Origin of the sequence: Micromonospora sp. NPDC007208, assembly GCF_042869175.1 — a bacterium.
Classification (GTDB): Bacteria; Actinomycetota; Actinomycetes; order Mycobacteriales; family Micromonosporaceae; genus Micromonospora; species Micromonospora foliorum.
Genome location: NZ_JBIAFG010000002.1, coordinates 57,081 through 114,751, shown reverse-complemented (window position 1 = coordinate 114,751; position 57,671 = coordinate 57,081). Strand labels below are relative to the sequence as shown.

General features: G+C 72.5%; 48 protein-coding genes and 1 tRNA gene (2 of these 49 cut by a window edge). 22 read left to right on the top strand and 27 right to left on the bottom strand.

Features of this window, described 5'->3' with window-relative positions; all coding sequences use genetic code 11:
• On the bottom strand, positions 1 to 2,332 hold the 5' portion of the coding sequence (locus ACFYL6_RS03965) for a bifunctional FO biosynthesis protein CofGH (RefSeq protein WP_387167095.1). Its footprint begins 212 nt before the window's first position; only the first 2,332 of its 2,544 coding nucleotides appear in the window; it begins with the start codon at positions 2,330 to 2,332; its stop codon lies beyond the left edge, outside the window.
• 211 nt (positions 2,333 to 2,543) lie between these two features.
• On the bottom strand, positions 2,544 to 3,566 hold the full coding sequence (locus tag ACFYL6_RS03960) for a hypothetical protein (RefSeq protein ID WP_387167092.1): 1,023 nt from the start codon (positions 3,564 to 3,566) through the stop codon (positions 2,544 to 2,546).
• 98 nt (positions 3,567 to 3,664) lie between these two features.
• On the opposite strand from ACFYL6_RS03960, the gene cofD reads away from it, so the two are divergent.
• Together cofD and ACFYL6_RS03950 are read left to right on the top strand one after the other, a co-directional pair.
• Positions 3,665 to 4,612 carry a 2-phospho-L-lactate transferase gene (gene cofD, locus ACFYL6_RS03955; RefSeq protein ID WP_387167089.1) on the top strand — a complete coding sequence of 316 codons (948 nt, stop codon included), beginning with the start codon at positions 3,665 to 3,667 and terminating at the stop codon, positions 4,610 to 4,612.
• Positions 4,609 to 5,694 (top strand): coenzyme F420-0:L-glutamate ligase, encoded by a 1,086-nt coding sequence (locus tag ACFYL6_RS03950; protein WP_387167086.1) that lies wholly within the window; start codon positions 4,609 to 4,611, stop codon positions 5,692 to 5,694. The genes cofD and ACFYL6_RS03950 overlap by 4 nt, the downstream gene beginning before the upstream one ends.
• A 30-nt stretch (positions 5,695 to 5,724) precedes the next feature.
• On the opposite strand, the gene ACFYL6_RS03945 is transcribed toward ACFYL6_RS03950, so the two are convergent.
• Together ACFYL6_RS03945 and ACFYL6_RS03940 are read right to left on the bottom strand one after the other, a co-directional pair.
• Positions 5,725 to 6,723 carry an ArsR/SmtB family transcription factor gene (locus ACFYL6_RS03945; RefSeq protein ID WP_387167083.1) on the bottom strand — a complete coding sequence of 333 codons (999 nt, stop codon included), beginning with the start codon at positions 6,721 to 6,723 and terminating at the stop codon, positions 5,725 to 5,727.
• 272 nt (positions 6,724 to 6,995) lie between these two features.
• Complete coding sequence (locus ACFYL6_RS03940; RefSeq protein WP_387167081.1) at positions 6,996 to 8,042, bottom strand: hypothetical protein; 1,047 nt, start codon at positions 8,040 to 8,042, stop codon at positions 6,996 to 6,998.
• 39 nt (positions 8,043 to 8,081) lie between these two features.
• On the opposite strand from ACFYL6_RS03940, the gene ACFYL6_RS03935 reads away from it, so the two are divergent.
• On the top strand, positions 8,082 to 8,699 hold the full coding sequence (locus ACFYL6_RS03935; RefSeq protein WP_387167078.1) for an NUDIX hydrolase: 618 nt from the start codon (positions 8,082 to 8,084) through the stop codon (positions 8,697 to 8,699).
• Here the strand turns inward: ACFYL6_RS03935 and ACFYL6_RS03930 are convergent.
• Both ACFYL6_RS03930 and ACFYL6_RS03925 read right to left on the bottom strand, forming a co-directional pair.
• Complete coding sequence (locus ACFYL6_RS03930; RefSeq protein WP_387167075.1) at positions 8,668 to 9,759, bottom strand: mannose-1-phosphate guanylyltransferase; 1,092 nt, start codon at positions 9,757 to 9,759, stop codon at positions 8,668 to 8,670. The genes ACFYL6_RS03935 and ACFYL6_RS03930 overlap by 32 nt on opposite strands.
• Before the next feature lie 63 nt (positions 9,760 to 9,822).
• Positions 9,823 to 10,968 carry a glycosyltransferase family 1 protein gene (locus ACFYL6_RS03925; protein WP_238657286.1) on the bottom strand — a complete coding sequence of 382 codons (1,146 nt, stop codon included), beginning with the start codon at positions 10,966 to 10,968 and terminating at the stop codon, positions 9,823 to 9,825.
• A gap of 154 nt (positions 10,969 to 11,122) precedes the next feature.
• Here ACFYL6_RS03925 and ACFYL6_RS03920 point away from each other — a divergent pair, with 154 nt between their 5' ends.
• On the top strand, positions 11,123 to 11,812 hold the full coding sequence (locus ACFYL6_RS03920) for a TIGR03089 family protein (RefSeq protein ID WP_387167071.1): 690 nt from the start codon (positions 11,123 to 11,125) through the stop codon (positions 11,810 to 11,812).
• 110 nt (positions 11,813 to 11,922) lie between these two features.
• On the opposite strand, the gene ACFYL6_RS03915 is transcribed toward ACFYL6_RS03920, so the two are convergent.
• Together ACFYL6_RS03915 and ACFYL6_RS03910 are read right to left on the bottom strand one after the other, a co-directional pair.
• On the bottom strand, positions 11,923 to 13,905 hold the full coding sequence (locus tag ACFYL6_RS03915) for an acetoacetate--CoA ligase (protein ID WP_387167068.1): 1,983 nt from the start codon (positions 13,903 to 13,905) through the stop codon (positions 11,923 to 11,925).
• Positions 13,906 to 14,048: 143 nt separating this feature from the next.
• On the bottom strand, positions 14,049 to 14,567 hold the full coding sequence (locus ACFYL6_RS03910) for an acyl-CoA thioesterase (RefSeq protein ID WP_030337966.1): 519 nt from the start codon (positions 14,565 to 14,567) through the stop codon (positions 14,049 to 14,051).
• A gap of 23 nt (positions 14,568 to 14,590) precedes the next feature.
• On the opposite strand from ACFYL6_RS03910, the gene ACFYL6_RS03905 reads away from it, so the two are divergent.
• Positions 14,591 to 15,262: a hypothetical protein gene (locus ACFYL6_RS03905; RefSeq protein ID WP_387167065.1), complete on the top strand. Its 672-nt coding sequence runs from the start codon at positions 14,591 to 14,593 to the stop codon at positions 15,260 to 15,262.
• A gap of 49 nt (positions 15,263 to 15,311) precedes the next feature.
• Here the strand turns inward: ACFYL6_RS03905 and ACFYL6_RS03900 are convergent, their stop codons facing one another.
• Entirely contained in the window at positions 15,312 to 16,604 is a 1,293-nt protein-coding gene (locus tag ACFYL6_RS03900) for a multidrug effflux MFS transporter (RefSeq protein WP_387167062.1), read from the bottom strand.
• Between the two features lie 310 nt (positions 16,605 to 16,914).
• Here ACFYL6_RS03900 and ACFYL6_RS03895 point away from each other — a divergent pair, with 310 nt between their 5' ends.
• The 5 genes from ACFYL6_RS03895 to ACFYL6_RS03875 are packed head-to-tail and all read left to right on the top strand — an operon-like array spanning position 16,915 to position 21,097.
• Entirely contained in the window at positions 16,915 to 17,466 is a 552-nt protein-coding gene (locus ACFYL6_RS03895) for an RNA polymerase sigma factor (RefSeq protein WP_387167059.1), read from the top strand.
• On the top strand, positions 17,463 to 18,266 hold the full coding sequence (locus ACFYL6_RS03890) for a zf-HC2 domain-containing protein (RefSeq protein ID WP_387167057.1): 804 nt from the start codon (positions 17,463 to 17,465) through the stop codon (positions 18,264 to 18,266). Before ACFYL6_RS03895 ends, ACFYL6_RS03890 begins: the two co-directional genes overlap by 4 nt.
• 34 nt (positions 18,267 to 18,300) lie before the next feature.
• Positions 18,301 to 19,101, top strand: coding sequence for an ABC transporter ATP-binding protein (locus tag ACFYL6_RS03885; protein WP_387168230.1), 801 nt, complete (start codon positions 18,301 to 18,303; stop codon positions 19,099 to 19,101).
• A complete protein-coding gene (locus tag ACFYL6_RS03880) occupies positions 19,098 to 20,486 on the top strand; it encodes a hypothetical protein (protein ID WP_387167055.1) in 1,389 nt (462 codons plus the stop codon). Before ACFYL6_RS03885 ends, ACFYL6_RS03880 begins: the two co-directional genes overlap by 4 nt.
• Positions 20,483 to 21,097 (top strand): hypothetical protein, encoded by a 615-nt coding sequence (locus tag ACFYL6_RS03875; RefSeq protein ID WP_387167053.1) that lies wholly within the window; start codon positions 20,483 to 20,485, stop codon positions 21,095 to 21,097. Before ACFYL6_RS03880 ends, ACFYL6_RS03875 begins: the two co-directional genes overlap by 4 nt.
• 53 nt (positions 21,098 to 21,150) lie before the next feature.
• Here ACFYL6_RS03875 and ACFYL6_RS03870 read toward each other — a convergent pair whose 3' ends face one another.
• Both ACFYL6_RS03870 and ACFYL6_RS03865 read right to left on the bottom strand, forming a co-directional pair.
• A complete protein-coding gene (locus ACFYL6_RS03870; RefSeq protein WP_387167050.1) occupies positions 21,151 to 22,356 on the bottom strand; it encodes a DUF418 domain-containing protein in 1,206 nt (401 codons plus the stop codon).
• A gap of 149 nt (positions 22,357 to 22,505) precedes the next feature.
• The gene (locus ACFYL6_RS03865; protein ID WP_387167047.1) at positions 22,506 to 23,669 is read right to left on the bottom strand and encodes an acyl-CoA dehydrogenase family protein; all 1,164 of its coding nucleotides are present in this window, start codon (positions 23,667 to 23,669) and stop codon (positions 22,506 to 22,508) included.
• 251 nt (positions 23,670 to 23,920) lie between these two features.
• On the opposite strand from ACFYL6_RS03865, the gene ACFYL6_RS03860 reads away from it, so the two are divergent.
• A complete protein-coding gene (locus ACFYL6_RS03860; protein ID WP_387167044.1) occupies positions 23,921 to 25,348 on the top strand; it encodes a UDP-glucose dehydrogenase family protein in 1,428 nt (475 codons plus the stop codon).
• A 150-nt stretch (positions 25,349 to 25,498) separates the two neighbouring features.
• Complete coding sequence (locus ACFYL6_RS03855) at positions 25,499 to 30,394, top strand: SCO7613 C-terminal domain-containing membrane protein (RefSeq protein WP_387167041.1); 4,896 nt, start codon at positions 25,499 to 25,501, stop codon at positions 30,392 to 30,394.
• A 173-nt stretch (positions 30,395 to 30,567) separates the two neighbouring features.
• On the opposite strand, the gene purE is transcribed toward ACFYL6_RS03855, so the two are convergent.
• From purE to mca, 6 genes are all read right to left on the bottom strand, one after another.
• A complete protein-coding gene (gene purE / locus ACFYL6_RS03850; RefSeq protein WP_387167039.1) occupies positions 30,568 to 31,059 on the bottom strand; it encodes a 5-(carboxyamino)imidazole ribonucleotide mutase in 492 nt (163 codons plus the stop codon).
• 32 nt (positions 31,060 to 31,091) lie between these two features.
• Entirely contained in the window at positions 31,092 to 32,267 is a 1,176-nt protein-coding gene (locus tag ACFYL6_RS03845; RefSeq protein WP_091394173.1) for a 5-(carboxyamino)imidazole ribonucleotide synthase, read from the bottom strand.
• Between the two features lie 121 nt (positions 32,268 to 32,388).
• Entirely contained in the window at positions 32,389 to 34,425 is a 2,037-nt protein-coding gene (locus ACFYL6_RS03840; protein WP_387167036.1) for a thioredoxin domain-containing protein, read from the bottom strand.
• 52 nt (positions 34,426 to 34,477) lie between these two features.
• Entirely contained in the window at positions 34,478 to 37,009 is a 2,532-nt protein-coding gene (locus ACFYL6_RS03835) for a putative bifunctional diguanylate cyclase/phosphodiesterase (protein WP_387167033.1), read from the bottom strand.
• Positions 37,010 to 37,188: 179 nt separating this feature from the next.
• Positions 37,189 to 37,482 carry a hypothetical protein gene (locus ACFYL6_RS03830; RefSeq protein WP_112582453.1) on the bottom strand — a complete coding sequence of 98 codons (294 nt, stop codon included), beginning with the start codon at positions 37,480 to 37,482 and terminating at the stop codon, positions 37,189 to 37,191.
• A 48-nt stretch (positions 37,483 to 37,530) separates the two neighbouring features.
• A complete protein-coding gene (gene mca / locus ACFYL6_RS03825; RefSeq protein WP_387167030.1) occupies positions 37,531 to 38,412 on the bottom strand; it encodes a mycothiol conjugate amidase Mca in 882 nt (293 codons plus the stop codon).
• A 203-nt stretch (positions 38,413 to 38,615) separates the two neighbouring features.
• Here mca and ACFYL6_RS03820 point away from each other — a divergent pair, with 203 nt between their 5' ends.
• Entirely contained in the window at positions 38,616 to 39,056 is a 441-nt protein-coding gene (locus tag ACFYL6_RS03820) for a DUF4307 domain-containing protein (protein ID WP_387167027.1), read from the top strand.
• Between the two features lie 156 nt (positions 39,057 to 39,212).
• Positions 39,213 to 39,710, top strand: coding sequence for a transcription elongation factor GreA (greA, locus tag ACFYL6_RS03815; protein WP_238660037.1), 498 nt, complete (start codon positions 39,213 to 39,215; stop codon positions 39,708 to 39,710).
• Between the two features lie 97 nt (positions 39,711 to 39,807).
• On the opposite strand, the gene ilvA is transcribed toward greA, so the two are convergent.
• From ilvA to ACFYL6_RS03800, 3 genes are all read right to left on the bottom strand, one after another.
• A complete protein-coding gene (ilvA, locus tag ACFYL6_RS03810) occupies positions 39,808 to 41,028 on the bottom strand; it encodes a threonine ammonia-lyase (RefSeq protein ID WP_238660038.1) in 1,221 nt (406 codons plus the stop codon).
• Positions 41,029 to 41,105: 77 nt separating this feature from the next.
• Positions 41,106 to 42,515: an amidase gene (locus tag ACFYL6_RS03805; protein ID WP_387167023.1), complete on the bottom strand. Its 1,410-nt coding sequence runs from the start codon at positions 42,513 to 42,515 to the stop codon at positions 41,106 to 41,108.
• Positions 42,516 to 42,527: 12 nt separating this feature from the next.
• Positions 42,528 to 43,670, bottom strand: a complete 1,143-nt coding sequence (locus ACFYL6_RS03800; RefSeq protein ID WP_387167020.1) for a cystathionine gamma-synthase — start codon at positions 43,668 to 43,670, stop codon at positions 42,528 to 42,530.
• A 97-nt stretch (positions 43,671 to 43,767) separates the two neighbouring features.
• On the opposite strand from ACFYL6_RS03800, the gene ACFYL6_RS03795 reads away from it, so the two are divergent.
• From ACFYL6_RS03795 to ACFYL6_RS03780, 4 genes are all read left to right on the top strand, one after another.
• Positions 43,768 to 44,190: an HIT family protein gene (locus ACFYL6_RS03795; protein WP_387167017.1), complete on the top strand. Its 423-nt coding sequence runs from the start codon at positions 43,768 to 43,770 to the stop codon at positions 44,188 to 44,190.
• Between the two features lie 76 nt (positions 44,191 to 44,266).
• Positions 44,267 to 44,929: a peptide-methionine (S)-S-oxide reductase MsrA gene (msrA, locus tag ACFYL6_RS03790; protein ID WP_124854717.1), complete on the top strand. Its 663-nt coding sequence runs from the start codon at positions 44,267 to 44,269 to the stop codon at positions 44,927 to 44,929.
• Positions 44,930 to 45,299: 370 nt separating this feature from the next.
• Entirely contained in the window at positions 45,300 to 46,229 is a 930-nt protein-coding gene (locus ACFYL6_RS03785; RefSeq protein ID WP_387167014.1) for a ribonuclease Z, read from the top strand.
• Positions 46,226 to 46,735 (top strand): GNAT family N-acetyltransferase, encoded by a 510-nt coding sequence (locus ACFYL6_RS03780; protein ID WP_387167011.1) that lies wholly within the window; start codon positions 46,226 to 46,228, stop codon positions 46,733 to 46,735. The genes ACFYL6_RS03785 and ACFYL6_RS03780 overlap by 4 nt, the downstream gene beginning before the upstream one ends.
• Positions 46,736 to 46,856: 121 nt before the next feature.
• Here the strand turns inward: ACFYL6_RS03780 and ACFYL6_RS03775 are convergent, their stop codons facing one another.
• Entirely contained in the window at positions 46,857 to 48,227 is a 1,371-nt protein-coding gene (locus tag ACFYL6_RS03775; protein ID WP_387167008.1) for a cystathionine beta-synthase, read from the bottom strand.
• Between the two features lie 72 nt (positions 48,228 to 48,299).
• Positions 48,300 to 48,656, bottom strand: a complete 357-nt coding sequence (locus ACFYL6_RS03770) for a YkvA family protein (protein ID WP_030328742.1) — start codon at positions 48,654 to 48,656, stop codon at positions 48,300 to 48,302.
• Positions 48,657 to 48,810: 154 nt separating this feature from the next.
• Here ACFYL6_RS03770 and ACFYL6_RS03765 point away from each other — a divergent pair, with 154 nt between their 5' ends.
• From ACFYL6_RS03765 to ACFYL6_RS03755, 3 genes are all read left to right on the top strand, one after another.
• Complete coding sequence (locus tag ACFYL6_RS03765; protein ID WP_387167005.1) at positions 48,811 to 49,863, top strand: SGNH/GDSL hydrolase family protein; 1,053 nt, start codon at positions 48,811 to 48,813, stop codon at positions 49,861 to 49,863.
• Positions 49,860 to 50,672, top strand: a complete 813-nt coding sequence (locus tag ACFYL6_RS03760; protein ID WP_387167002.1) for an SGNH/GDSL hydrolase family protein — start codon at positions 49,860 to 49,862, stop codon at positions 50,670 to 50,672. The genes ACFYL6_RS03765 and ACFYL6_RS03760 overlap by 4 nt, the downstream gene beginning before the upstream one ends.
• A gap of 79 nt (positions 50,673 to 50,751) precedes the next feature.
• The gene (locus ACFYL6_RS03755; RefSeq protein ID WP_387166999.1) at positions 50,752 to 52,014 is read left to right on the top strand and encodes an acetyl-CoA C-acetyltransferase; all 1,263 of its coding nucleotides are present in this window, start codon (positions 50,752 to 50,754) and stop codon (positions 52,012 to 52,014) included.
• A gap of 12 nt (positions 52,015 to 52,026) precedes the next feature.
• Here ACFYL6_RS03755 and ACFYL6_RS03750 read toward each other — a convergent pair whose 3' ends face one another.
• From ACFYL6_RS03750 to ACFYL6_RS03735, 4 genes are all read right to left on the bottom strand, one after another.
• A complete protein-coding gene (locus ACFYL6_RS03750) occupies positions 52,027 to 52,347 on the bottom strand; it encodes a hypothetical protein (protein ID WP_387166996.1) in 321 nt (106 codons plus the stop codon).
• Between the two features lie 46 nt (positions 52,348 to 52,393).
• Positions 52,394 to 53,152 carry a Bax inhibitor-1/YccA family protein gene (locus ACFYL6_RS03745; protein ID WP_387166992.1) on the bottom strand — a complete coding sequence of 253 codons (759 nt, stop codon included), beginning with the start codon at positions 53,150 to 53,152 and terminating at the stop codon, positions 52,394 to 52,396.
• Positions 53,153 to 53,290: 138 nt separating this feature from the next.
• The gene (locus ACFYL6_RS03740) at positions 53,291 to 54,106 is read right to left on the bottom strand and encodes a Bax inhibitor-1/YccA family protein (RefSeq protein ID WP_357763033.1); all 816 of its coding nucleotides are present in this window, start codon (positions 54,104 to 54,106) and stop codon (positions 53,291 to 53,293) included.
• Positions 54,107 to 54,212: 106 nt separating this feature from the next.
• Positions 54,213 to 54,293, bottom strand: a tRNA-Leu gene (locus ACFYL6_RS03735).
• Positions 54,294 to 54,394: 101 nt separating this feature from the next.
• Between ACFYL6_RS03735 and ACFYL6_RS03730 the strand changes: the two genes are divergently transcribed.
• A complete protein-coding gene (locus tag ACFYL6_RS03730; protein ID WP_387166988.1) occupies positions 54,395 to 56,254 on the top strand; it encodes a hypothetical protein in 1,860 nt (619 codons plus the stop codon).
• 114 nt (positions 56,255 to 56,368) lie between these two features.
• Here ACFYL6_RS03730 and ACFYL6_RS03725 read toward each other — a convergent pair whose 3' ends face one another.
• Positions 56,369 to 57,671: the 3' portion of an NAD(P)/FAD-dependent oxidoreductase gene (locus ACFYL6_RS03725; RefSeq protein ID WP_387166985.1), read on the bottom strand. Its footprint extends 29 nt past the window's final position; 1,303 of the gene's 1,332 nt are visible here — the last part of the coding sequence; its start codon lies beyond the right edge, outside the window — the gene reads right to left on this strand; its stop codon occupies positions 56,369 to 56,371.

Genomic DNA, 57,671 nt, shown 5'->3' with positions numbered 1-57,671 from the left:
AGCACTGGATGTTGTCGATCCGGCCGTGCAGCAGCAACCGGGACATCGCGTGCACCACCCGGTTCTCCCGCCAGGTCGGCCCGGGTCGGGCGATACCCGCCAGATAGATCGGCGCATTGGTGTGCACGAACGGCAGTGCCACGAACTCGGTGAACCCGCCGGTGCGGTCCTGCACCCCGGCCAACACCCGGAAGTGCGCCAGCCACTGCCCGGGGTGGTCGACGTGGCCGTACATCATGGTGGAGCTGGACCGGATGCCCAGCTCGTGGGCGGTGCTGACCACCTCGACCCAGGCGGAGGCCGGCAGTTTGCCCTTGGTCAGCACCCAGCGCACGTCGTCGTCGAGGATCTCGGCGGCGGTGCCCGGGATGGTGTCCAGCCCGGCCTCGCGCAGTTGGAGCAGCCACTCACGGATCGGCACCCCGGCCTTCGCGGCGGCGGTGACGATCTCCATGGGCGAGAACGCGTGCACGTGCATCTCGGGCACCCGGGCCTTGATGGCGCGCACGATGTCGGCGTACCCGGTGACCGGCATCTTCGGGTCGATGCCGCCCTGGAGGCACACCTCGCTGGCACCGACCGCCCACGCCTGCTCGGCCCGGTCGGCGACCTGCTCGACCGAGAGCCGGTACGCGTCGGCGTCCCGCTCACGCTGGGCGAACGCGCAGAAACGGCAGCCCACGTAGCAGACATTACTGAAGTTGATGTTGCGATTGACCACGTAGGTGACGTCGTCGCCGACCGCCGCGCGGCGCACATCGTCGGCGAGCCGGCACAGCTCGTCGAGCGCCGGCCCGTCCGCGCCGAACAGCGCCAGCGCAGCATCGCTGTGCCGGGGGTCGAGCAGCGCCGCCGGGTCGTCGGCGGCGAGCCGCAACCCGGCCGCCAGGTCACGGTCCGCACCACTCCCGGCCGACACCGGGGGTACGCCCGCCCGGCGCGCGGTCGCCTCCGGGGTGACCTTGCCGGCAACCTCCGCCCAGTCGCCGTAGACGCTGTCGAAGTCGCCGCGCCGGTCGTCGGTGCGGCCGGTGGTGTCGATGGTGGCGTGCAGGTCGACCCGCCCGCCGAACACCTCCTCCGGCTCCTGCCAGGGCCGCCCCTGCGGCATCGCCGACTCGACCGCCATGCCCGTCGCCGGGTCGGCCAGGGCACCGACGTGCGGCAACAGCCGCGGGTCGAGCCACGGGTCGCCCGCGCGCACGTACTCCGGGTAGATCGTCAACCGCTCCCGCAGCGTGAACCCGGCCAGCTCGGTGTGCCGGGCCAACTCCTCGATCTGCGGCCAGGGACGCTCCGGGTTGACGTGGTCGGGGGTGAGCGGGGAGACGCCGCCCCAGTCGTCGATGCCGGCACGCAGCAGCAGGTCGTACTCGCCGGCGATGAGATTCGGCGGAGCCTGGATCCGGGCCTTCGGGCCGAGCAGCAGCCGGGCCACCGCCACCGTGGCGGCCAGGTCGTGCAACTCCGCGTCGGGCATGCCGCGCATCGCCGTGTCCGGCTTGGCGCGGAAGTTCTGCACGATCACCTCCTGGAGGTGGCCGTACTCCCGGTCGGCGCGGCGGATCGCGAACAGCGCGTCCACCCGCTCCGCCGGGGTCTCCCCGATGCCGATCAGGATGCCTGTGGTGAACGGCACCCCGACCCGGCCCGCGTCCTCCAGCACCCGCAACCGGACCGCCGGTTCCTTGTCCGGTGAGCCGAAGTGCGGGCCACCCGGCTCGGACCAGAGCCGGGTAGCGGTCGTCTCCAGCATCATGCCCATGCTCGGCGCGACCGGCTTGAGCCGTTGCAGCTCCGACCAGGACAGCACCCCGGGGTTGAGGTGCGGCAGCAGACCGGTCTCCTCCAGCACCGCAACCGCACAGGCACGCAGGTAGTCCAGAGTCGAGTCGTAACCGCGTTCGTCCAACCAGGTCCGGGCCGCTGGCCAGCGTTCCTCCGGCCGGTCGCCCAGGGTGAACAGCGCCTCCTTGCACCCCTGCGCGGCGCCGGCCCGGGCGATGGCCAGCACCTCGTCGCGGTCCAGGAACGGCGCCGGCAACCGGTGCGGCACGGTCGCGAAGGTGCAGTAGTGGCAGCGGTCCCGGCAGAGCCGGGTCAGCGGAATGAAGACCTTCTTGGAGTACGTGACCACACCCGGCCGCCCGGCGTCCCGCAACCCGGCGTCGCGGATCCCACCGGCCAGCCGGAGCAGCTCGTCGAGCGCGTCTCCCCGAGCGGACAGCAGCGCGGTCGCTTCGTCGACATCCAGCGCCCGCCCGTTCGCGGCCCGGCCCAGGGCCCGCCGGACGCTCGCATCGCTCGGGCCGGATTGGGTGCGATCAACCATCCACTCACCCTATGCGCAGTGCGACGCCACCCGACCAGTCCCAGCCCGCAGCGTGGGAAACGGCACCCCCTGGCCCCACCCCCACCCCTCCCGGCAGCGCCGCCCGGCCGCCCTCCCGGTTGATCATGAAGTTATTGCCGCGACACGTCGCGTGATCGAGCAATAACTTCATGATCGACGAGGGTCGGTGGGGGTTGCGGGGTTGGCGGACTCAGCGGGGCTGGTCCGGGTGGTCGTTGGGCTTGATGTGTTGGGTCCGGTCGGTGTCCGGGTCAGTCGGCTGGGAGATGACCTCGGTCGGGTCGGCGGACTGGCGCGGGATGGCCTGGGTGGGGTCGGCCGACGGCGGCTGCCCGAACGGGGGCGCGGCCGGGGACGGCGGCGCCGCCTGGGAGGCAGGGTTCGCCGGGGGCGCGGACTGCGGGAACGGCGGCGCGGACGGCGGTGCCTGGAACGGCGGCGCGGACTGCGGGTGCGGCGGCCCGGACTGCGGGTGCGGCGGGGCCGACTGCGGGGCCTGGAACGGCGGCGACGGCTGGCCGTACTGGCCGGCCTGCGGGTAGCCGCCCGGCTGACCGGCCTGCGGGTAACCACCGGGCTGACCCGCCTGCGGGTAGCCGCCCGGCTGACCAGGGGCGGGCCATCCGCCCTGCGGCTGACCGCCGGGCTGACCCGGAGCCGGCCAACCGCCCTGCTGCTGCGGCCAGCCCGCTTGCGGCTGGCCGTAGACACCGGGCTGGGGCTTGGGTCGCGGCACGTAGTAGTGGGCGCGCCAGATGGTGTAGACCACCCAGGCGGCGATGGCGAAGATCACCATCCAGGCGAACCGGGTGAGTACGCCGAGCAGCGCGTCGAGCACCTCGGCCTCGGCCAGCCGGCCCACCGTCCAGATCAGCATGGTCAGCGTGCCGAACACGGCGCTGACCGCGTACTCGATGAGCGCTGCCTGGGTGATCAGCTTCGCCTTCGCCACCACCGGTGAGATGTGCGTGGCCAGCAGCACCGCCAGCAGCGGGAGACCCACCGCCTCCACCCCGACGAACGCGTAGAAGGCGCTGCCCGCGCGGTCGGTGAAGGAGCTGTAGTCGTTCGGGACGATGAACCGGAGCAGGCCCACGAAGAGGAACACCGCGTTGGCACCGAGCAGCGCGAGCGCGGCGAGCTCCCGTAGTGGCTTGGTCAGCTGGCGGGCCTGCGTCGCGTCAGCGGACGCGGGCTCGGCGGGGCTGGTCACGAGTTCCCCCTCGGGGCATGAACGGACAGGGCGCACGTGAGCCTAGTCTCGCGGGCCACCCACGGATCGGAGGCGTCACGTGCGCGAGGATGGTCGACATGCGCATCGTGGTTCTGGCCGGCGGCATCGGCGGCGCCCGGTTCCTGCTCGGGGTCCGGGCGTACGCCCGTGACGTCGGCGCGGAGGTGACCGCCGTGGTCAACGTCGGCGACGACCTGTGGTTACACGGGTTGAAGATCTGCCCCGACCTGGACAGCGTCATGTACACCCTCGGTGGGGGCGCCGACCCGGAACGGGGCTGGGGTCGGGTCGGCGAGAGCTGGACGGTCAAGCAGGAGCTGGCCGCGTACGGGGCACAGCCGACCTGGTTCGGCCTCGGCGACAAGGACATCGCCACCCACCTGGTCCGCAGCACCATGCTCAACGGCGGTTACCCGTTGAGCGCGGTCACCGAGGCGCTGGCCAGCCGCTGGGAGCCGGGCGTACGCCTGTTGCCGGCGACGGACGACCGCCTGGAGACCCATGCCGTGGTGGAGGACGACCAGGGTCAGCGGGCGATCCACTTCCAGGAGTGGTGGGTGCGGTACCGGGCCGACATTCCCACGCACCGTTTCGTGTTCGTCGGCGCGGAGACGGCGAAGCCGGCACCCGGGGTGCTGGACGCGATCGCCTCGGCCGATCTGGTGCTTGTCGCGCCGAGCAACCCGGTGGTGAGCGTCGCGCCGGTGCTGGCCGTACCCGGGCTGCGTGCGGCCGTGGTGGACGGCCCGGCGCCGGTGGTGGGTGTCTCCCCGATCATCGGCGGCGCGCCGGTGCGGGGGATGGCCGACCGTTGTCTCGCCGTGCTCGGTGTGGAGTGCAGCGCGGCGGGGGTGGGTCGGCTCTACGGCGGCCGGGCGAGCGGTGGCCTGCTCGACGGTTGGTTGGTGGCCGAGGAGGACGCGGGCACGGTGGTGCCCGAGGTGACGGTCCGCGCGGTGCCGCTGCGGATGACCGACGAGGCGGCGACGGCGGCCATGGTCCGCGCCGCGGTGGAGTTGACGTGAGGCTGGAGATTCTGCCGGTGCTCGGCATCGGCCACGTGACCGAGGGCGACGACCTGGCCGCGGTGATCGCGACCGCCGCGCCGTGGCTGCGCAACGGTGACGTGCTGGTGGTGACCAGCAAGATCGTTTCCAAGGCGGAGGGGCGGCTGGTCGACGTGCCGGCGGACGGGCCGGAACGGCTGGCCGCACGGGACGAGGTCCTGGCCGGTGAGACCGCCCGGGTGGTCGCCAGCCGGGGGGCGACCCGGATCGTGCAGACCCACCACGGCTTCGTGATGGCCTCGGCGGGGATCGACGCGTCGAACGTGGACAAGACCCAACTGGTGCTGCTGCCGGTCGACCCGGACGCCTCGGCGCGGGCTCTACGGGACGCGCTGCGGGAGCGCTACGACCTGGACCTTGCCGTGATCATCAGCGACACGATGGGCCGGCCCTGGCGCAACGGGCTCACCGACGTGGCGCTCGGCGTGGCCGGGATGCCGGCCATCCGCGACCACCGGGGCGAGGTCGACCCGTACGGCAACGAGTTGCAGTTGACCCAGATGGCCGTGGTGGACGAGCTGGCGGGCGCCGGCGAGCTGATCAAGGGCAAGTGCGACCAGGTTCCCGTCGCGGTGGTGCGGGGCTACCTGCCCGCCACCGACTCGGACGATGTCGGTGGCGCTCGGGCGCTGATCCGCGACGCGGCACAGGACCTGTTCTCGCTGGGCACCGCCGAGGCCCGCGCCGCCGGGCTGTCCGAGGCCGCCACCCTGGCCGACGGTCCGGGCCCGACGCCGGCCGACGTGGCCGCGGTGCAGCGGGCGATCGACGCGGTCGCCGGGGTGGTCGCGCCCGGCACGGTCTTCACAGTGGTCGACGAGGCCGAGGTACGCGCCGGTCTGGTCGCCGAGATGCCCGGGTGGCCGGACGGCGCCACCCTGCTGCTCGGCTCGGCCCCGACGCCCGTCGAGCCGATCGGTCTGGTCCGCTTCGGCGCCGACCTGCACCGGTTGCGCGTCGCCCTGGCCGCCGAGGGCGTCGGGTCGACCCTGTTGCCGCCCCCGCCCGGCAGCCCGGCGAGCGCCGCGCTCGCCCTGTAGCGCCGCCCTCTGCCTGTGCGAACGGCCGGGTCACGCGTCCAGCATGGCCCGGCCCAGCGGGGTCAGCGTGTGCAGCACACTGTTGCGTTCGCGGTGGCTGACCAGCAGGCCAGCGTTGCGCAGCACGGTGGCGTGCTGGCTCGCCGCCGCCGGTGAGATGTTGAGCTGGCGGGCGACCTCGCCGGTGGTGCAGCCCTCGTCGCTGGCCTGCAACACCGCCGCCCTGGTGCGTCCCAGCAGCGCGGCGAGTGAGTCGCGGGCAGCACCGGACGCGGACGCACCGCCGGCGTCGGCCGCCACCAGCCCGCCCAGCCGGTCCACCGGGTAGACCAGCACCGGTGGCAGCGCCGGGTCGAGCAGTGCGACCGGGGTGGCCGCGCAGAAGAACGACGGCACGAGCAGCAGCCCACGGCCGTCCAGGTGCAGCTCCCGGCTGTGCGGGTAGCTGCGGACCTCCAGCACCCCGCTCTCCCAGCGCATCGCCGGCCGGAGGCTGGTGAGCAGGCCCTCGACACCGCCGTCGAGCAGGGCCCGCGCCCGCCGCGCGCGGTCCGCCGCCACCGCGGCCTGGATCCGGCTCCAGTACGGGCTGATGGCCAGCGACCGGTACTGCTCCATCGACTCGGCCAGGTGGTGCAGTGCCGACGTCTCGCCCCGGGCCAGCGCGGCGGCCGAGGAGGGCAGCTGAGTCTCGGCGGCCAGCACGCTCAGGTCGCGGTGCAGCAGCTCGGCGGGCGTGCGGCGGAGCGCGTCCAGCCCGGCCTCGAAGCCCTCGACGCTGGCGTACGGGGTGAGGAAGTCGGGAAAGTAACCACGCGGCGGGTTCAACGCGAAGAGCAGACGGAGCTGCTCGGAGGCGGCGTCCTGGCGCAGATCCCGGGCCACGCTGCGCCGCCAGTTGGCCGTCAGCGGATCGCGGGTGCGGCCGCGCAGCACGTGCAGGCTGAGGACCAGCTCCCAGACCGGGTCCGCCGCCGGCGCCACCCGGGTCCGGAGGATGTCCTCCCCAGAAAAGTGGATCTTCAGCATGGAGCGCTCCCGTGTCGCCGGCAGGGGGATGCCGGATGACCGTTCGACTCTACCTGGCCGGCAGTAATCTCCATCTTTAAGCCTGGACTGAAAAACCTCGACGCCTCCGGGGCCGGTTCGGCATGCTTCCAATGCCCGAACACGGCGCCGCGCGTCCTCGACGCCCGCGCTAACGGGGCACCGGGACCGGGGAGGCCCCGGTGATCGGACGGCACCACGAGGGTCTGCGGCCCTTGCTCCGCAGAGGTGCCGTCCGGTCATCCCGCCCCCGCTCAACCAACCCACAGCGCGACACGGTGGTCCTCGTCCGTGACGTAGAACGGTCGCCCGTCCAGCTCGGCCACCCCCTCGACGTGGTGAAACGGCGCCAGGTCCGCCACCTCCTCCCCGACGATCCGGCGCGAGTCGCCCGCCTCCGCACCGGGAAACCGGAAGCGGACGTGTCGGGAGGTGACCTCACCCCCACCCGGATGGTCGTCGAGCAGGACCGACCCCTTGCCCAGCGCGTCGATCGAGCCGACCACTGCCGCGTACCCGCCGTCCACCGTCGGGGTGATCGCGCGGAAGCCGGTCAGCTGCCCCGGCGGGGTCACCCCGGTCAACACGTACGCCCCCAACGCCCGCGGCCACGCCGGGTCGGCCGTGAACATGCCCGGCACACCTGCCACCTCGACCAGGATCGGCTCACCGGCGTCGGTGACCGGGAAACGCAGCCCGAGCAGCACCGTCCCGGCCGGGGTGAAGGCCGCCGCCTCTACGTTCAACGGCAGGTCGTCCGGGGCCAGCCGGCTCACCCAGCTCTTCTCCCGGACGGTCCCCCGCGCCAGCGTCTCCACGATGAACCGTTGCCGCACCCGCTCCCCCGCTGGCAGGAGGGTCAACGGCGACGCGGCGAGGGCGTCGTTCACCGCCCGGTGCAGCCGGAACGAGTTGCGCACCACGTGCACCGGCACCGGCCCGGCCGCCGCGTCGTCCTCGCGGAACCGGGCCACGAAGGCGCGCCGAGGCCGCAGCGGGCCAGCCTTCGAGCCGAAGTGGGAGCCGAAGACGTATACCCAGCCGTCGTGGTGGGCGAGCGCCTCACCATCCTCGGTCCGCCCGTTCTCCACACCGGCATCCGCCCGCACGTGCCGGGCCGTCCACTCGCCGTCCTCGCGCTCCAGCAGCAGCGCGAGGCAGCGCTCCACCGGCCCCTCGTCCAGCACCGTCCAGAAGCCCCGCCGGGCGCCGTACGCGCGCAGCAGCGCCGCCGACCGCACCGGCAACAGATCACTGGCCTCGTTACCGGCCACCACGAATTCGACGAGTCGCAGGGTCACCGCGCCAGCGTACGGAGCACACGCTCGTACAGTGGCGGGGTGCCCGACACCGTGATCACCGGCCCGACCGCCCCGCCCACCGACCCCGAGACGTACGCGGCGCTGCACGCCGACGCCACCGCGTTGCTGGAGGGCTGGCAGCCGACCAGCCCGGACGCGGCCAGCGCGCGGGACCGCACCCTGGCGCTGCTCGCCGCCGGCCCGGTCGCGATGAGCCGGCAGCACCGGCCCGGGCACGTCACCGCCAGCGCGCTGGTGCTGGACTCCACCGGCTCCCGGGTGCTGCTCTGCCTGCACGGCAAGTTCGGGCGTTGGGTGCAGCTCGGCGGGCACTGCGAGCCCAGCGACCAGACCCTGGTCGCCGCCGCGCTCCGCGAGGCCACCGAGGAGTCCGGGATCGCCGGCCTGCGCATCGACCCGGTGCCGATCGACGTGGACGTGCACCAGGTGCAGTGTCAGGGCGGCTCGGCGCACCACGACGTCCGGTTCGCCGTGCTCGCCCCGCCCGCGGCGGTGGAGCAGGTCAGCGACGAGGCCGAGGAGCTGGGCTGGTTCCCACCGGACCAGCTGCCCGAGCCGCTGGCCGGCGGGACCGTTCAACTGGTCGCACCGGCCCTCGCCGCCCTCAGACGTAGCCCTCTTCGCCTCGCTCCTTGAGCTCGTCGACCAGGGCCTTGACGTCCTGCGCCCGGTCGCGCGGGCAGACCAGCACCGCGTCCGGGGTGTCCACCACGATCAGGTCGCGCAGACCGAGGACGGCCACCAACCGACCCGACTGCGGCACGACCACGAGGTTGCTGCTGTCCCGCAGCAGCACGCCCGGCTTGGCCTCCGTGCCGAGCACCACGTTGCCCGCCTCGTCGGCCGGCAGCACGTCGCCCAGGGTGTGGAAGTCGCCGACGTCGTTCCAGCCGAAGTCGCCCGGCACCGTCGCGACTCGGCCCGCGGTGGCCGCGCCCTCCATCACCGCGTAGTCGACGGAGATCTTCGGCAGGGTCGGCCAGATCGCGCCCAGGACCTCGTCCTGCTCCGGGGTGCCCCAGGCGGCGGCGATCGCGGCGACGCCGGCGTGTAGCGCCGGCTGCTGGCGGGCCAGCTCGGCGAGGAAGACGTCCACCCGCCACACGAACATGCTCGCGTTCCACAGGTGCCGGCCCGAGTGGACGTACGCCTCGGCGACCTCGGCGGCCGGCTTCTCCTTGAACTCGGCCACCGGTCGCCACGGCACACCCTCGGTCGGATCGCCGGTCTCCAGGTAGCCGTAGCCGGTCTCCGGGCGGGTCGGGGTGATGCCGACGGTCATCAGCATGCCCTGCTCGGCTCCGCGGACCGCCTCCTGCACGGTGCAGACCCAGCTGTCCGGGTCGCGGATCAGGTGGTCGGCCGCGAAGCTGCCCATCACCGCGTTCGGGTCGCGCGTCGCGATCACCGCGGCGGCCAACGCGATCGCCGCGCAGGAGTCCCGGGGAGAGGGCTCGACCAGGATGTTCTCCTCCGGCAGCACGGTCAGCTGCCGCGCCACCGCCGTGACGTGCGCGGCGCCGGTGACCACAAGGGTCCGATCCGGTGTGGTCAGCGGCGCGAGCCGTTCCACGGTCGCCTGGAGCAGCGAGGCGCTGGTGCCGGTCAGCGGGTGAAGGAACTTGGGATGGCCAGCGCGGGACAACGGCCACAACCTTGTGCCGCTGCCACCTGCCGGAATGACCGCATAGAGCATCCGCACATCATGCCCGACGAACCTGCCCGAAGTGGCACGGGTCACCGGCAGCGGCGCGGAGGATCAGGAGCGGGCGCGACTCCACGCGGCGATGTGCACCTCGGCACTGGACTCCCAGGTGAACTCCTTGGCCCGGTCGAACCCCGCCTTCGCCAACGACAACCGCCGCTGCTCGTCGTCGAGCAGGGCGGCCAGGTCGGTAGCGATCTGCTCCGGGTCCTCCGAGGTGTACGCGACCGCGTCGCCGCCCACCTCGGGCAGCGAGAGCCGGGGGGTGGTCAGCACCGGGGCGGCGCACGCCATCGCCTCCAGGATCGGCAGCCCGAACCCCTCGCCGTAGGACGGGTACGCGGCGACCAGGGCGCCCCCGAGGAAGCCCGGCAGGTCCGCGTAGCGCAGGTAGCCAGGGCGCAGCAGACGCAGGTGCGACGGAACCTCGGCCACCGCCCGGTCGATGTCCTCGTCGTGCCCCTGCCCACCGGCGATCACCAGGGCCGGCGGGTCGACCCGGTCAGCCACCGCCCGCGCCCACCCACGGATCAGGTTGGGCACGTTCTTGCGTGGCTCCTTGGCGCCGAGGAAGGCGACGTAGCTGCTGTTGCCCAGACCCAGACGCGCGCGTACGCGGGCCTTCTCCTCCTCGCTCGGGGCGTGGAAGGCAGCCTGGTCGACACCGTGGTAGGCCACGTCGATGCGCGTCGGGTCGGCGTCGAGCAGCCGGATCAGCTCGTCGCGGGTGGCCTTGCTGGGCACGATCACGCGGTTGGCGCGGCGCATCGAGGTCTTGATGGCGCTGCGGAAGAACGTGCGGCGGGACTTGTCGTAATGCTCCGGCTCGGTGAAGAACGTCGCGTCGTGCACGGTGACCGTGACCGGACACCCGGCCCGCAGCGGGCAGGTGTAGAAGGGCGAGTGCAGCACCTGCGCGCCCACCTGCTGGGCGAGCAGCGGCAGGCCGGTCTGCTCCCAGGCGAGCCGGGCCGGGCGGTGCGCCACGGCGGCCGGGGCGGGAATGATCTCCGCGCCGGGCAGCATGCGGGTGTAACGCTCCAGATCGGTGCGGAGACTGACCACCGCCAGCTCCACCCCCGACCCGCACACCTTGCCGAGGGCACCGAGTAGACCGTCAACGTATCGACCGACACCACCACGGTCGGCGGGGACACTCGTGGCGTCGATGAGCACGCGGGGCGGGCGACCGGCGGTCACGGGGCGACTCCTTGTAATGGCGGGTCTGTGGGGAACAACACTCCGGGGGTCAAGCCTACGCCGGGGCGCGGGGCCGACGCTGACTGCGACCCGACGGTACGCCGACTTGTCATCGTCATCGAGTACGGCCCGCAGGGGCGTATCGTTCGCGCCGATGGCCGACAACATTGCCCGGGTGTTCGCTGACGCGATCGCGACCGACCCGACCCGACCGCTGCTCACCTGGTACGACGACGCCACCGGTGACCGCTCCGAACTCTCCGGCGTCACCCTGGCGAACTGGGTGGCGAAGACCGCCAACCTTCTGGTCGACGAGGTCGGCCTCGCGCCGGGCACCCCGGCCGGGGTGCTGCTGCCGCCACACTGGCAGACCGCGGCGGTGCTGCTGGGCTGCTGGTCGGCCAAGCTGAGCGTGGTCGACACACCGGGCGACGTGGGGGTGCTCTTCGCCGCCGCCGACCGGTTCGACGAGGCGCAGTCCTGGTCCGCCGACGAGCGGTACGCCCTCGGGTTGGCCCCGCTCGCCGCCCCGCTACGGCAGGTGCCGCCCGGTTTCGCCGACTACGTCGTCGAGGTACGCGGCCACGGCGACCACTTCACGCCGCAATCGGGTCCGGGCCCCACCGACGCGCACCTGCTGGGCCGCGCCGAGGCCCGCGCCACCGAGTTGGGCATCGAGCCCGGCGCACGGGTCCTCATCGACGCCGCGCGGCACCCCGACCCGGTCGACTGGCTGCTGGCTCCCCTGACCCGGGCCGCCACCGTGGTCCTCTGCGCCAACCAGGACCCCGCCCGCCTGCCAGCCCGCCTGACCACAGAAAAAGTCACCCACCCCCTCCCCTAACCACCCCACCCCACCCCACCCCGCCGATCTTGCAGTTTCGGTTGTCGGGATGCGTTGAAATGCCCCTTAGGTCGGGACAGAAAGTGCAAGATCGCGAGGCGGGGCGGGGGTTAGGCGAGGGTTTTGTTTGGGGGGCGGCGTTGGGCCAGGGCGGCGAAGGCCGTTAGGGACTCGGGGTTGGCCAGGGCGCCCTTGGCCGCGGCCTGGTCGATCGGGGTACCGGTGAGGATCTTCTTGACCGGCACCTCCAGTTTCTTCGCCGAGAGGGTGCGGGGCACCGAACGCACCTGGTGGATCTCGTCGGGCACGTGCCGGGGTGAGAGCGCCGTGCGCAGTTCGCGGCAGATCTTCGCGCGCATCGGGTCGTCCAACTCCAGACCCTCGGCCAGCACCACGAAGAGCAGCAGCTCACCGGCGCCGCCCTCGTCGTCCTCCAGGTGGACGACGACCGAGTCGAGCACCTCGTCGAGCCCTTCCACCACGGAGTAGAACTCGGCGGTGCCGAGTCGTACCCCGCCCCGGTTGAGGGTGGCGTCGGAGCGCCCGGTGATCACGCAGCCACCCCGCTCGTTGATGGTGATCCAGTCACCGTGCCGCCAGACGCCCGGGTAGACGTCGAAGTACGCCTCGGCGTAGCGGGTGCCGTCCGGGTCGTTCCAGAAGCCCACCGGCATGCTCGGCATCGGTTCGGTGATCACCAGCTCGCCCAGTTCGCCGATGACCGGCGTGCCGTCGGCGGAACGGGCCTCCACCTTGGCGCCCAACGCCCGGCAGGCGATCTCACCGGCGTACACCGGCAGCAGCGGCACCCCACCGACGAAACCGGTGCACACGTCGGTGCCACCGGAGAGCGACTGGAGCTGGAGGTGGTCGCCGACGGTCTCGTACACCCAGCGGAAGCCCTCGGCGGGCAGCGGCGCACCTGTGGAACCCACGCCGCGCAGGGCCGACAGGTCGGCGACGTCCCGGGGGACCAACCCGGCCTTGCGGCAGGCCAACAGGTACGGCGCGGAGGTGCCGAAGTACGTGGTGCCGGTCTCCGCCGCCAGCCGCCACAACCCGCCCAGGTCGGGGTGGGCCGGATTGCCGTCGAAGAGCACGATGGTCGCGCCCACCGCCGGGCCGGAGACCAGGAAGTTCCACATCATCCAGCCGGTGGTGGTGAACCAGAAGAACCGGTCGGCCGGGCCCAGGTCGTGGTGCAGGGCGAGCATCTTCAGGTGCTCCAGCAGGATGCCGCCGTGGCCGTGCACGATCGGCTTCGGCAGCCCGGTGGTGCCCGAGGAGTAGAGCACGTAGAGCGGGTGGTCGAACGGCACCGGCGTGAACGTCAACGGCTCGTCGGTGGGCGCGGCCAGCTCGGCCCAGCCCAGCGCGCCCTCGGGCACGGGGCCGGTCGGGTCGAGGTAGCCGATGCTGACGGTGTGGCGCAGCGACGGCAGGGCGGCCCGGATCGCGGCCACCTCGGCACGCCGGTCCACCGGCTTGTCGCCGTACCGGTAGCCGTCCACGGCGACCAGCACGGTCGGTTCGATCTGCAGCCAGCGGTCGGTGACGCTGCGGGTGCCGAACTCCGGCGCGCAGGACGAGAAGATCGCGCCGAGGCTGGCGGTGGCCAGCAGCAGGACGTAGGTCTCGGCGATGTTCGGGGCGTACGCCGCCACCCGGTCACCGGCGGTGACGCCGAGCCGTCGCAGCCCGGCCGACACCCGGCGGACCTGCTCGCGCAGCTCACCCGCGGTCAGCGTGACCGGCGGCCGGGTCTGCCCGTGGGAGATCACCACCGGGTCGTGGTCGGCCCGCCCCGGCATCCGCAGCACGTTCTCGGCGTAGTTGAGCGTGGCGTCCGGGAACCAACGGGCGCCGGGCATCCGCCGCTCGGCCAGGGTGGCGGTCGGTGGAGTGTGCGCGATCACCTCGAAGTGGTCCCAGACAGAGCGCCAGAACCCGTCCAGGTCGGTGGTGGACCAGCGCCACAGCGCGTCGTAGTCGGCGAAGTCCAACCCGCGGTGCTCCCGCAGCCAGCGCAGGTAGGCGCCGATCCGGGACCGCTCGCGTACGTCCGCCGGCGGCGCCCACAGCATGTCACCCACTGCTCCACCCTCCCCCTGGCCCGACACGACACTGTGACTGGGCCGTGGCGCCATCTTGCCCTACCTCGAAGCGCCATTCTGCGCACCGGGTCGGCCGACCGACGCGTGCCCGTCCCACACTCCACCCCGCCATCTCATGTGGGTCAGCCAGCGCGGTGGGCCTGGATGGCGCGGCGACGGGCGAGCCGGTGCGCTCGGCGGATCTCCGCCTCCTTGTACCGGCGCTCGTCCTCCGCCGTCTCCGGCAGCACCGGGCGAACCGCCCGCGGCGCCCCACCCACGTCCACACCGACGAACACCAGGTACGCGGTGGCGACCCGGACCGGCGCGTCCTCGGCCGAGTCCCACCGTTCGGCCACCACCCGCACGCCCACCTCCATCGAGGTCTGGCCGGTCCAGTTGACCTGGGCGTGCGCGTGCACGAGGTCGCCGACCCGGACCGCCTCGGAGAAGACGATCTCGTCGATGGCCGCGGTCACCGCGGTTCCGCCGCTGTGTCGGGCGGCAGCGGCCCCGGCCACGTCGTCGACGAACTTCATCAGAACCCCGCCGTGCACGGTGCCGTAGAGGTTCACGTCCACCGCGGTCATGATCTTGCTGAGAGTGACGCGCGAGTACGACGTCGGCTTGCCGTTCGGAGCGGCGGAGAGGTGCTCAGTCATGTCGAAAACGGTACGGTGCGCGGATGCGACATCTCTGGAGCTTCCTCGCCGGGCTGGTGGTGGCGCCCATCACCTGGGTGCTGGTCACACTGGGGCAGGACGGGTCGAGCCGGACGGTCGACCGCTGGGTGGAGACCGGCACCTTCAACACCGCCAACCTGATCGAGCCGGCCGTGTACCTCGGTGTCGGCGGTGTCCTGCTGGGCCTGCTCGGCACGCTGCGCTTCTCGCCGCTGGGCCCGTTGGTGGCCGGGGCGCTGCTGGTCACCCCGTACATCGGGATGTTCGTGGCGCCCTTCTCGGTGCGCGACGCGATCCCGCACGAGTGGAAGGTGTTCGGCGACCCGCTGCCGCTGCGGTTGCCCGTGGAGAACGGAACGATCTTCCTGATCGGCCTGCTGCTGTTGATGGCGACCTTCAGCCAACAGCGTTGGCGGCAGTGGCCGAGCCCGGCGACCGAGCCGACCACGGCACCGACCCCCGCGGCGGACGGAGGCCCCCACAGCGACGACTTCACGTTGACCGACTGGCCGGCCCCCGCGCCCGCCGAGCGCGACACCGCGCCCCTCACTCTGGGTTACCCGGCCGACTCGACACCGACCGAACCGCTGCCCCGCCGGGTGGGTGGCGAGTCACCCTGGTCCGCCCCGCCGCGCGGTCAGCCGCGCCCGGAGGACACCACCGAGAGCCGCTGATCGTCGGGGCGGGCCGGGAGACCGGCCCGCCCCTTTCGTCTTCCCCGGGCTAGTGCAGCGCGACCGCCAGGTCCGGGTCGACCGTGCCGAGGCGGGCGCGGGGCACGACGAGGAGCATGACGATCAGCGCGGCGGCCATGCCGCCCGCGATGACGATCGCCATCGGTACGCTCCCGGTGCCGAACAGGCCGGCCAGTGGCGCGGACACCGCACCGATGCCGAACTGCACCGCGCCGAGCAGCGCCGCGGCGGTGCCGGCGGCCTCACTGTGCCGGCTCATGGCCAGTGCCGGCGCGTTCGGCAGGGCGAGGCCGGCGGCGGCCAGGACCAGCCACAGTGACGCGAGCAGGGTGCCCAGGCCACCGAAGCCGGTCGCCGCGAACATGACCAGCAGCAGGCCTGCCGCCGTTCCGGCGATCAGGGCGCTGACCAGGATCTGCTGCGGGGTGTAGCGGCGCAGCAGCCGCACGTTGAACTGGGTGGCCCCGATCAGGCCGACCGCGCCGGCCCCGAAGGCGATGCCGAACTGCTGCTCGTCGAGGCCGTACTCCTGCTGGAGCACGAACGACGAACCCGAGACGTACGCGAACAGGGCCGCCATCGCGAGCCCGGCGACCAGCACCAGGCCGACGAACGCCCGGTCGTTGACCAACCCCCGGTAGTCGCGCAGGGTGGCGCTCACCCCGCCGTGCCGCCGACGCGCCACCGGAAGGGTCTCCGGGAGCCGGAACGCGGCCACGACGATCAGCAGCGCGCCCAGCACCGCCAGCGCCGCGAAGACGCCCCGCCAGTCGGTCCAGCTCAGCAGGCCGCTGCCCAGCGTCGGCGCGAGGATGGGCGCCAGGCCCATGACGAGCATCAGCCGGGAGAAGATCCGGGCGAAGGAGGCACCGCTGAACAGGTCGCGGACCACGGCCGTCGCGACGACGGTGGCGGCCGCGACACCGAGCCCCTGGAGTACGCGCAGACCGCCGAGCACCGCGATGTTGGGTGCGAAGACGCACAGCACGGAGGCCACGATGTGCGCGGCCAACCCGGCCAGCAGCGGCACCCGCCGCCCGACCACGTCGGAGAGCGGCCCGATCAGCAACTGGCCCAGCGCGAGGCCGACCAGCGTGCCGGTCAGCGTCAACTGCACCGCCGTCTCGGTGGTCTGCAGGCCCGCCGTGATGGCGGGCAGCGCGGGCAGGTACATGTCGATGGTCAACGGCCCGATCGCGATCAGCGCCCCCAGCACGAGGACGAGCTGCGCCCGCTGACGGTTGGTCATCAGGTCGCCGGGCAGCACCTCTTGCGCGACGGCGGAATCGGGGCCGGTCTTCTCCACCAACTGCTTCATCATCTCGATCTCTCTGCGGAAGCTGGTGCGTCGTCACGAGCGGCGGCGCGGGGCGGCACCGGGACCGCGGGGACGCGGCGGCACGGTGTGCGTGCCCGGCGGTGGGCAGGTGGACGTGACGAGGCAGGGGTCGTGGCGGGGGTGGCCGGGTGGGGCAATCATCCAAAGGTGATCCTCTCGCTCGGCAACACCTCGGCGCCGGTTGACGTTCCCGGTGTGTGGGGAGTCACCCCGTCCCGTCCGCCAGGGACGGATGTGACCGGGTCACAGCAGGAGCAGAACCGGGGTCGGGGTACGCGTCGTCTTGCCTGGTGTGAAACGAAGTCTGGACGGCCTCGACGAGGGCGAACTCCTTCGCCGCGTCGCGCGGGGTGACCGGCGGGCGTTCGACGCGCTGTACCGGCGTACCTCCCCCTGGTTGACCGCGCGACTGCGCCGGCGATGCGCCGACGAGGACGTGGTGGCCGAGGTGCTGCAGGAGACGTACCTGGCGGTCTGGCGGTCGGCCGGCGGCCAGGCGCAGTCCTCCGCCTCCGGCAGCGCCGTGGGTTGGTTGTGGACGATCGCCGCCCACCGGCTGATCGACGCGTTCCGCCACCGGGCCCGACGGGAACGGATCCCGTCGGTGCGGACCTTCGAGGCGGTGGCCCCGGCCGCCGAGGACGAGGCGCTGGCCGGCGGGATGGACGCCAACCTGGAGCGGGCCCTGCACGAGCTACCGGCGGAACTCCGTCAGGTGCTGCGCTCGATGGTCCTCGACGGGTTGACCGCGCGGGAGACCGCACTGCTGCTCGGCATGCCGGAGGGGACCGTGAAAACGCGTGCCCGACGGGCCCGAATCGCCCTCCGGGAGGCGCTGTCATGACCACTCACCCGACGCCCACCCTCATCTCCCAGTACGCCTCCGGTGGTGCCGGCATCGACGACACGACCATCTGGGCGGTCGAGGCGCACCTGGAGACCTGCGCCGCCTGCCGAGCGGTGCTGACGGACGCCGTCGACCCGGGCACCCAGGACCTGCTGGAGCGAGTGGCGGACGGGATCGCCGCCGGAATCGCCACCGGCCCAGGTCCGGTACGCCGACACCGGCTGCGTCGTACCGGGGTCGCCGTCCGGGTCCTGCCCTGGCTGGTCACCGCCACCGGGCTGATGCTGGCCGCGGCCCTGTTCGAGTGGACGTTCGACAGCCTGCCGTCGCTGGTGTTGCTGATCGCGCCGGTGGCGCCGCTGCTGCCGGTGGCCGCGGTCTGGAGTCGACGCCTCGACCCCGCCTGGGAGCTGACGGTCACCATGCCCCGTACCGGCCTGCCGCTGCTGATGCGCCGCACGTTGGGAGTGCTGTCGGCGGTCATACCGGTGCTGGCGGTGGCGGGTTGGGTCACCGGGCACTCCCCGGGGCTCTGGTTGCTGCCCGTCCTGGGGTTCACCGCCGGCGCGTTGGCACTGGGCACGGTGGTGGGGGTCGACCGGGCCGCGCTCGCGTTGGCCGTCGCCTGGTCCGCCGGTGTGGTCGTACCGAGCCTCGCCGACGGGCGACTCCCGCCGATCCTCGCGGGCGGCAGCCTGCCGGGGTGGGCGCTCACCACCGTGGCGTTGACGGCCGTCGCGCTCGTCCAGGCGCGGAGACGGCCGCACGACCCGCACCAGAACCTTCTGCACCGATGACGACATCGAGCCACTGCCGAATGGAGAGATCATGATGCGTACGGTCAGCGTGGCGGAGACCGCGCCGTCCACCTGTGCGTGGGCCGTGCACGCCGAGAAGTTGCAGGTCCGGGCCGGCCGACACCTCGCGGTCAACGAGCTCGACCTGAGGTTGGGCACCGGTGTGCACGGGCTGCTCGGCCCCAACGGTGCCGGAAAGACGACGTTGATGCGAGCCCTGGCCACGGTGCTGAAGCCGGCCGGTGGGCGGCTGACCCTGCTCGGCGGCGAGGTCACCGGCAACGCCGACCTCCGCCAGGTACGCCGCGGCCTGGGCTATCTACCGCAGCACTTCGGCTTCTACCCGCGCTTCACCGTCCGGGAGTTCGTCGAGTACGTCGCCTGGCTCAAGGAGATGCCGAAGGCGGTCATTCCGGGCGCGGTGCAACGGGCCGTGGAACGGGTGGGTCTGGCGGACCGGGCCGACTCCCGGATGAAGACGTTGTCCGGCGGGATGCTGCGCCGCGCCGGCATCGCCCAGGCGATCGTCAACGACCCGGCGGTGCTGCTGCTGGACGAGCCGACGGTCGGCCTGGACCCGGAGCAGCGCCTCGACTTCCGCGAGCTGCTGCGGGAGATCGGCCTGGACAGCTGCGTACTCGTCTCCACCCACCTGGTCGAGGACGTCGCGGTGGCCTGCTCCGACGTGGTGCTGATCAGTGAGGGCCGACTGGTGTGGCAGGGCACCACCGGGCAGCTCATCGAGCAGGGTGGCACCGGCGACGCCGGGGACAGCGCCATCGAACGCGGATACTCGTCGCTGCTGCGCGCTCACCGGGGGCGGGTGTCGGCATGACGGGACGCATTCTCCGCATCGAGCTGCGCCGCTCGGCGGCGCTGGGCATCGGCCTGTTGTTGCTGGTGACCGGCGCGGCGTTGCTCCTGTCGTCCACCGAGTTCTTCGCGGGGCGGTGGATGCAGCTGGCGGTGCTCGCCCGGTCGATTCTGATGGTGCTGCTGCCACTCGCGCTGGCCGGCGGGGCGTGGATGGGCCGGCGCGACGCGCGCCACCGGGTCGGCGAATTGTTCGCCAGCACCGTCCGGCCGCGGTGGCAGCGTGTCGTCCCGACCGCCAGCGCTCTCGCGGTCACTGTGGTGACCGCGTACGTCCTGGTCTTTGTGATCGCGGCCGGATGGGTGGTGCCGACGTCGGGATACTTCCCGAGCGCGTCGATCGTCGTCACCGCGGTCGCCGTTCCGGCGCTGATCGCGGCGGGTTGGCTGGGCATGGCCGCCGGCCGGGCCGTACCCCGGGTGATCACCGCGCCGGTCCTCGCCGTGGTCGGGTTCGTCCTGGTGGGGTTGGCTCCGGAGTTGGCCATGGCACCCGACACCGGCGCGGAGATCGCGCAGTTCCGGCCGGAACCGACAGCGATGTTGCTCCTACCGACGATCAACGGCCTGGACGACTTCCAGACGATCACGACGCGGGTCAGCCTGCTCCAGGCGCTGTGGCTGGTGTCCCTCGCCGTGACCGGCCTGCTGCTGCTCGGCGCGGTCCGTCGCCGCGCCATCGTGTTCGCCGTGCTCCCCGCGGTGCTCGGCGTCGCGGTCGCCCTACCGCTCCTGCCCGTCGGCGGAGCCCGCGGTGCGGCGGTCGTCGACCCGGTCGCCATCGAGCTGGTCTGCGACAACGACGGCCCACAGGTCTGCGTGCGACGAGTGCACGCCGCGCTGCTGCCCGACGTCGTCGGCCCAGCCCGCCAGGCGCTCGCCATGATCGCGGCGAAGCTACCCAACGCACCCGTCCGGGCGGTGGAGACCCAACAGGTCACCTACTGGGCGCGGCTGGATCCGGGCTCGACACCGCCCCGGCACTCCGCCGACACGATCATCTTCGACGCTCCCACGATCGACCGGGGCGGGCACGCCGATCTGTCCGACGACTACTTCCTACCGGCCCTGCTGGAGGCGACCTGGCAGCAGGAGTGCGGCGAACAGTCGATTCGGGACGACGTGTACTGGGCCCGGATGGTCGCCGCCACCTGGCTGACAGGTCGACCACCGGCCCCGCGGCGCGGATGGAGACCCGAGGAGATGGCAGTGCTGGAGAGCGCGTACCAGGCGCTGGTGAGCCTGCCGGAGGTCGAGCAACGACGTCGGATGGCAGCGGCACGCGACGGCGTACTGGCCTGCCGGGACGACGAGCTGGTGGCGATCATGTCGAAGGATCGGCCGTGAGGTGGCTCCAGCTGCACCTGCGCTCCCGCCGGGTCCCCCTCGCCATGGCCACCGTGACCGCCCTGATCGCGCTGGCGTGGGCGCTGTCGCTGGCCTACACCGACTCGACGACCATCAGCGCCCGGACGGCCAGCCTCGCCATCATGCTGGCGGTGGTCGCGGTCGGCACCACCCTCGACGGCGCCGACGACGCCTTCGACCACACCATGGCGGTCAACTGGCCGCTCCGCCGCGGCGGGCACCTGCTGCTCGCCGCCGCCGCGATCACCGCCCTGCTGTCCCTCAGCATGATCACGGACACGCGCTACGAGCCGTTCGCCCTCATGCTGCGCAACACCGCGGGGCTACTTGGGCTCACCGCGCTCGGCGCCACACTGCTGGGAGCGGCCCTGGCCTGGATCGCCCCGCTGACCTGGACCCTCATCGCGGTCCTGCCGATGATGGGGCCCAGCCGGGACCTGAAGATGCAGGTCGCCGGCTGGCCGATCCAACCCGCCGGCACCACCGCCGCAACCGCCTGCGCCGCGATCCTGGCGGTGACCGGTCTGCTCGCGTACGCCCTGCGGGGTTGCCCCGTGCGGCCGGTGAGCGAGACCGCCCCCGACCGGTGACGACCGCTCCGGAACCCGCCCCGGACGTGCCGTCCAGGGCGTTCACTGCCGAACTATGCCGGGTCCGCGGCCCGCAGCCGTGGCCACCGCTGCTCGGTCCAGGCCCGCAACAGCCACTCCAACGGCCCGTACTGGAAGCGGGCCATCCACGCCGCGCTCGCGGCGAGCTGCACACAGTAGATCGCGACCGCGATGAGGACGACGACCGCAGGCGCGACGGCACCGGCGAGGCCCAACCCGACGCCGGTGAAGACCAGCACGCAGAGCAGCGACTGGCCCAGGTAGTTCGTAAGGGACATCCGGCCGGCCGGCGCGAGTACGGCGACGACCCGCCGCCCCCTGTCGGTCTGGAAGAACTGCAGCAGGGTGGCGGCGTACGCGGCCGCCAGCAGCGGCGCGGTGAGCACGCCCGCCGTCAGCCCGGTCAGGTTGGCGGTGCCCCCGCCCGATGCGAAGATCACCGCACCGGCCAGGCCGATCGGATAGCCCAGCCGCTGCACCCGGCGCAGGAGCTGCCGGTTCCCGGCGATGTCGGTGAGCAGCCGGCGCCGCCCGGCCGCGTAACCGAAGAGGAAGGCCGAGAGGGCGAGCGGCCCCTGCACGAGGAGCGTGCCGAACATCGCCGGCAGCTGGCGTACGTGCTCGGTGACAAGTGAGCCGATCCCACCCTGTAGTGCCTCGGTGGACCGCTGCCCCGCCGCCAGTGCCGCCGCCGGAGCGGTGACCAGCTGGGCCCCGCTCGTGGCGGCGAGCGCGAGGACGAAGCCGATCCCGGCGGTCAGCAGTACGGCGACACGCAGCGCGGTGCCGACGCGGACTCCCCGCATGGCGAGCAGGACCAGACCGAGCAACGCGTACGTGGTCAGGATGTCGCCCTGGAACAGCAGCACCGCGTGCAGGATGCCGAGCACGAAGAGCCCGGCCAGCCGTCGCCGGAACCGTGGGGCGACGTCGACACCGCGCCGCGCGGCGGAATCGAGCTGGAGCGTGAAGCTGTAGCCGAACAGGAAGGAGAAGAGCAGGTACGCCTTCATCGTGAAGAGCAGCTCGACGAGCCACAGGACCGATTGGTCGCCCCACGAGTCGTGCGCGGGATCCGGAACCAGCTGGAAGGGATAGCCGGAGGCGAAGAAGGCGATGTTGACGAACAGGATGAGGAGCAGCGCCACGGCGCGCAACGCGTCGACGTCGACGATCCGGGACTGCGTCCCGGACGACGCTCGGCTCTCGACGGGCGGGTCCTTGATGGAGTGGCTCACGGGACAACCTCCGGTACGGACAGGAAAGTGGTCGGTGACTTTCCTGTGACCGTATGAAGTCGCCTGTCCGGAGGACAGCCGGTGAGCGGGACGATGGCCGGTGGGGTAGGCCCTACCCCACCGGCCCTGAGCTGCCAAGAAGCCCCGAATCAGCCCTTCAGGAGCTCCCGCGCCATCACGATCCGCTGCACCTGGTTGGTGCCCTCGTAGATCTGAGTGATCTTGGCGTCCCGCATCATCCGCTCGACCGGGTAGTCCCGCGTGTAGCCGTAGCCACCGAGCAGCTGCACCGCGTCGGTGGTGATCTCCATGGCGGCGTCGGAGGCGAAGCACTTCGCCGCCGCGCCGAAGTAGGTGAGATCCGCGTCGCCACGCTCCGACTTGCCGGCAGCCGCGTACGTGAGCTGCCGGGCCGCCTCCAGCTTCATGCCCATGTCGGCGAGCATGAACTGGATGCCCTGGAACTCGGCGACCGCCTTGCCGAACTGTCGACGCTCGGTCACGTACCCCTTCGCGTAGTCGAGCGCGCCCTGGGCGATCCCGACGGCCTGCGCGGCGATGGTGACCCGGGTGTGATCCAGGGTCTTCATTGCGGTCGCGAAGCCGGTGCCCTCCGCGCCGATCATCCGGTCGGCCGGGATCCGCACGTTGTCGAGGTAGACCTCGCGGGTGGGCGAGCCCTTGATACCGAGCTTCTTCTCCGGCGCGCCGAAGCTCACCCCGGGGTCGGACTTCTCGACCACGAAGGCCGAGATGCCCCGGGACCGGGCGGCCGGGTCGGTGACGGCGAAGACGGTGTAGAACTCGGACACGCCGGCGTTCGTGATCCAGCGCTTCACACCGTTGAGCACCCAGTGATCCCCGTCACGTACGGCCCTGGTGGTCATCGACGCGGCGTCGCTGCCCGCCTCCGGCTCGGAGAGGCAGTACGAGAACATCGCGTCACCCGCCGCGACCGGCGTCAGGTAACGAGTCTTCAGATCGGCGGAACCGGACAAAAGCAGTGGCATTGTGCCGAGTTTGTTCACCGCCGGGATCAGCGAGGAGGACGCGCAGGCGCGGGCCACCTCCTCGATCACGATGGCGGTGGCCAGCGCGTCCGCGCCCGCGCCGCCGTACTCCTCGGGAATGTGCGGGGCGTGGAAGTCAGCCGCCCGCAGCGCGTCGTAGGACGCCTTGGGGAACTCCCCGGACTCGTCGGCCTCCGCGGCGTGCGGAGCCACCTTCGCGGCGCACACCTCACGCACCGCTTCCCGGATCGCCTGGTGCTCCTCGGGCAACCGGTAGACGTCGAACGACTCCCCTGCGGCCATCTCGGCCCTCCCCTTCACCACTATCATGCGCAGTCTGTGACGACTCCTGACCGCCGACCGCGCAGACTGAAGACTAGCGACTGCAGTTCAGGTGATGTTACCGGCGCGTAGGTATGGGCAAGATGGTGCACCTAACGCGCTGGGCGATGATGGAGACCGAGACAGTGAGCCACCCCTCCGGTGCCCCGCCCAGGCGCCGCAGCAGAATGCGACGCGACGACGCGACGCCAGTGCGAGCGGAGAAGACAGGCGTGACGATCCCCTACCCCACCATCCAGCCGACCCCCGCCATCGCCGCGGTGACACCGCCCTCAGGCGCACCCCGGCCGCGGGTGACGTTCCTGGGGACTGGTTACCTCGGTGCGACGTACGCCATCTGCTACGCCGAACTGGGCTACGAGGTACTCGGGTTCGACGTCGACGCCGACAAGATCGCGATGCTGAACGCCGGTCAGGTGCCGATCCACGAGCCCGGCCTGGACGAGCTGCTCCGACGCAACCTCGCCGCCGGCCGGCTCCGGTTCAGCACCGACATCGCCGAGACCGCCGAGTTCGGTGACGTGCACTTCATCTGCGTCGGCACCCCCCAGCGCGCCGACGGCATGGGCGCCGACCTGTCGTACGTCGAGGCGTCGGTCACCAGCCTCGCGCAGCACCTGACCCGCAAGGCGTTGATCGTCGGCAAGTCCACCGTGCCGGTCGGCACCGCCGAGTGGGTCGAGCAGCTCGTCGGCAAGCACACCCCCCACGACCTGGACGTCGAGGTGGCGTGGAGCCCCGAGTTCCTCCAGGAGGGCTTCGCCGTCGACGACGTCCTGCGACCCAACCGGATCGTGGTCGGCGTCAAGAGCGAGTGGGCCAACGGCATGCTCTACGCGGCACACAAGGGTGTGTTCGACCTGGCCGCCACGGAGGACCGCGAGGTGCCCCTGGTGGTCACCGACTTCTCCACCGCCGAGCTGGTCAAGGTCGCCGCGAACGCCTTCCTGGCCACCAAGATCTCTTTCATCAACGCGATGGCCGAGGTCTGCGAGGCCTCCGGTGGCGACGTCACCCAGCTGGCCCGCGCGATCGGCTACGACCCGCGGATCGGCAACCGGTTCCTCCAGGCCGGCCTCGGCTTCGGGGGCGCCTGCCTGCCCAAGGACATCCGGGCCTTCCAGGCCCGCGCCCAGGAGCTGGGGGCCGGCGAGGCACTGCGCTTCCTGCACGAGGTCGACCTGATCAACCTGCGCCGTCGTACCCGGGTGCTCCAGCTCGCCGCGGACCTGCTCGGCCGCCGCTCCGGCCCGGCCGGCCCGGACTTCTCCGGCACGCGGATCGCCGTGCTCGGCGCCACCTTCAAGCCCAACACCGACGACGTCCGCGACGCCCCGGCGCTCGCCGTCGCCGCGCTGTTGCAGAAGGCCGGCGCCGACGTGCACGTGTACGACCCGCAGGGCACCGAGAACGCCCGCCGCGCGGTTCCCGAGCTGACCTACGAGAGCAGCATGAACGAGGCGGTGAGCGACGCCGACCTGGTCTGCGTCCTCACCGAGTGGGCCGACTTCCGCAACGCCGACCCGGTCGCCCTCGGCGAGTTGGTCAAGGGCCGCAAGGTCGTCGACGGCCGCAACTGCCTCGACCCGGCACTGTGGACGCAGGCGGGCTGGGAGTACCGGGGCATGGGTCGCCCCTGACGAAACCAACGCCCACCGGCCGGTCATCGAGCGTCTCGATGGCCGGCCGGTGTCGTTGTTTGCCCGGGACCCGCCGACAAGAGTCGAAATCCGCGCCAGCTTTGGGCATGCTGCGACAGTGGGAGTCCACAGTGCGGGTGGAGGGGTGTCGTGGCGACCTTTCAATGCTCCTCGTGCGGCCGGGAGATCAAGCCGGCCGTTCGATGCCCGCACTGTGGGGCAGATCAACCACAGTGGGTCGAGCACCTGGCCGACATTGAGCGTTCGATCGCGGAGATGAAGGCGCGCGACGCCGCCATCGCTCGTGAACAGCGGCAGATCGCCGCCAAGATGCAGGCCGCGCTCTTCCAGCGGGACATCCTCGCCCACGCCGGCGAGGAGCGGATCAAGCAGGCCACCCGGCCACGTCGGGTGCTCCGCCGCCGCCCCGGCCGGCGGCCACCGAACGCCACCATGGGGACGCCACCCCGGGTGCCCCGCCAGGGCACCCCGCCCGCCCCGGAGGATCCGCCGCCGCCCCCGCCCCGCCCCAGCTGGCTGGACGCGGACGACCCGGAGCACCCGCCGGAGGCGTCCTCGCGCGAGGTGCAGAACATCCCTCTCGGGCTGGGCGCGCTGCTGCTCGCGGTGGCCGCGGTGGTCTTCGCCGCGGTGGCCACCAGCTCGATGGACGCGCTGGCCCGGCTCGGCATCCTGCTCCTGGCCACCGTGCTGATGCTGCTCGCCCCGCCGGCACTGGCCCGGCGTGGGCTCACCTCGACCGCCGAGACCATCGCCGCGGTCGGCCTGCTGCTGGTGCCGCTCGCCGGCAACGCTCTCTGGGCGGTGGACCGGATCGGCACCGGCGGCGGCTCCGGCACGGTCTTCGCCGGGGTGATCTTCGCGGTCACCGCCGCCGTCGCCTTCGGGTACGCCGGTTGGACGGGCCTACGCGCGCCCCGCTTCGCCACCGTGCTCGCCGCGCAGCCGGTGCTGCCTCTGCTGGCGTACGACCAGGTCACCGGTCCGGGCGGCTGGGCGCTGGTGCTGGCCCTGGTCGCCCTCGTCAACCTCGGCCTGGTCCGCTCCGGAGTGACAGTCGAACGGCCCGTCCGGCAGGACCTGCCGACGCCGGGCGCGCCGTCGGCACCCCGCCAACGCGACGCCGAGAGCCGGCCGGAGGGCCACCCGGAGGAGGCCGCCGAGCTGATCGACGCCAGCGCCGGCACCGCCGAACCCCGGCCGACCCGCCCGGTGCCCGGCCTGCGTGAGCTGACCTGGCTGCTGCACGCCCTGGCGGTCGCCGTCTCGCTGGCGTACGCGGTCACCGCCCTGCTGCGGGCACAGACCGTGCCGACCGCGACCGGCGCCGGGATGGTGCTGCTGCTGGCCGCCGTGATCGGGCTGGCCGGCGCACTGGTGCTGCGTCGCCCGCCGCTGCCCGACGTCGCGGCCGGCATCGTCACCCTGGCCGTGATCGGCGCGCTCAGCCGCATCGCCTCGGTGGCGCTTCCCGGCCGGGCGCTGCTGCTGATCGCGGCGGTCATCACGGTGACCGGGCTGGCGGTGCGCGCGGTCCCGGAAGCGGCCCGACGGGGCCCACAGATCGCCTCGGCGGTGGCGCTGACCGTCAGCGGTCTGGTGGTCGCCGGCGGTGCGCTACGCGCCGGGGTGGCACCGGTCCGGGCCGCACTGCCCGCCTGGGACCCCGACCTCAGCCGGTACCCGGGCGAGTTGGCCGCCGCGGTCGGGCCGACCACCTGGCAGCTCGCGGGTGCCGCGTTCCTGCTCACCATCGCGGCGGTGCTGGCCCTGCCCACCGAGATCCGCCGGGAGTTCGCGGTCGCCGGCGCGGCGTTGACCGCGCTCGCCGTCCCGGCCTCGTTCGGTCTCGCCTGGGCGGCGGCGCCCTGGCCGATGGTGGTCACCGCGATCGCCATCGGGGTCATCGGGCTCTCCGCCCGCACCGACCGGGCCGCGGTGGCGCACGCCATCGGGGCGGCCGTGGTCGGTCTGTTCGGGGCGGGCGCCAGCCTGTCCAGCCCCACCCTCACGGCCGCGGTCCTGATCACTCTGTTCGTGGCCGGCACGCTCGTCGCGCTGGCGCCCCGGATCCGGATCGCCTCGGCCGCCTCCGACACGGTCACCGCCTGGGCCGCCGGTGGCGCCGCGTTCGCGCTGCCCGGGGCGGTGGCCGCGTTCGTGGCCGCCACCATGCCCAGCGACCCGACCCCCACCCCGGCGAGCCTGCGCGAGGTGACCGTCCCGGTCCTGGCGGCCAGCTTCCTGGCGGTCTGCGTGACCCTCGGCTACGCCGCCATCGTGCAGGTCTCCCAGCGCCACATCCCCGCGCCGCTGTCGGTCGGCACCGGGCTGGGCGCGCTGGTGGTCACCGCCGCCGCGTTCGGGGCGCCCGGCGCGACCGTCGCCGACGCCTGGGTGGGCGCGCTGCTGCTGGTCGCGGCGGTGCTGCTCTTCCTGGCTCCCTCCATCGACGCCGGCCGGCGAGCCGACCTCACCCTCGACGGCTCGGACCTGGCCGCCGCGGCGGTCACCACCGCCCTGATCGCCACCCTGGTACGGATCGGGGCGGTCCTCGCCCCGGGCGGGCAACTGGCGGTGGCCGCCGCCCTGCTCCTGGTGGTCGCCGTGGCCGCCCGCAGCATGCCGGAGGAGTGGCGACGCGGGCCGATCCTCGGCCTCACCGTCGGCGGTGCCCTGATCGGCGTCCTCGCCGGCTGGTCGGCGGTGCGCGGTGGGGTCGGCGTGCTGGCCACCCCGGGCCCGATCTGGCGGGGCGACCTGAGCGGCTGGCCGGCCGCCCCCGTCGGCGGCGCCACCTGGCAGGCCCCGGTCGCGCTGGCGCTGCTGGCCCTCGCCGCCGGCATCCTGCTCCCGCCGCCCTGGCGCTGGGACGTGTCCGGCGTGGCGGTGGTGCTCGCCACGATCGGCGCGCCGGCCGCATTCGACCTGGCCTGGTGGTCGCCGGTGCTGGTCGGCGGAATGGTCGCCACCGTGTTCGGCATGGCCGCGGTGGCCACGGAGGAGGCACGCGCCGGGCTGTCCCGGGCCACCGTGGCCGGGGTCGTCGCGCTGCACGCCGCCGGAGCCGGCCTGGTCCGCCCGTGGACCACCGCCCTGGCGCTGGGCAGCATCGCACTGATCGGCGTGGTGGTGGCCACGCTGGGCCGTGTCCTCGCCGGCCCACAGGTCACCGACATCGACACCGAGGGGATGCCTCCGCACCTGGCGCAGATCGGTGGCGCGGCGATCGGTGCCGCCCTGCTGGCCCTCCCCGGTTCGGTGGCGGCACTGGCCGCCGAGTTCGAACACTCGGCGCAGGTGGTGCTGACCGCCGCGCTGGCCGCGACAAGCCTCGGCCTGGCCGCCGTGGCCGCGGTCCGTCGGCAGGTGCCGCAATATCTGCCCTGGGTCAGCGTGGCGGTGGTCGGCGGGGCCACCATCAGCGCCCTCGCCGCCATCCCCACCGGCCTCGCCGCCGGCGTCTACGCGGCCGCCGCCGCCCTGCTCGGCGTACTGGCCGAGCTGATCCGTGCGGCCACCGTGCCGCCCACCGGCGCAGCCCAGCCGGTCCGGCGCTGGGCGGTACGACTCGACGGCGCCCTGCGGCGGCTGCCGGACGACCCGGAGCGACGGCGGTGGCGGGTCAACCCGGCCGCGGGTGCGTTGGCCGCGGCGGCGCTTCCGACCGCCCTGGCCCTCGCCTCGATCGCACCCGCGCTGGTCACCGCCCTGGTCGAGCCGCACCGCACCCTGACCCGGATCTGGCAGGGCCCGCCGCCGGAGCTGCTCACCCCACCGGCGGACGTGGTCAACCCGACCCACGTGCTGACGGCGTTGCTGCTCACCGCGACCGCCGCCCTGGCCGCCACCGGTTTCAGCGGCGGACGGCGGTCCCGGGCCGTGCCGGTGGTGCTGCCCGGGGCAGCCGTCACGCTGCTGATCGCACCGATCGCGCTGGGCCAGGGCTGGCCCGCCAGCACCGTCGCCGCGCTCTCCGTCTTCACCATCGCGATGCTCGGTCTCGCACTGACCCCACCGCCGCCGCTGGTCGAGCGGGCCCGCTCGCTACGGCTGGCCCGGGTGCTGGTGTTCGCCATCGGTCTGGCCGGTGGCAGCGCCGGGCTCGCCGGCAGCCTGGCCGACCGGCAGATGACCCTGTTCACCCTCGGCAGCGCGGTCGGGGTGGGCGCGGTGGCGGCGCTGTTCGGCACCACCCAGCGGGCGCGCATCCTCGGCTGGCTCTTCGCCTCACTCATGGCGCAGCTCTTCGTGCTCACCGCCGGCCTGGTCGCCGGGCTGGCGGCGGTCTGGTCCGCGTTCGGGGTGCTGGCCGTCGGCGCTGTCCTACAGGTGCTCGCCGCGACCCTGCCCCGGCTGCGCCGTCCCGAGGCGCAGCGGGAAGCCTCCACTGTGGAATGGACCGGGTACGCTGCCGCGCTGATCGCCCTGGCCCTCGCCTTCGACTCGCCCCGACACATCGCCGCCCTGCTGGCCGCCTGGGGCGCGGTCCTCGGGGTGGCGGCGACCCGACCCGGCCGCCGGCCGGTGGAACGCCGGATCCTGTTCTGGTCGGTGGTGGTCTGTGAGATCACCGCGTGGTGGATCCTGATGCGAGTCGCCGACGTGGCACTGCCCGAGGCGTACACACTGCCGTTCGCCGCGTTGGCCCTCCTCGTCGGAGTTCTGGAGCTGCGCCACCGACCCGACATGAGCAGTTGGGTGGCGTACGGGCCGGCGCTGGTCGCGGCCTTCGTGCCGACGCTGGCCATCGTGCTGGCCACCGAGTCCAGCACGATGCGGCAGATGCTGCTGCTGCTCGGCGCGGTCGCGGTGCTGATCTTCGGCTCGTCCAGTCGGCAGCAGGCGCCGGTGATCGTCGGCGCGTCGGTCACCGCGATCGCGGCGATCCACGCCCTGTTCAGCCTGGGCCCGTGGCTGGCGCTGATCCCGGTGGGCATCCTGCTACTGGTGCTCGGCGCGAGCAACGAACGCCGCCGCCGCGCCCAGGAACGCCTACAGACCGCCCTACGCGGCATGAGATGAGTCGGAGGGTCCCTGCGGCGTGGGTGAGTGGGGACGGTGACTGGGCCGGGCTCGCGGGCCGGCCCGGCCTCGCCGCGCGCGATCTTGCACTTTCTGTTGCGACATAAGGGGTAAAAGCCACGAAGCAACGACCGAAACTGCAAGATCGCGGGTGGTGTGGGGGTTCGCGGGGGCTACTCCAGGGTTGCTTGGAGGGCGGCTTCCTTGTCTGCTACCAACTTCTCCAGGTCCTGCTGGTAGGTCGCCATCTTGGCGCGCAGGCCCTCGTCGCCGGCACCGAGGATCCGTACGGCGAGCAGGCCGGCGTTGCGGGCGTTGCCGATCGACACGGTGGCGACCGGGATCCCGGCCGGCATCTGCACGATGGACAGCAGCGAGTCCATGCCGTCGAGGTGCTTCAACGGCACCGGCACACCGATCACCGGCAGCGGCGTCACCGAGGCGACCATGCCGGGCAGCGCGGCGGCACCCCCGGCCCCCGCGATGATCACCTTGAGGCCCCGGTCGGCGGCGTCGCGCCCGTACTCGATCATCGCGACCGGAGTCCGGTGCGCCGAGATCACCCGCACCTCGTACGCCACGCCGAAGTCGTCCAACACGTCGGCGGCGGCCCGCATGGTCGGCCAGTCCGAGTCGCTGCCCATGATCAAGCCAACCGTACTCACTGCGGCCCTTTCGTCGTTTCCGGAACCGTGGCTCACTCGTGGCCCTCACGCAGCCAGCGCGCGGCCCGTGCGGCCCGGGCCCGCAGGTCGTCCAGGTCGTCGCCGAGCACCGTGACGTGCCCGATCTTGCGGCCGGGTCGTACCTGCTTGCCGTACAGGTGCACCTTGGCACCCGGCTCGGCGGCGAAGAGGTGATGCAACCGCTCGTCGATCGACATTCCGCCCGGCTCACCGCCGAGCACGTTCGCCGACACCACCACCGGGGCGGTCAGCGCGGTGTCACCCATCGGGTAGTCCAGCACGGCCCGTAGGTGCTGCTCGAACTGCGAGGTCCGGGCACCCTCGATGGTCCAGTGCCCGGAGTTGTGCGGACGCATCGCCAGCTCGTTGACCACGATCGCGGGCCGGCCCGCGTCGTCGCGTACCTCGAACAGCTCCACGGCCAGCAGGCCGATCACACCGAGCGCGGTGGCCAGGTCGATGGCGAGCTGCTGAGCGGCGACCGCCAACTCCTCGTCCAGGCCCGGCGCCGGGGCCAGCACCTCCACGTTGATGCCGTCGCGCTGCACCGTCTCGACCACCGGGTACGCGGCCACCTGGCCGAACGGCGAACGGGCCACCTGCACGGCCAACTCCCGTCGCAGTGGCACCCGCTCCTCGACGATCAGCCGGGTGCCGCCGGCGAGCAGCGTGGTCGCCAGCTCGGTGGCCTGAGCGGCGTCGTCGACCATCCAGACGCCCCGGCCGTCGTAGCCACCCCGGGCCGCCTTGAGTACCACCGGCCAGCCGACCTGCTCGCCGAAGCCGACGAGGTCTGCGGGCTCGCCGACCGGCCGCCAGGCCGGGTTGGGCGCGCCCAGCTCGGTCAGGCGTTCCCGCATGACCTGCTTGTCCTGGGCGTGCAGCAGCGCGTCCGCCGGCGGGTACAGGGGCACCCCTTCCGCCGCCAGCGTGCGGATGTGCTCGGAGGGCACGTGCTCGTGGTCGAAGGTGACGACGTCGCAGCCCTTGGCGAAGGTGCGCAGGGCGGCCAGGTCGGTGTGGTCGCCGTACTGGACGTCGGCGGCGACCAGCGCCGCGCCGTCGTCGGGGGCTGTCGCGAGCACACGCAGTGACTGGCCGAGGGCGATCGCGGCCTGGTGGGTCATGCGGGCCAACTGGCCGCCACCCACCATGCCGACAACTGGCAGACCGGTACGGGAATCCATAGCGCGGCCAGCCTATCCGGGCCGCCGACGTGCCCACCGGGAGGGCTGGCGACCCGCCTCGGAGGCGCTGGAGGGAGCACCCGCCGTGCCGCGTGGGCGACTACCGGGCGTGGCCGTGCGTTCAGCCCAGCTCGGCGACCAGCTCCTCGACCGAGGTGACCGGCCGCTGGCAGACGAAACCCCGGCAGACGTACGCGGCGGACCGCCCCTCGACCAGCGGACGGTCGGCGAGCAGCGGCACACCCGGCTGGTCCGGACGCCCGGCGACGACCACCGCTCCGGGCGGGGCATGCCGGCGGGCAGCGGCCACCAGGGGGTCGCCGGCCGGGTCGTCGGTGACCACAGCGATCTCGTACGGCCCGGAGAGCAACGCCTCGCCGACCATGGCCGCGTACCCGGTGAACCGGGGGTGCTTACCGACGATCGGCGCGACCGTGCCGAGGGCCGCTTCGGCGGCCTCCCGGTAGCGCGTCTCCCCGGTCAGCGCCGTGTACGCCACCAGCCCGGCGATCAACGCCGACCGGCCGGACGGGGTGGCGTTGTCGGTCGGGTCGGCCGGGCGGGCGACGAGCCGCTCCGCGTCGTCGGCGGTGTCGTAGAAGGCGCCACCGGGCGCGGCGAAGTGCGCGAGCGCGGTGTCCAACAGCTCGCCGGCCAGGGTGAGCCAGCGGCCCTCGCCGGTGAGCTGGTGCAGCGCGCAGAAGGCCTCGGCCACACAGCCGTAGTCCTCCAGGACGCCGGCCGGCTCGCCGACCTTGCCATTCCGGGAGACCCGGCGCAGCCGGCCGTCCACCAGGTGCACGGTGGCCAGGTGCTCGGCGGCCTGGCGCATCGCCCCCTCAGCGACGATGGTGACGCCGTCCATCAGGTTGGCATCCTCGTCCTGCGGGGACGCGTACACGGCGGCGACCTGCTGGAACTCGGCGATGGCGGTGATCGCCAGGCCGTTCCAGGCGGCCACCACCTTGTCGTCGAGGGCCGGCTGCGGGCGGGTGTCCCGGGCCGCGAGCAGCCGCCCGACCACCTGCTGCCAGCGGGCGCGTACCTCGGGCGCGGCATCGTCCACGTCGCGGGCGAGCTTGAGCACGCTCATGCCGTGCTCAAAGGTGCCCTGGTCGGTGACGGTGAACAGGTCGGCGGCGAACCGGCCGTCCTCCTCGCCGAGCGCCTCGACGAGTTGGGCCGGCGTCCAGGCGTAGGTGAGCCCCTCGACACCCTCGGTGTCGGCGTCCAGCGCCGACGCGAACCCCTGCCCCGGCCGGTGCAGCTCGTCGGCGAGGAACCGGGCGGTGTCCCGGGCCACCCGGCGGGCCAGCGGGTCGCCGGTGAGTCGCCACAGCTGGGTGTAGACCCGCAGCAGCAGCGCGTTGTCGTAGAGCATCTTCTCGAAGTGCGGCACCGTCCAGTGCGCGTCCACCGAATACCGGGCGAAGCCGCCCGCGAGCTGGTCGTAGATGCCGCCCCGGGCCATCGCCTCGGCGGTGTGCCGGGTGATCTCCAGGCTGGCCGGGTCGCCGGTGCGCTGGTGGTGGCGCAGCAGGAAGAGCAGGTTCATGTGTGGCGGAAACTTCGGCGCGCCACCGAACCCGCCGTTCGTGGCGTCGTGCTCGCTGGCGAGCTTGGCGGCGGCCTCGTCGAGCAACGTCGCGTCCAGCGGGGCGGTGGGGCCGCCCACGGCCTGCGCACCGCCGATCGCCTCGACCACGGCGGCGCCCTGGCCCAGCACCGCCTCGCGCTGCTCCCGCCAGGCGGTGGCGACCGACTGGAGCAACTGGACGAAGTTGGGTCGCGGGAAGTAGGTGCCGCAGAAGAACGGGGTGCCGTCCGGGGTGGCGAAGACGGTCATCGGCCAGCCGCCCTGGCCGGTCATCGCCTGGGTCGCGGTCATGTAGACCGCGTCCACGTCCGGGCGCTCCTCACGATCCACCTTGATCGACACGAAGTTGTCGTTCATCAGGGCGCCGACCTGCGCGTTCTCGAACGACTCGTGCGCCATCACGTGGCACCAGTGGCAGGCCGCGTAGCCCACCGAGATGAGCACCGGAACGTCCCGCCGCTTCGCCTCGGCGAACGCCTCGTCCGACCAGGGCCACCAGTCGACCGGGTTGTCGGCGTGCTGAAGCAGGTACGGGCTGGTGGCGTCGACGAGTCGGTTCACCTGACGACCATAGCCAGCCCCGGCACGGACCGCGCGGGCTCCACCCGGACGGTCAGGACGCGCCGTCGGCGCGGAGCCGGAACACGTTCGACTCCGCCGAGTCGCGTAGCGACCCCAGCACGGCGCCGATCTTGTCCGCCGGCATCGGCTTGAAGAAGTGGTAGCCCTGCGCGGAGGTGCAACCCAGCTCGGCCAGGGCCATCCGCTGTTCGGCGGTCTCCACCCCTTCGGCGACCACCCGCAGCCCCAACTCGTGGGCGAGGCCCACGGTCGTCCGGACGATCGCGGCGGCCTCCGGCGAGTCGGCCATCCGGATGACGAACGAGCGGTCCACCTTCAACTCGTCCACCGCGATCCGGGTGAGGAAGGTCAGCGACGAGAAGCCGGTGCCGAAGTCGTCGACCGCGAGTTGCACGCCCATCGAGCGGAGCGTCGCCAGCACCTCGTCGATGACCTCCAGCTCGCTCATCACCACCGTCTCGGTGATCTCCAGAACGAGCCGGTGCGGCGGCACCTGGTGGCGGCGCAACGCTTCGGCGATCTCCGCCGGTAGCCGGGGGTCGAGCAGGCTGCGCGCCGAGAGGTTGACCGAGATCGGGACGTCCAACCCGTCCCGGGCCCAACTGGCGGCCACGCTGAGCGCCTTGTTCAGCACGTAGCGGGTGAAGGTGCCGAGCTGCTCGCTGTTCTCCACCGGTCGGATGAAGTCGGCCGGGTTCAGCCACCCCCGCCGGGGGTGCTGCCAACGGATCAGCGCCTCCACCCCGGTGGGCGCACCGGTGGCCAGGTCGACCGCCGGTTGCAGAGCCAACACCAGCTGGTCGTCGACCTTCAACGCCTCACGCAGCTCGGCCAGGAGCGCGAGCTGGTCGGTGCTGGCCGCGTCGCGCGCGCCGTCGTACGCGGCGACGTTGCCACCACCCTCCTTGGCCTGGTACATCGCGATGTCGGCCCGACGCAGCAGCTCGGTCAGGTCCGCGGTGCCAGCGGTGGCCACCACGACCCCGACCGAGACCTCGATGGACATCCGTACGCCGGCCACCTCGGTCGGCGCGGCCAGCCGCTCGGCGATCTCGCGGGCCTGGCGCAACGCGTGGGCCATCGGGGCGGCCCGGTCACCGAGGACCGGCACCGCCGTGAGCAGCAGCGCGAACTCGTCGCCGCCGAGTCGGCCGAGCAGGTCGCCGCTGCGGACCAGCGCGTTGAGTCGGTTCGCGGTCAGCCGCAGCAGCTGGTCACCCGCCGCGTGGCCGAGGGTGTCGTTGACTTCCTTGAACTGGTTGATGTCCAGCAGCAGCAGCGCCACCGGGTGATCGTGGCTGAGTTGTCGCAGCGACTGGTCGCCCTTGCTCAGCATCGCCGCCCGGTTGGCCAGCCCGGTGAGCGGGTCGTGCACCGCCTCGTACGACGAACGGGCGGTCACCAGCCGCAGCTCGTGGTGGGTCGCGGCGTCGTGCAGCGCGGCGGCGAGCGCGTCGCCGAACGCGGCCACTGCGTCGTGTTCCCGGGCCGTGGGCGGGGCCGAGCGGGGGAACCGCACCCGCAGCCGACCGACCGGCGCGGCGCCGACCGACAGCGCCCGGCTCAGCTCGTGCTCGTCCGGCTCGGACTGGTCCGGTGGGCCGGTCTCCCGGTCGACCAGTTGACCGCCGGCGTCGCCCCGGTAGCGGTGCCACCGCCCGTCGGCCCGGGCCACGTCGACGTCCACCAGTTCGGCGTTGAACAGCGTCAGCGCCCCGGTGACCGCCGCGGTGGCCACGCCCCGCTCGTCGAGCTGGTTGAGGGCCGCGGTGGCCTCGGCGAAGGCGCGCCAGGTGCGGCGCTCCTGATCGGAGCGCAGCCGGTAACGGTAGGTCTGTTGCAGCAGCCACAGCAGTGGCGGCAGCAACAGCAACCAGCGCGGGTCCAGCTCCAGCAGTGCGACCACCACGAGGCCGACCGCCACGTTGCCGACGAACATCAGCAGCTTGCCGCGGAGCGCGGCGAGCAGCGGTGGCCCGATCGGAAGCCCGTGTCGCAGACCCAGCGTCACGCCGCCCAGCCAGGCGGTCACCAGGAGGTACGTCACCGAACCGGCGATCACGGCCAGCGCCAGCATCGGGGTGGGCGGAGAGAGCAGCGGCCGACCGAGCGCGGTGGTCACGGAGACGGCCAGTGCCGACGCGGCGGCCAACGAGGCGGCGATCCGGACGATCTCCAGGGCCGGACGGCGGTCGTTGTGCAGTGACAGCATCGTCCAGGCCAGCCCGGTGCCGAGCAGCGTGGCGGACGGGAGCCAGCCGGCCGGAGTCAGATAGAGGCAGACGATCAGGGCCGCCTCGCCCCAGGTGATGCTGACCATGCCCGCGGCCGAACGGAAGCGCAGCCGGGCGAGTTGGGCGAGGGCCAGGACGGCGACCGCGATGCCGAAGCGGGCCGGACCGCCGAGGGGGTCGTCGGCCGGCAGCCGGACCGGGAGGGTCAGCCCGACCGCGGCGGCGGCCAGGGCGGTCAGCGTGACGGCGGCGGTGAGCACCAGCAGCCGGCCCGGTGTGCCACGCACCCCGAGCCGATCGAACGGGTCGTCGGCCGGACCGGAGGTCATCGACCTCCCCCGTCAGCCGACCGACCGACGTCGCGGCGGGCGGCCGGTGCTGTGCTGGTCATCGGCGCCCCCTCCCGCACACGGCTCGGAGACTTTTGGTCCCCCCGGCGGAAGGCTAAGCCAAACCGGGTGGCCGCAACAGGGGGCGACCAACCGGTTCGGCGTGATTCATGCGCGGACTACCCGTTCAGGTGCTGCTGGTGCCCGTTGGGAGCGGGCGTGGATGAATCACGCCCCCCGGTCCCGTCTGTCGGATCGACGACTGCCGCATCGGCCCTGGTCGGGTCGGTCGACCCGGACTGCTGGGGAAAACGGTCCGGCAGGCGGCGCAGCCGAGCGTTCATGTTGCGGATCAGCAGGATGGTCGCGGTGGCCAGCAGCAGGATGAGGAAGAGGCCCATCGGCCCGGCCAGACCACCCGTGCGGGTGTCCCCGAAGTTGTTCTCCGCGAGCACCTGGGCAGCGGTCAGCATGGCGTTCCTCCGATGTGCGGTTGGTAACCAGGGTAGCCCCGCCGGGAATCAGCGCGCGTGCGCCGTCTCCCGCACCCCCGCGAAGAGATCGGACTCGGGGAGCGGGCTGTCGACCATCGAGCGGGCCAACTCGTAGTCCTCGGTCGGCCAGGCGCTCTTCTGGAGCTCCATCGGCACGTGGAACCAGAAGCCGTCCGGGTCGACCTGGGTGGCGTGGGCGCGCAGCGCGTCGTCGCGGACCGGGAAGTATTCGGCGCACTCCACCCGGGTGGTGATCCGGGGGCCCTTGTCGGGCCGATCCTCCCACCGCTTGAGCCACTCCTCGTAGGGCGACTCCAGACCGGCTGCCAGCATGCCCTCGTGCAGGGCCATGATCTTGCCCTTGGAGAAGCCGATGTCGTAGTAGAGCTTCAGCGGCTGCCAGGGCGCGCCCAGCTCCGGGTAGCGCTCCGGGTCACCGGCGGCCTCGAACGCGGCCACGCTCACCTTGTGGCACATGATGTGGTCCGGGTGCGGGTAGCCGCCCTCTTCGTCGTACGTGGTCACCACGTGCGGACGGAACTCGCGCATCAGCCGCACCAGCGGGCCCGCGGCGACCTCGACGTCCTGGAGGGCGAAACAACCCTCGGGCAGCGGCGGCAGCGGATCACCCTCGGGCAGGCCCGAGTCGACGAAGCCCAGCCAGGCCTGGTCGACGCCGAGGATCGCCCGCGCGGCGTCCATCTCGGCTCGCCGGATCTCGCCGATGTTGGCCCACACGTCGGGCCGGTCAAGCTTGGGGTTGAGCACGCTCCCGCGCTCGCCGCCGGTGCACGTCACGACCAGGACGTCCACCCCCTGGGCGACATACTTCGCCGTCGTCGCCGCGCCCTTGCTCGACTCGTCGTCCGGGTGCGCGTGCACGGCCATGAGACGCAGTTGCTCTGCCAACTTCGGCGCTCCTCGTCTGTGCCGGACGGTGGACCCGACCGGGCTCGACCGGCTGACCTGCCGGGATCTTTCCTCACCGCACCCTGCCGCCGGCCACCAGCGCCGCGCACGACCTGCTATTCCTGCCGCTGGACCGGGTGGGAGGATGGGGCTCTGCCATTCTTGCCGATGCCGCCGACAACAACGCCAGGAGATACCCGCCGGTGACCGAGACGCACGCCACAATTTCAGCAGGCGCGCCGGTATTCCCGGCCGGGCGCTACGGCCGCCGCCGGGCACCGGGCGGAAAGCGCCGCCGTACGCTGCTGGCCGCGCTGGCGCTGTTGGCGCTCGTGGCGACGCTGACCGTGATCTCGGTCCGGCTCTACCGCCAGTACGGTGACCCGGTCTACGACGCCCAGGTGATCACGTACACCGACATCACGGACAAGCAGGTGCTTGTCGACTTTCGGGTGACCGTCCCGCCGGGTGGATCAGCGGTCTGCGTGCTGCGAGCCCGGGACCGTTCCGGCGCCGAGGTGGCCCGCGAACAGGTCACCGTGACCGCCGATCCCGGGGACCGGCACGTCACCACCCGGCACCGCCTGGCCACCACCGCGCGCCCGTTCATCGGCGAGGTTCTGCGCTGCCGACCACCGTCCTGAGCTGCCCAAACAGCACCGAAAACCGGGCCGACCGGGCGCCTACCGCGGGTGTCGGATCCGGACACCGGCGGTGATGGCCGACACGCTGTGTCGTACCGCACTGGTAACTTGGTAGTTCACCTGTCAGCCAGCCACGCACAACTGAGGAGAACGCCTGTGTCCACTGGCAACGAGGCGCCCGCCACCTGGCTGTCCCAGGACGCGTACGACCGCCTCCAGGCCGAGCTCGACGAGCACATCGCCAACCGCCCGGCGATCGCAGCCGAGATCAACGCTCGGCGCGAGGAGGGCGACCTGCGGGAGAACGGCGGCTACCACGCCGCCCGCGAGGAGCAGGGCAAGGCCGAGGGTCGCATCCGCTACCTGCAGGAGCTGCTGCGCACCGCGAAGGTCGGCGAGGCACCGACCGCCGACGCGGTGTCGCCGGGCATGGTCGTGACGATCTACTTCGACGACGACACCAACGACACCGAGACCTTCCTGCTCGGTTCTCGGGAGATCGCGGCCACGACCGACCTGACCGTCTACAGCCCCGAGTCCGCGCTGGGCAAGGCGATCCTGGGTGGTCGACCCGGGCAGACCTGCACCTACACGGCCCCGAGCGGCGCCGACATCAAGGTGACCGTGGTCAGCTTCGAGCCGTTCTCCGGCTGACCGTCGCCGACCGCGTTACCCGCTGCCGGCCGGGCCGACCGACGCCCGCGACCACTGTCGAAACACGGCGCATCCGAGGCGTGGCACCCCACCGGTGTCACGCCTCGGCCGCGAAGACCACCTGATACCCGCTGGCCCGCAGGGCGCTGATCAGGGTGTCCGAGTGCTCGACGCCCCGGGTCTCCACCGACAGCGCCACCTCGACCTCCCCGAGGCTGAGGTGCGGGTTGGCCCGCTGGTGCTCCACGTCCACCACGTTGGCCCGGTGCTCGGCGATCTGGCTGAGCAGCGACGCGAGCTGCCCCGGCCGGTCCGAACAGCGGACGGTCACCCGCAGGTAGCGACCCGCCGCGGCCAGCCCGTGCTCGATCACCCGCAGCATCAGCAACGGGTCGATGTTGCCGCCGGAGAGCACCGCGACCACCGGCGTCTCCACCTCGACCACGCCGGCCAGCAGCGCGGCGACACCGACCGCCCCGGCCGGCTCGACCACCTGCTTGCCGCGCTCCAGCAGCATCAGCAGGGCCCGAGAGATGTCCTCCTCGGAGACCGTGACGATCTCGTCGACCAATTTGCGCACGTGGTTGAAGGTGATCTCGCCCGGTCGCCCGACCGCGATGCCGTCGGCGATGGTGGAGAAGACGGGCAGCCGCACCGGTTCTCCGGCGACCAGTGAGGGCGGGAACGCGGCCGCGCCGGCCGCCTGCACGCCGATGATCCGGACGTCCGGTCGCAACGCCTTCGCGGCCACCGCCATGCCCGAGATCAGACCGCCGCCACCCACCCCGGTGATGATCGTCTTCACGTCCGGACACTGTTCGAGGATCTCCAGCGCCACCGTGCCCTGCCCGGCGATCACATCGGGGTGGTCGAACGGGTGGATCAGCACCGCGCCGGTGCGCTCGGCGTACGTGTGCGCGGCCACCAGCGACTCGTCGACCGTGTTTCCGGCCAACTCGACCTGTGCGCCGTACCCCTTGGTGGCGGCCACCTTCGGCAGCGGCGCGTTGACCGGCATGAAGACGGTGGCGTGCGTGCCGACCAGGCCGGCGGCGAGGGCCACGCCCTGCGCGTGGTTGCCCGCGCTCGCCGCGACAACACCGCGCTCCCGCTCCGCCGCCGACAACCGGGAGATCCGCACGTACGCGCCCCGCACCTTGTACGAGCCGGCGCGCTGCACGTTCTCGCACTTGAGCCACGTCGGCCCGCCCAGCGCCGCGCTGAGCGGCCGGGAGGGCTCCAGCGGGGTGGTGCGGATGACGCCAGCGAGCAACTCCCGTGCGGCCCGCACGTCGTCGAGACCGACCAGTTCCGTCATGCCCCGATCGTGCCACCCGACTCCGGAACCCTCGGCGGCGACACCGGGGGGCACGACGCCGCGCACAACGTCGACGGTCAGGCGGTGGCCGGCGACCCCGTGCCGACCCGGGGGTAGCCGGGAGCGTGGCGCGTCCACGGGGCGGCCATCTCAAACTGGCCGGCCACGCCGAGCAGCAGCAGCTCCGAGCCGGGCGGGCCGACCAGCTGCACGGCGACCGGCAGGCCGTCCGGGCGGCGGCCGACCGGCACGACGACCGCCGGCAGGCCGGCGATGTTCCAGGGTGCGGCGTACGGGGCGTACCGGATGTTGGCTGTCATGTTCGCCCGCCAGGACCGCTCCGACCAGCGGGCCGCCTCCGGTGGCGCGCTGGCCAGCGCCGGGGTGAGCAGCAGGTCGACCGAGTGGTCGGTGAAGAAGTCGACCGACCGTTGCCGCCAGGCGGCCCGGTCCGCCTCCCGCACGTAGCCGCGACGCTGCGCCCACTCGCCCAGCGCGACGTGCCGCCGGGTACGCCGTTGCAGCCCACGCCGGTCCAGGCCAGCGGCCCGGACGTCGGTGGCGGCCGCGGCGAACCAGGTGGCGATGCCCTGGAGGCCGAGCGCGGTGGGGTAGACCGGATCGGCCGGCACCGTGTCGTGCCCGGCTGCGGCGAGGAGCCGGCCGGCGGCGGCGACCGCGTCCCGGTTGGGCGCGTCCGGTGAGACGCCGCGCACCGGGGAGCGCAGCGAGACGCCCACCCGCAGGCGCTGCGGGGGGACCAGCTTCTCCGGACGCCGGCCGGCGAGCACCGAGAAGCCGACCGCCGCGTCGGCGACCGTGCTGGTCAACATGCCGTGCTCGGTGAGGCCGAACCAGTCGTCCGCCCCGAGCTGGCAGGGGACCACACCCCGACCGGGCTTGAGCCCGACCAGCCCGCAGCAGGCCGCCGGGATCCGGATCGAGCCGAGGCCGTCGTTGGCGTGCGCGATCGGCACCAGCCCGGCGGCGACCGCCGCGGCGGCACCACCCGAGGACCCACCCGGGGTACGCGTGCTGTCCCACGGGTTACGGGTCACCGCGCTGTTGTCGTCGGTGACTGCCCACAGCCCCAGCTCCGGCATCCGGGTCACGCCGAGGATCACCGCGCCGGCGCCGCGCAGCCGACGCACCACCTCGTGGTCGGCCTCCGCGACGTCGGTGCGGGCGGCGGCCGACCCGTTCCAGGTGGGCAGGCCGGCGACCGGGGTGTTCTCCTTGACCGCCACCGGAACCCCGGCCAACGGCAGGTTGGCCAGGTCTTCCTGCTCGTCGACCTTCTCCGCCTCGGTGATCGCCTCCCCGCCGCGCACGGCGCGGAACGCGGCCAGCTCACGGTCGGCCCGGGAGATGTACTCGAGGTGGTCGGCGACGACCTGGGTCGCCGAGACGTCACCTCGGCGTACGCCCCGGGCGATCTGTTTGGCGGTCGCCCCGACCCAGGTCGCCATGATGTCCTGCACGGCCATCCTCCCCAGCGGTCAGCCCAGCGCCTGCTCCAGATCGGCGAGTAGGTCGTCGACCGTCTCGATGCCGACAGACAGTCGCACGAGATCGCCGGGAACTTCAAGCGGCGAGCCGGCAGCACTTGCGTGTGTCATCCGACCCGGGTGCTCGATCAGGGATTCCACGCCGCCCAGCGACTCGGCGAGCACGAAGAGCTTGGCCCGGTTGCAGATGTCCACGGCGTGGTCCTCACCACCAGCGGCGCGGAACGAGATCATGCCGCCGAACCGGCGCATCTGCTTGGCGGTCGTCTCGTGACCGGGGTGCGAGGGCAGCCCCGGGTAGAGCACCTGGGCGACCTTGGCGTGCCCGTCGAGGTACGCGGCGAGCCGCTCGGCGTTGTCGCAGTGCCGGTCCATGCGTACCCCGAGGGTCTTGATGCCCCGCAGGGTGAGCCAGGCGTCGAACGGGCCGTTGATCGCGCCCATCGCGTTCTGGTGGTAGCGCAGCTCCTCGCCGAGCCCGGCGTCGGCGACCACGAGCGCGCCACCGACAACGTCGGAGTGCCCACCGATGTACTTGGTGGTGGAGTGCATCACCACGTCCGCGCCGAAGGCGATCGGCTGCTGCAGGTACGGCGAGGCGAAGGTGTTGTCCACCACCAGCAGGGCGCCCGCGTCGTGGGCCACGGCGGCCAGGGCGGCGATGTCGGCGATGCCGAGCAGCGGGTTGGTCGGCGTCTCCACCCAGACGATCTTCGTGCGGCCGGGCTGCACGGCCGCCCGGACCGCGGCCGGGTCGGAGACCTTGGCCGGGCTGAACTCCAGGCCCCAACGCTGGGCGACCCGGGCGAAGAGTCGGTACGTGCCGCCGTACGCGTCGTCCGGGATCACCACGTGGTCGCCGGGCTGGCACACGGCCCGCAGCAGGGTGTCCTCCGCCGCCAGGCCGCTGGCGAAGGCGAGCCCCACCGGCCCGCCCTCCAGCGCCGCCAGGCACTCCTGGAGCGCGTCACGGGTCGGGTTGCCGGAGCGGCTGTACTCGTAGCCGAGGCGGGGCGCGCCGACCGCGTCCTGGGCGTACGTGCTGGTCTGGTAGATCGGTGGGATCACCGCGCCGGTGCGGGCCTCAGGGTCCTGACCGGCGTGGATGGCGAGCGTCTCGAAGCCGTGACTCATTCTGGTGAGGCTAGTGCCCCGTCCCGAGGGCTGGAACGGAACCCGCGCTCTCGGGCGGGGCCGGGCCGCCGGGGAGCCGCCGACATAGCCTGGCCCGATGAGCGGTTGCGTGTTCTGCGGGATCGTGACGGGCGAGGTGCCGGCGTTCCGGGTGGCCGACACCCCGGACGGGGTGGCGTTCCTGGACACCCGGCCGGTGTTCAAGGGGCACGTTCTGGTGGTGCCCCGGGTGCACCTGGTGAGCCTGGCCGAGTTGCCGGCCGACCTGCTGCCCGGCTACTTCGCCATGGTCCAGCGGCTGGCGGTGGCGGTGGAGACCGCTCTGGGCGCCGGTGGGACGTTCGTGGCCATGAACAACAAGGTGTCCCAATCGGTGCCCCACCTGCACACCCACGTGGTCCCCCGGACCAAGGGCGACGGGTTGCGTGGCTTCTTCTGGCCCCGCACCCGGTACGACGACGACACCGAGGCCCAGACGTACGCGGACCGGGTCGCGACCGCGCTGCCCGGTGGGGCCTGACTCGCGGTCACGCGGGTAAGAAAGCTGGACCCTCCGGTGTTACACGCTGGGAGAGGTACGAGAGGAGATCCCCACCGTGTTTTTGCGCCGTATGAACGCCGATATGGTCTCGCCCGACCAGGCCCTGCCGGGCCGTCCGATCGCCATGCCGGTCGCCGACCGCCACGAGGTGCTGGGCACCCCGTTGAAGGGCCCGTTCCCGGAAGGCCTTCAGGTCGCGGTCTTCGGCATGGGCTGTTTCTGGGGTGCCGAGCGGTTGTTCTGGACGCTTCCCGGCGTCTACACCACCTCCGCCGGTTACGCGGGTGGCATCACCAAGAACCCGACGTACGAGGAGACGTGCTCCGGCCGGACCGGGCACGCCGAGGTCGTCCAGGTGGTGTACGACCCCAGCAAGATCAACTACGAGGACCTGCTGAAGGTCTTCTGGGAGAACCACGACCCGACCCAGGGCATGCGCCAGGGCAACGATGTGGGCACCCAGTACCGCTCGGCGATCTACACGACCACCGACGAGCAGCGGACCATCGCGGAGTCGTCCCGGGACGCGTTCCAGCCGATCGTGACGCGGGCCGGCAAGGGTGAGATCACCACGGAGATCGCCCCGCTCGGCAGCTACTACTTTGCCGAGGACTACCACCAGCAGTACCTGGCACCGACCAAGAACCCGAACGGGTACTGCAACCACGGCCCGAACGGGCTGAGCTGCCCGGTCGGCGTGGCCCGTGTCGGCGGCTGACCACCGCCACCCGCACACCCGTGATGCCCGGCCACCTCTCAGGAGGTGGCCGGGCATTCCCGTTCGGCCCTGTGATCGAAATCCGTTGCCGAGCCCGACGAGAACTCGATAACGTGGCCGTACACGTGAAAGGAGGTGGTCCAGACTTGTATAGCAATCGGACTCGTGAGGTGGCTGTCAGCTAGCCGCTGTCCTCGACAGTGATCGGCCCGCCGCGAGGTGGGCAAAAAGCACCATCGTCGAGACCGTGTGGCAGCGGTGCGGCGAATCCACGACAGCCACCCGACCCCCGGGGTGCCGGCCAAGTCCAGCCGGCCCGCGCAGATGCGCGGAGCGCCCCGGGGGTCGCTCCATATCCGCGGGAGTGGCGATGTCCATGCGCGAGCTGGTGGTGCTCGGGACGGCCAGCCAGGCGCCGACCCGACAGCGCAACCACAACGGGTACGTGCTGCGCTGGGACGACGAGGTGATCCTCTTCGACCCGGGCGAGGGCAGCCAGCGTCAGCTCCTGCACACCACGGTCACCGCCACGGACCTCACCCGGATCTGCGTCACCCACTTCCACGGCGACCACTGCCTCGGCCTTCCCGGCACCATCCAGCGACTCTCCCTGGACCGGGTGGCGCACCCGGTGGCCGTGCACTTCCCCGCCGGCGGCGCCGAATACTTCGCCCGGCTGCGGTACGCCACCTCGTTCTACGAGACCGCCGAGCTGCGGGTCGAGCCCATCGAGGCCGACGGGCAGCGAATCGCCCTGCGCTGCGGCACGCTGGAGGCACGCCGGCTGCGGCACCCCATCGAGACGTACGGCTACCGGCTTGTCGAGCCGGACGGGCACCGGATGCTGCCGGAGAAGCTGGCCGCGTACGGCATCGCCGGGCCGGCCGTCGGCGAGCTGATCCGCGTCGGCCACCTGGACCTCGTCGGACGCCGCGTCACCCGGGCCGAGGTGAGCGTGCCCCGGCCGGGGCAGCGGTTCGCCTTCGTGATGGACACCGGCCTCTGCGACGGGGTGTACGCCCTCGCCGAGCACGCCGACCTGCTGGTCATCGAGTCGACGTTCCTGGAGTCGGAGGCCGCGCTCGCCGCCGAGGTCGGCCACCTGACCGCGGCGCAGGCCGCCCGGGTGGCGACCGAGTCCGGGGTACGCCGACTCGTGCTCACCCACTTCTCCCAGCGCTACACCGACCCGCGCCGGTTCCACGACGAGGCGCGCGTCCACTTCGACGGCGATCTGATCATTGCCGAGGACCTGACCACGGTGCAGCTTCCGCCGCGCCGGGTAGCCTCGGCCGGGTGACCGTCACGCTCCGCCCCGCAACCGAAGGCGACCTGATGGCGGTGGGCGCCCTGCACCAGCGCTCCCGGGTCGCCGCGTACTCCGCCTTCCTGCCGGCCGAGGCGCTGGCCAACCCGACACCGGAGGCGATGGGGCGGTACTGGGTCGAGCGGTGGGTCTGGGAGCGGGACACCCACCGGATGACGGTGGCCGAACGGGCCGGGGCGCTGGTCGGGTTCAGTCACCTGGGCCCGGACGACGAGGACCACCCTGCCACCGGGCTGCTCAACGCGATCCACCTCGACCCGGCCGAGCAGGGCCGCGGCACCGGCCGCACCCTGATGGTGGACGCGCTGGACGCCATGCGGGCGCAGGGCTGGCGGCGTGCCGCGCTCTGGGTGCTGCGGGACAACGCCCACGCCCGCTCCTTCTACGAGCGCGGCGGCTGGACCCCGACGGGCGACGAACGAGACGAGATGATCGGCTCAACACCTACCCGACAACTCCGCTACGCCCGCCCCCTCTGACCCCAGGCCCGCCTCCCACCTTGCCGATCTTGCACTTTCTGTCGGGACGAAACACCGCAATAGCGACGTTCAGGCGACAGCAAGTGCAAGATCGGCGGGGGGCGGGACGGGGTGGGGTGGGTTAGTGGGCGCCTAGGTGGGACAGGAGGTCTTGGCGGGTGAGCACGCCCTTGGGCTTGCCGTCTACCAGGACCAGGGCGGCGTCGGACTTCTCCAGCAGGCCCACCGCCTCGCTCACCGGCTGACCACCACCGATCATCGGCAGCGGGTCGCCCATGTGCCGCTCGATCGTGTCGTGCAGGTGGGCCTGACCGGTGAACAGCGCGTCGAGCAGGTCCCGCTCGGCGATCGAGCCGGCGACCTCACCGGTCACCACGGGCGGCTCGGCCTTGAGCACCGGCAGCTGCGAGACGCCGTACTCGCGCATGTAGTCGATCGCGTCGCGGACGGTCTCGGTCGGGTGCACGTGCACCAGCTCGGGTAGCCCACCCGGCTTGCTGGCCAGGGCGTCGGCCACCGTCGGCTCCGCGCCCGAGTTGTCGAGGAAGCCGTACCGGGCCATCCACGAATCGTTGAAGATCTTGGAGAGGTAGCCGCGGCCGCCGTCGGGCAGCAGCACCACCACCACGTCGTCCGGGCCGGCCCGGCGGGCGACCTCCAGGGCGGCGACCACCGCCATGCCGCAGGAACCGCCGACCAGCAGCCCCTCCTCGCGGGCCAGTCGCCGGGTCATCTCGAAGGACGCCTTGTCGGAGACCTCGACGATCTCGTCGGCGACACCCCGGTCGTACGTTTCCGGCCAGAAGTCCTCGCCGACGCCCTCCACCAGGTACGGCCGCCCGGTGCCGCCGGAGTAGACCGAGCCCTCCGGGTCGGCCCCGACGATGCGCACCCGACCCTCGGATGCCTCCTTGAGGTACCGGCCGATGCCGGAGATGGTGCCGCCGGTGCCGACGCCGGTCACGAGGTGGGTGAGCTCGCCGTCGGTCTGCTTCCACAGCTCCGGGCCGGTCGTCTCGTAGTGCGAGCGCGGGTTGGCCGGGTTGCTGTACTGGTCGGGCTTCCAGGCGCCGGGGATCTCCCGGGTCAGCCGGTCGGAGACGTTGTAGTACGAGCGCGGGTCCTCCGGAGCGACGGCGGTCGGGCAGACCACCACTTCGGCGCCGTACGCCCGGAGCACGTCCTGCTTGTCCTGGCTGACCTTGTCCGGGCAGACGAAGACGCACTTGTAGCCCTTGAGCTGGGCCACCAGGGCCAGCCCGACGCCGGTGTTGCCGCTGGTCGGCTCGACGATGGTGCCGCCGGGCTTGAGCAGGCCGGCGGCCTCGGCGTCCTCCACCATCCGCAGCGCGATCCGGTCCTTCACCGAGCCGCCCGGGTTGACGTACTCCACCTTGGCCAGCACGGTGGCCTGGATGCCCTCGGTGACGTTACGCAGACGCACCAGCGGGGTGTTTCCGATCATGTCGACGACGTTGTCGTAGTACTGCACGGTGTGCCCTTCGTTGCGGCGCCGGCGGTGGCGGCCGGGAAGACGTTTCCTCGTCGCCCAGCGTACGTGCCGTCAGGGCACCAGCCCCCCGGGGATGACCGAGCTGCGGCGGGCCTCCCACTCCAGGAAGCGATCGGTCTCGGCGAGCACGCTGCCGGCCAACCACGTGACCATGACCGCGTCGTCGGCCAGCCCGAAGATCGCCAGCGGGATCTCCGGGAGCAGGTCGATCGGCGAGACGATGTACGCCGTCGCCGCGGTCATCAGGGCCAGCCGGAGGCCGCCGTCGTACTCCCCCTTGGCGGTGGCTCGGATCATCCGGGGCAGCGCGGCCAACCGCGTGCCGATCGACGGCCCGTTGCGCGCCCCGGCCGCCAGGGCCCGCGCCAGGGCCGTGAACGCCGCGCTGCGCTTCAGTGTCTTACCCATCGTCGCGCTCCTCTCCGCCGGATCAGCGTGGCGGGTCGGCGCAAGTCGGCCGGCCTCTTCCATCCACCCAGATACCCCGTCGCGTCGGTTTCCAGGCACCCGGGTGCCGTCACGACGACAGCGGTGTGTCGGTGTAGCGCGATAATGTCGCGGTATGGGGGTGGCACATTCGGTCGTACCCGGTGGTGAGCGCTGGCGGCAGGCCCGGCGGTTCGTCCGGCTGGCAGCCATCGGGACAGGCGCCACCGCGGCGGCCGCGGTGGCGACCGGCGGGGTGCTGCTCGGCCAGGCCCGCCAGGCTCGACGGACCATCCCGATGGCCGAGGCGCCGCCACCCCGCTGCGACGGGATGTACGGCGCGAAGTTCCCCGGTCCGGCGCTCACCATGGTCGTGCTCGGTGACTCGTCGGCGGCCGGCTACGGGGTGCACCGCCGTCGGGAGACGCCCGGGGCGCTGCTCGCCACCGGCCTGTCCCGTCGACTGCACCGGCCGGTGCAGCTGCACCGCTTCGCGGTGGTCGGCGCCATCTCGGCGGCGCTGCGCCACCAGGTGGAGGCGGCGCTGGAGTGCCGACCCGACATCGCGGTGATCCTCATCGGCGGCAACGACATCACCAACCGCACCCCGCGCGGCCTGGCGGTGCGCTATCTGGTCGAGGCGGTGCACACCCTGCGCGACGCGGGGTGCGAGGTGGTCGTTGGCACCTGCCCCGACCTGGGGGCGATCCGCCCGATCCAGCCGCCCCTGCGCTGGCTGGCGCACCGCTGGAGCCGCCAGCTCGCCGCGGCCCAGACGGTGGCCGTGGTCGAGGCGGGCGGCTGGACGGTCTCCCTCGGCGACCTGCTCGGCCCCCGGTTCGCGGCCGAGCCGACGCGCATGTTCGCCTGGGACCGGTTCCATCCCTCCGCCGAGGGGTACGCGATGGCCGCCGCCGCGCTCCTGCCGACGATGCTCTCCGCCCTCGGCGCGACCCCGGAACGACGGGCCACACCGACCCGCGGCGACGGCGTACGGTCGCTGCCGGAGGCCGCGCAGGAGGCGGCTCGACACGCCGGCACGGAGGTCAGCGGCGTCCAGGTCCGGGGCCGCGACCGAGGGCCGGCCGGCCGGTGGGCGCAGCTGCGCCGACGGGCGTTCTTCGGTGTCGGCGCGGTGCCGCAGCACGGGTCCGCCTCGGACACCTCGACAGTGGAGGGACTGGCATGAACGAGAGCAGCGCGCGGAGCGTGACCTCCGGCCTCGCCGGCCGACTGGGTCGGGCGGCGGCGTTCTCGCTGCTCGCCGGCACCGTCGGCGGCGCTGCCGTCCTCGCCGGTGAGGCGTTCGTCGCCCGGCACCGACGCTACGCCGAGCCGGAGCTGGGCCTGGCCCTGCGCGCCACGATCGGCCGGGCGGGGGCCTCCCCGCTGCGACTGGTGCTGCTGGGCGACTCGTCGGCACTGGGCGTGGGTGTCGACCGTCTGGAGGACACCATCGGCGGGCAGTTGGCCAACCTGCTCGCCGAGGGGCCGACGGGTCGTCGGGTGCACCTGTCCAGCGTCGGCGTCTCCGGGTCCCGCTCGACGGACCTCGCCACCCAGGTGGCCCGGGCGCTGCTCGGTGAGCGGCCCGACGTGGCGTTGATCCTGATCGGCGCGAACGACGCCACCGGGCTGCGCCGACCGTCCGACGCGGCGGCCTACCTCGGCGCGGCGGTGCACCGGCTGCGTGAGGCGCGCGTCGAGGTGGTGGTGGGCACCTGCCCCGACCTCGGGGCGGTGCGTGCCATCGCGCCTCCGCTGCGCCAGGTCGTCGGCTGGGCCGGCCGTCGGGTGGCCCGCGCGCAGACCACGGCCGTGCTGGAGGCGGGCGGCTCGGTGGTGGACCTGGCCACCGAGACCGGGCCGGTGTTCCGGGCCGACGCGGGGACGCTCTGCCAGGACGGCTTCCACCCCTCCGCCGACGGCTACCGGGTGTGGGCGCACGCGCTGCTTCCCGCCATCGTCGCCGCGGCGGCGGCCACGACCCGACGCTAGATCGTTCCCGGCCAGGGGTGACATTTCCCGCCGCGTCCGCTTCTTCCGCGCCATGTTACTGGCGGGTTAACGTTGGTCCATGCCGATTGAGTCGTCCCGCGACGCCGTCATCGTCGCCACCGCCCGCTCCCCCATCGGCCGGGCGCACAAGGGGTCTCTGCGCGACGTCCGCTCCGACGACCTCGCCGCGACCATCGTCCAGGCCGCGCTGGACAAGATCCCCGCGCTCGACCCGACCACTATCGACGACCTCTACCTCGGGTGCGGCCTGCCCGGCGGCGAGCAGGGCTTCAACATGGCCCGGGTGGTGTCCACCCTCCTCGGTCTGGACACTGTCCCCGGCGCCACGCTGACCCGCTACTGCGCCTCCTCGTTGCAGACCACCCGCATGGCGATGCACGCGATCCGGGCCGGCGAGGGCGACGTGTTCGTCTCCGCCGGCGTCGAGATGGTCTCCCGCTACGCCCGGGGCAGCTCCGACGGGCTGCCGCCCGAGGCGCAGGCCCTGGTCGGCGGCGGCTGGGAGAACCCTCGCTTCGGGTCGGCCGGCGAGCGCTCGAAGCGCCGCGCGCAGGGCGGCGCCGAGGTGTGGACCGACCCGCGTGAGGCCGGCGAACTGCCCGACATCTACCTGACCATGGGGCAGACCGCGGAGAACCTGGCCCAGGTGTACGACGTCACCCGCGCCGACATGGACGAGTTCGGCGTACGCAGCCAGAACCTCGCCGAGAAGGCCATCGCCGACGGCTTCTGGGCCCGGGAGATCACCCCGGTCACCACGCCGAGCGGGACCGTGGTGAGCACCGACGACGGGCCCCGGGCCGGCGTCACCCTCGACGCGGTCTCCGGCCTGAAGCCGGTGTTCCGTCCGGACGGTCGGATCACCGCCGGCAACTGCTGCCCGCTCAACGACGGCGCCGCCGCCGTGGTGGTGATGAGCGCCCAGCGGGCCGAGGAACTCGGGCTCACCCCGCTGGCCCGGATCGTCTCGACCGGTGTGACCGCCCTGTCGCCGGAGATCATGGGTCTCGGGCCGGTCGAGGCGTCCCGGCAGGCCCTGAAGCGGGCCGGTATGACCATCGACGACGTCGACCTCGTCGAGATCAACGAGGCGTTCGCCGCGCAGGTCATCCCCTCCTACCGGCAGCTGGGCATCCCGGAGGAGAAGCTGAACGTGATGGGCGGGGCCATCGCGGTCGGCCACCCGTTCGGCATGACGGGCGCCCGGATCACCGGCACCCTGCTCAACGCACTGGAGTGGCACGACAAGACCATCGGTCTGGAGACCATGTGCGTGGGCGGTGGCCAGGGCATGGCCATGGTGCTCGAACGGCTCAGCTGAGCCGAGCTGCCCTCAGAGCGCGCCGCGGGTCGCCGTCACCTCGGCGGCGGCCCGGGTCAGCGCCTCGGGTCCCGGGTCGGCGGCCAGCAGGTCCGCCGTGACCACCCGTAGCTGGTCGGGCAGGGCCAGGTCGTTGTCGAGCCGGGGTACGACCCGGCGCGGCTCCCCCTCGGCGTCGGCGGCCAGGTTGGCCATCTCCTGCACGAGGCGGTGCACCATGTCGGCGCGGGACACGTTGCCGGTTGTCGCGACCGCCGCCCACCGAGGCTGCTGCCAGTGCGCGATCTGACGGACCAGCAACTGCACGGCCTTGTCCAACTCCGCTGCGCTCATCGCCGCCGAGTCTACGGCCGACAGCGACCGCGTCGGGGCGGGCCGGTCAGCGGCGCAGGTAACTGAGCAGCCGCAGAAGCTGCCAGTAGAGGAAGACCAACCCGGTGAGCAGGCCGAACGCGCTCAGCCACGCGTACCGACGGGCTCGACCGTCGCGCACCGAGCGCTCGACGAGGTCGAAGTCGAGGATGAAGCTGAACGCCCCGGCGATGATGGCCACCACCGAGAAGGCGTACGGCAGCCAGCCGACCTGCCCGCTGACGCTGTAGACGGCCAGGCCCGATCGCCCGGTGATCAGGTACGACACCAGGTTGACCACGCTGAGCACGGCGATGCCGAGCAGGGTGCCGATCACCAGGCGGGCCAGCCGGGGCGTCGCCCGGATCACCCGGGCCCGGTAGAGCGCCGCCATGCCGAGGAAGACGCCGAAGGTGCCGGCCACCGCCTGCACCACGATGCCCGGATAGACCTGCTCGAAGGTACGGCTCGCCACCCCCAGCAGCAGTCCCTGGAGGATGGCGTAGCCGACGATCGGCACCGGGTTGGTGATCGCCCGCAACGAGATGACCAGGACCAGCGCGATCGAGGCGAGCGCGCTGCCGGCCAGCGCGGCGCCCAACCACACGGCGTCGGGGATCACCGCCCAGGACACCGCCGCGGCCACGCCGGTCACCAGCAGCAACCCGACGGTACGGACCACCACGTCGTCGACGGTCATCGGCTCGACGTCACGGGCGCCGAGCACCCGGGCCTCCACCCGGCCGGTCTCGTCCAGCCGGTTGAGCACCGGGTTGTTGCTGCGCACCGCCGCCTCCTTCGCCCGCGTACCCCCCTCGCAGTCACTCTGCCCCGGGCGGACCGGCGGCGGCGGGTAAACGGCGCGGACGACGGCGCCCGCCCCCACCGGAGTGGGGACGGGCGCCGGTCGGCAGTGCGGACGAGGTCAGTCGTCGCCCTGGAAGTAGCTCAGCAGGCGCAGGATCTCGATGTAGAGCCAGACCAGGCTGACCAGGATGCCGAACGCGGCCACCCAGGAGTAGCGCTGCGGCAGGCCCATCCGGACGCCGTCCTCGATCTCCTTGAAGCTGAGCACGAAGCTCAGCGAGGCGACCACGATGCAGACCAGGCTGAAGCCGATGGCCAGCGGGCTGCCGTCGCGCAGGCCGGTGTTGACGCCGAACAGCGCCAGCACCAGGTTGATCATCATGACCGCGAAGAGGCCGACCATCACCGCGATCATGCCCTTGACGAAGGCCGGGGTGGCCCGGATGACCTTCGCCCGGTAGAGCATCGCCATCAGGAAGAAGATGCCGAAGCTGGCCGCGGCGGCCTGGAGCACGATGCCGTCGTAGGCCGTCTCGAACGCCTTGCTGACCATGCCGACGAAGACACCCTCGACGACCGCGTACGCGATCACGAGCGCCGGGTTGGCCATCCGGGAGAACGAAATGATCAAGCCGAGGACCAGGCCGACCACCGCCGCGCCGATCCAGGCGGTACCGACCAGGGCGTCGGGCACGAGCACCCAGGCGGCTGCGGCGGTGATGCCGAGGATGCCGAGCAGAGCGACCGTCTTGACGACCACGTCGTCGACGGTCATGGGCGCCACGGTCGGCGGCGCGGCCGGGTAACCGGCCTGGGACGGGTACTGCTGGGGAATGCCGGGCTGTCCGTACGGCCCGGCCGGGGCGTACCCGGCGGAGCGCTCCCGCTCGGCCGCTTGGCCGAGCCGGGCGAGCACCGGGTTCGAGGTCTTCACTGTCTGGCCTCCCTCAGGGGGTCGTTTGCACGTGAACGTGCCGTCCAAGAGTAAACGGCACAGCCAAGTCCTGGAGATCACGAATGAGAATGTGTGAGTCGACCGGTGCCCGGGGCGGGGGTCGAACCCGCACGCCTTTCGGCAGCCGCTTTTAAGGCGGCCGTGTCTGCCTTTCCACCACCCGGGCGAGTGGCACCGGCGCGCCGACACGCCTGGTGCAGTGTCACCGTAGCCGGTCTGCGGCGACCCGGCGTACCCCGCCGGCCTGGCCACATTAGGGTCGATGCCGTGAGCAGCGCAGCCCCCACGGCCCCCGACGCCGCCCCTGAGCAGGCATTCCGCCTCGCCGATCAGGTCAACCGCCGACCCCGGGCCACCCGGCTGCTGGCCGCCGTGCGCCGCCACCGGGCAGACCTGCTGGCCGCTCTGCTCTTCGCGGTGCTGGCCGGCTGGCTCACCCAGGGGCTGTGGCCCGACCCGGGCGCCCGCACCCTGGCGCTCAACCCGGAGGACCAGACCCTCTACGAGTGGTTCCTGGCGGTGGACGCCCGTGCGCTGCTCGGCGACTTCGACCTGCTCACCGACCGGCTCAACGCCCCCGACGGCGTCAACCTGATGGCCAACACCACGGTGATCGCACTCGGCGTCCTCTTCGCGCCGGTCACCCTGCTGCTCGGCGCGCCGGTCACCTTCGCGCTGCTCGCCGCCGCCAACCTCGCCGGCACCGCCCTGGCCTGGTACCTGCTGTTCCACCGGACGCTGCGCGCCCGCCGGGTGGCCGCCGCGCTCGGCGGTGGGCTGTGCGGATTCGGACCAGGCATGGTCTCCCAGACCAACAGCCACCTGCACATGACCGCCCAGTGGCTGGTGCCGGTGATCGTCTGGCTGGTGATCCGGCTGCTGCGGGCGTCCGACCCGGGGCCGGGAACACCCGACGGGACCGGCCGTACCCGCACCTCCGGGCCGGATCGCCGGCGGCTGCTCACCTCCGCGGCGGGGCTGGCCGGCGCGGTCACCGCGCAGGTCTTCATCGGCGAGGAGGTGCTCTTCCTCGCCGCCATCACGCTGCTGGTGATGGCGGTCAGCTACGCCGTGTCGGACCGGGACCTGGCCCGCAGGGCGCTCCCCGGCTTCGCCGCCGGGATGGCGGTCGCCGCCGGGCTCGCCCTGCTGGTGCTCGGCTATCCGCTGTGGTTCCAGTTCGCCGGGCCGCAGGGGGTCGCCGACGGCATGTTCACCCCGGCCTACTTCTCCGCCGACCTGAGCAGTTGGTGGACGCTCTCCCCGCTGTCGGTGGGCGGCAGCGACGAGTCCGCCCGGCTGACCACCGGTCCCGCCGAGTACAACACGTTCCTCGGCTGGCCACTGTTGCTGGTCGCCACGGTCTGCGCGATCTGGGCCGGGCGACGCCGGTTGGTCTTCGCCTGCGTCGTGGCGGGTCTGGTGATGGGGGCGCTCTCGCTCGGCCCGGAGGTGGTGCTCGGCGGCACCAGGACGGCACTCCCCGGCCCGTACGCCCTGATCGGTGGACTGCCGGTGGTGGACGGGGCGTTGCCGATGCGGTTCGCGCTGGCGGTGCTGCCGATCGTCGCGACGCTGCTGGTGCTCGCGGTCGACCGGGCCCTGCGGAGCTCCGGTCGGGCCCGGCGGCTGGTGCCACTGGCCGTCGGCGTGGCGCTGCTGCCGATCTTCCCGACCCCCCTGCCGACCACCGGACGACCCGCCGTGCCGGAATTCATCACCGGCGGGCACTGGCGGCAGTGCGTACCGCCGGGCGGGGTGCTGGTCCCGGTGCCGCTGCCCACCCCGAAGGAGCCCTGGCCGATGCGCTGGGCGACCGCCGCCGACGCCGGTTTCGGGCTGCCGGAAGGCTTCTTCATCGGCCCGTACGGCAGGGGCGGCACCGCGGCGATGGGCACCTTCAAGCAGCCCACCTCCGCGCTACTGGCGGATGTCGCCCGGCGCGGGGACCAACCGGCCATCGGCGACGAGCAGCGCCGCCAGGCCGCCCGCGACGCGGAGTTCTGGGGCGCCTCCTGCGTGGCGCTCACCGACGACGCCCCGCACGCGGAAAGCCTGCGCACAACCCTGGAACAGCTCTACGGTCCCGCGACCCGGATAGCCGACGCCTGGACGTGGCGGGTCTAACCCAACCCAAAACCCCGCCGATCTTGCACTTACTGCTCGGACAAGAGGCACCAAAAGGCGCATCACGACGTCCGAAAGTGCAAGATCGACGGGGTTGGTGGGTCCGGGTCTGGGTTAGACGCGGGGCGCGCCTACCGGCTGGGAGGCCTCGGCGAACTCCTCGCGCGGGTCGTGCAACTGGCCCAGGGCGACCACCTCACGCTTGAGGAAGAACGCCAACGACCAGTCCACCACCACGCGGACCTTGCGGTTGAACGACGGGATCCGGCTCATGTGGTACGTCCGGTGCATCACCCAGGCCGGCCAACCGGTCATCTTGATCCCGTACACCTGGGCCACGCCCTTGTGCAGGCCGAGGCTCGCGACGCTGCCGACGTGCTTGTGCTTGTAGTTCACCGGCTCGCGACCCCGGATCACGGCCGTGATGTTGTCGGCCATCCGGGCGGCCTGGCGCACCGCGTGCTGAGCGCTCGGCGAGCAGAAGTTGCCCGGCTCCTTGGTCAGGTCCGGTACGGCGGCGCAGTCGCCTGCACTCCAGGCACCCTCGACCACCTGGTCACCGTCGACCACCTGGAGCGTGGGCAGGCAGGTGATCCGCCGGCGGTCGTCACGCGGGAAGTCGGTCGCGTCCAGCATCGGCGACGGCTTCACACCGGCCGTCCAGACGATCGTGTCGGAGCGGAAGCTGTCACCGTCGGAGAGCTTGACCACCCCGTCGACGCAGGACTCGAGCCGGGTGTCCAGCCGGATGTCCATGTTCCGCTTCAGCAGCTGCTGCACGGTGTAGGCACCCATGTCCCGGTCGACCTCGGGCAGCACCCGCTGGGTGGCCTCGACCAGCACCCAGCGGACCTCGTCCTGCTTGAGCTCCGGGTAGTAGCGCAGGGCGTCGCGAGCCATGTCCTCCATCTCGGCGAGCGCCTCGATGCCGGCGTACCCACCGCCGACGAAGGTGAAGGTCAGCGCCGAACGGCGGACGTCCGGATCCGGCGTGGCAGCCGCCACGTCGAGCCGATCCAGCACGTGGTTACGCAGGTAGATCGCCTCACCGATGGTCTTGAACCCGATGCCCTGCTCGTGCAGGCCAGGGATCGGCAGGGTGCGGGAGACCGAACCCGGTGCCACGATCACGTGGTCGTAGGTGATCTCCCGGGCCGGGCCGCTGATCGGCTGCACGGTGGCCACCTTGCGGTCGTGCTCGATCCGCGTGACCGTGCCGGCCACCATCTTGCACCGGCGCAACTCCCGCCGCAGCGGCACCACGGAGTGCCGCGGGGAGATGTTGCCCGCCGCCGCCTCGGGCAGGAACGGCTGATAGGTCATGTGGGGTTGGGGATCCACCACCATGACCTCAGCCTCACGGGAGCTGAGCTTCTTCGACAGGCGCAGCGCCGCGTACAGACCGACGTGCCCGGCA

Coding starts and splice junctions, on each gene's coding strand:
- cofD (WP_387167089.1), top strand. CDS start 3,665: ATGCGCATCGTGGTTCTGGCCGGCGGCATCGGCGGCGCCCGGTTCCTG.
- ACFYL6_RS03945 (WP_387167083.1), bottom strand. CDS start 6,723: ATGCTGAAGATCCACTTTTCTGGGGAGGACATCCTCCGGACCCGGGTG.
- ACFYL6_RS03930 (WP_387167075.1), bottom strand. CDS start 9,759: ATGCTCTATGCGGTCATTCCGGCAGGTGGCAGCGGCACAAGGTTGTGG.
- ACFYL6_RS03920 (WP_387167071.1), top strand. CDS start 11,123: ATGGCCGACAACATTGCCCGGGTGTTCGCTGACGCGATCGCGACCGAC.
- ACFYL6_RS03910 (WP_030337966.1), bottom strand. CDS start 14,567: ATGACTGAGCACCTCTCCGCCGCTCCGAACGGCAAGCCGACGTCGTAC.
- ACFYL6_RS03905 (WP_387167065.1), top strand. CDS start 14,591: ATGCGACATCTCTGGAGCTTCCTCGCCGGGCTGGTGGTGGCGCCCATC.
- ACFYL6_RS03900 (WP_387167062.1), bottom strand. CDS start 16,604: ATGATGAAGCAGTTGGTGGAGAAGACCGGCCCCGATTCCGCCGTCGCG.
- ACFYL6_RS03890 (WP_387167057.1), top strand. CDS start 17,463: ATGACCACTCACCCGACGCCCACCCTCATCTCCCAGTACGCCTCCGGT.
- ACFYL6_RS03885 (WP_387168230.1), top strand. CDS start 18,301: ATGCGTACGGTCAGCGTGGCGGAGACCGCGCCGTCCACCTGTGCGTGG.
- ACFYL6_RS03880 (WP_387167055.1), top strand. CDS start 19,098: ATGACGGGACGCATTCTCCGCATCGAGCTGCGCCGCTCGGCGGCGCTG.
- ACFYL6_RS03865 (WP_387167047.1), bottom strand. CDS start 23,669: ATGGCCGCAGGGGAGTCGTTCGACGTCTACCGGTTGCCCGAGGAGCAC.
- ACFYL6_RS03845 (WP_091394173.1), bottom strand. CDS start 32,267: ATGGATTCCCGTACCGGTCTGCCAGTTGTCGGCATGGTGGGTGGCGGC.
- ACFYL6_RS03835 (WP_387167033.1), bottom strand. CDS start 37,009: ATGACCTCCGGTCCGGCCGACGACCCGTTCGATCGGCTCGGGGTGCGT.
- ACFYL6_RS03830 (WP_112582453.1), bottom strand. CDS start 37,482: ATGCTGACCGCTGCCCAGGTGCTCGCGGAGAACAACTTCGGGGACACC.
- ilvA (WP_238660038.1), bottom strand. CDS start 41,028: ATGACGGAACTGGTCGGTCTCGACGACGTGCGGGCCGCACGGGAGTTG.
- ACFYL6_RS03805 (WP_387167023.1), bottom strand. CDS start 42,515: ATGGCCGTGCAGGACATCATGGCGACCTGGGTCGGGGCGACCGCCAAA.
- ACFYL6_RS03800 (WP_387167020.1), bottom strand. CDS start 43,670: ATGAGTCACGGCTTCGAGACGCTCGCCATCCACGCCGGTCAGGACCCT.
- ACFYL6_RS03795 (WP_387167017.1), top strand. CDS start 43,768: ATGAGCGGTTGCGTGTTCTGCGGGATCGTGACGGGCGAGGTGCCGGCG.
- ACFYL6_RS03785 (WP_387167014.1), top strand. CDS start 45,300: ATGTCCATGCGCGAGCTGGTGGTGCTCGGGACGGCCAGCCAGGCGCCG.
- ACFYL6_RS03770 (WP_030328742.1), bottom strand. CDS start 48,656: ATGGGTAAGACACTGAAGCGCAGCGCGGCGTTCACGGCCCTGGCGCGG.
- ACFYL6_RS03765 (WP_387167005.1), top strand. CDS start 48,811: ATGGGGGTGGCACATTCGGTCGTACCCGGTGGTGAGCGCTGGCGGCAG.
- ACFYL6_RS03760 (WP_387167002.1), top strand. CDS start 49,860: ATGAACGAGAGCAGCGCGCGGAGCGTGACCTCCGGCCTCGCCGGCCGA.
- ACFYL6_RS03755 (WP_387166999.1), top strand. CDS start 50,752: ATGCCGATTGAGTCGTCCCGCGACGCCGTCATCGTCGCCACCGCCCGC.
- ACFYL6_RS03750 (WP_387166996.1), bottom strand. CDS start 52,347: ATGAGCGCAGCGGAGTTGGACAAGGCCGTGCAGTTGCTGGTCCGTCAG.